A 57671-nucleotide genomic window follows, 5' to 3' on the forward strand; every position below is an offset into this window, starting at 1 on the left:
GTTAATGGCCGTTTTTCGGGCTATAAAGCGGGAGTAACGGATTGAATGCCGTTTTGTTCATATCATGGATGTACATGCTGAGAGACTGCACTTATCACGGGTTCCGTTGTTACAGCCGGTTGTTCCCTTTCCGGGGATCGGGGTTGTTTGTGAGGTGGATTGAAAATCTGTTTAAGTTTTATTTTTGGATTATTTTATATATTCAGCTATACATTAAATAGCGGGTAGTACGTTAAGTCTCTCTCTGAGGAGAGGCCAAAAACGGAATTACATAGCGATAAACTATATTTGATGCAATTTACCTCATGACCGGGTCATTGCAGTAATAAATACTGTAGGATGTATGAAAATCGGGGTATGCCTCAGTGATGCATTTTTCGGTTTTTTTAATTGAAACTTTAAGCTGCGAAGTTGCAGAATCTTCGCAGCGTACGCGAATTTACTTATACTAGGTAAATTCCAACCAGTTTATAACTGGCTGGAACAAGGTGAATTAAAAATTAAATTCTAAGTTTACGAAATATGTGAATGTTGATTTTAATTTAGGTGCCACATACATAAAGCCCAGTTGGACATACATAATCAGTAGGGCCATTTCCACCACCTCCGGGATCACATTCTGAGCAAGCAGATTTATCTGTGGGGCAATCGTCACAGGACATTTGATACGTATTAGGACATCCTTCCGTAATCGCACCACCCATGATTTGATTTTGTACTCGAAGATTTAGACTTGATATAGTCTTTTTGTTTAGTGATAATTTTTTGATTTTTTTCTTCATTATAAGATTATTCTTACAAGATAAGGAATATATTTTATTTGAAGGTTATTTAATTGTTAACCATAGATATTGTTGTTTTACCGTTAGACTATTCCAATCAGTTTCTTTTCTACTGGCATCAGCGCCAATCCGATACCCGACAGTCCGTTTTGCAAGCCTAGTGTCCCGTATTTGGAACTTATTGAAGGAAGGACTTTTGTTTCGCGCCAGAAACTGCTGTTCTTTTCAAAGAGTTTAAAACCGGTTTCATTATAAAAAGACTGGTAAAGATAAGCGATGAGCCAATTATCTTTAGCTATTCCTGTTTTGTAAAAGAAATTATGATTTTTGTCCTTGTTATATGCGTTGTATTTGAGTATGATACACGCCAGTCTTTTCCAATGGATATTTTTACATGCCTTCCCCGCTTCCCAGAGAGCACAGGCCATGTTCAGGTCCAGGCTTATGATACGGTTGTTCCCGGTATTTTTTGCAGGGAAAAAGGTATTTTTATCTATAAATTCCGGAACGGAAAGTGATATGTTATTTAACAATAGCTCTATGAGTTCTTTGCTTTTCTTTTTTGGATATCTGTGCATATACACTTGCTCAGGAACAGAGTGATTTCGGGAATCGCAGGCTCTTGAAAAGTAGGATGTCCGTCCTTTAGAAAAGCAAAGGTCATGCTCTCCAACCTGTTTACTACTTCTGTCAAAAGTGGTTTTATGCACCCGGATTTTTTCAGTCTTTGAAAGAGATAATGACATGTTTGAAAGAATTCCATGTCAAAGATGGTGAGGTCTTTTAAAGTGTTGAGTTTTTGATGGATTTCCCCCATGATTACCTCATCGGACTGTGCTAGTATATTTATAAGGTCGTCCTGATCGAGTAAATGGTTTTTGACCAGGTGTTGCAATAACCAGCCATAGCCGGCTAAACCGTTATGGAATGATGCGGTGACAGGTTCTCTGTTTAATATTGCGAAATTTTCTTCCAGGAGTTCTTCTATCTTTTGGTGACAGGTTTCATCCTGGGTTTGTGTATAGTAAATGGTGAGAAATAGTATTCTTCCGGAGTTTCCGGTGGTGAGGGAAATGTCTTTTTTGTCCGGAGTTGAATTTAGTATAGCATTAATAATGTTTTGTAAGACAGGAGGCATTTGTTATGTTTTTCTAAAGGTAAAAATATTGTAGGATATAAAAAACAAAACCTCACCGGGAAAGGTGAGGTTTTAAGTATGTGATAAAAGTGTTTTTTTAGAAGTTGTATCTAACGCTAAAACTCCATTGTCTTCCGAAACCAAAAGTACCTCTGTTGTTTACATTTATACCTTTGTAATTGTCCACTCCATCTTCAGGAGCTATGTTTGTTGATAAACTTTGTAAATACATTGTATTAAAGAGGTTATCAACATTAAATCTGAAGAAAAATGATTGTCTTTCCGTATTTTTCAAAGGTAATGTGTAAGACAGGCCTGCTCTGAACAGATTGTAAGAAGGTAGTTTGATTACATCCTGATCTGGCGTAGTAAATCTGATCGGATCTATATATGCATAAACATTTGCATAATGGTACCAATCCACATCTATAGAGAACTCATCAATAATTTTGTAGTTGGCTCCAAGATTAAATGATGTCTGGGCGGCTTCACCAACCTTTACACCATCAATGTAGGCAGTTTCTCCGTCATATCCGGGTACTACTTCCAGGTTATCTTGTCTGACAAGGGTCTGAATGCTATTGTCTCCGTATTTCCAGTTACCTAAAGAAGCGAATCCATAGATTCCGAGTTGATCTGTCATGAGAGGTCTCAACATGAAATCGAATTCTACTCCGTAATGTACTTGCTTTAATCCTGCGAAACGGGAGAAATAATCTTCATCTATACCATCGTTATCAAGGTCTAGCCTCGTAGATCTCACTTCAACACGATCATCCCAAACAGTATAATATCCGTTTAGATTTGCACTGAATACACTGCTGTTGAATTTGTATCCTAATTCATAACCGGTAATTTTTTCATTCTCAGCCAGAGGGTTCAGATCATTTGTAAAGTTCAGGTAAATATTATCGTGAAAAGGTTGCCTGGAATAATAACCGGCATTGGCGAAAACATTGTGATGCTCATCTATATTATAGCTTAAGCCACCCTTAAGGTTAAAGCCTCCGTTATTAACTTTTTGAGATTTTTGCTCGTTAGGGAGCATATAGTTAAAGTAATCCCATCTTTGGTGCCATTGGCTGGAGATTGCTCCTTGAATATAAGCTGAGAAAGCATCTTCTTTATATTCTATTTGCCCAAAACCTCCAATATAACTGATTTGCTCAGAATAATCATACCCGATTTTTTCTGTGTCCTTAGCATTTTTAAAGGTAGGGTCAAACAAGTTAATGTCATAAGATTTGAATACTGTATAACCTCCAGGAACAGAACCATTATTCGTAACTCCCCATCCGTCGAGACCTAAGAAATCGGTAACCATCCGGTAGTGTTTTCCCTTGTAGAACCTGTAGTCAAAACCAACGTTGAATTCCAGATTGTCATTGATTTTGTGATTGAAGTTGGATACCGTACCTAGCCACAGGTGATTGTTAACGGATGCCCTTGTAATATAACCCGCTTCAACGTTTCTTATTTCTCTTCCTATCAGGTAATTACTCCCGTTTATTTCAGTTGGCTCAAGGCCTCTGTTCGTTGCAATGATTCTGTCAAAATCAATTTGCCCATTATCGTCAAATTTGTTGCTGTGATAACCAAGGGGTCCGGTTCCCCCTCCGCGACCAATTGAGGCATATGCTACAGTAGAAAGGTTAGATTTGTCACTTATATTCCAGTCCCAGTTAAAGTTCATCACCGGCTTATGATAGTAATTAGTACGCTCATTGTAGAACTTTCCATTTTTGTACCCCCAGTTCTCGTTGTAGTCTTTGCCGTAGGTCAGGGCTGCTTGTATATTATTTTGATAAGCTTGTCCGTGTGTTTGTGGAGCACCGGTTATCAAAAGGTTAAATGCGTGCTTATCTGAAGGTTTGTAACCAAAAGAAAGGAAGTAAGTCAACCCTTTACCTTCTGTACCTTCAAAATAGTTACCATCTCCTTCCCAATAGGAAAGCATATAAGTAGATGACCATCCGTTTTCATTTTTTCCCGTAGAATAATATGCGGTACTTTTTATATAATTATTGTTGGCGATAGCACCTTCCACAAATCCCTTCTCCTTTTCATTGTAAGATTGCGTTACAATGTTCATAGTACCACCAACGGAAGAAATTGCAAGTTTAGAAGAACCAAGACCTCTCTGCAATTGAATAGCTGTAGCGACATCTCTTACTCCCTGCCAGTTACTCCAGTACATATTTCCATCTTCCATACCGTTTATCGGTTGTCCGTTAAGAAGGTATGCCGTATTACTTTGGTCAAAACCCCGAACACGTATTTGAGCATCTCCATAACCTCCTCCGGATGTATTTGCATAAACGGATGGCATGGAACGAAGTAATGTCGGAAATTCGGCATTTCCACTGGCCTTTTGTATATCAGATGCTTTAATAGTAGAAACAGCAATCGGTGTCTGGCGGTCTTTTACCAGGTCAATTACTCCGGTACCAACCACAACAACTCCCTCTAATTGTTCCGCATCTCCCTGCAAAGCAATATTTCCTATATCGCCCGTAGAAGTAAACCTCACTTCTTTTTTTACAAAACCAATGTAAGAAACAACCAGGGTACCGCTGTTCTGCGGCACTTCGATCCGGAATTTTCCGTCGAAATCTGTAGATACTCCGGTGGTTGTGCCTTTTACGACAACATTGGCCCCGGGCAGCGGTTCGTTCAGTTCGGCATCAATTACAGTACCTGTAATAATGCCCTGTGCAAAAGCAGTCGTTGCCATAAGGGCAAAAACCACTGTGAAAAACCCATTGTAAATTGTCTTCATCTGTGTTAATTAAATTTGATTTAGCTGTGCAAAATTGACATTTATAAAATTACCGAACATTAAGTAAATGTTAAATGTTTTAACAGTGTGATCCTTTAACTTTTTAAAACAAAAATAGCCATTAAACCTTTGGTCTTGGGTCTCATATGTTTAATTTTTACACCTATTTATTAACAGTAATTTAGGAAACGGGCTTTCGCATAAAGTACGAAACCCCGGCTGTTAAGGTGTAGCCGGGGTTTGTTTTTTGTATATCGGGTAGGAAAAGGCTATAGTGTTCAGCTCTTTTTCTTGAAATACTCCAGTAAATTTGTAGTGGAGCTGTCGTGCCGGGCTGTTTCCGGGCTTTGGATATCTTTTAATATATTGCTGGCCAATTGTTTCCCTAATTCCACGCCCCATTGGTCATAGCTGAAAATATTCCAGATCACACCCTGTACGAATATTTTGTGCTCATACATGGCGATAAGTGCCCCGAGACTTTCCGGAGTTAGTTTATCTACCAGGATGGTATTGGTAGGTTTATTCCCTTCGAATACTTTGAACGGAAGTAATCTGCGCAACTCTTCTTCTCCCGTATTTTTAGCCTTGAGTTCGGCAGTAACCTCTCCTTCCGTTTTACCCTGGAGCAGGGCCTCGGTCTGTGCAAAGAAGTTGGCCATAAGCTTATCGTGGTGGTCTTTGTCACCGTGCAGGGAATGTACAAAACCGATAAAATCGGCAGGAATAAGTTTGGTGCCCTGGTGGATAAGCTGGAAGAACGCGTGCTGTGAGTTGGTACCCGGTTCTCCCCAGATAATGGTCCCGGTCTGGTAGTCCACCCGGTTACCCGCACGGTCCACACTTTTACCGTTACTTTCCATAATGCCCTGCTGGAGGTAAGCGGAAAAACGGCTCAGGTATTGGGTATAGGGTATGATGGCCTCACTTTCCGCATCGAAAAAATTGTTGTACCAGGTGGCTATAAGAGCCAGTATGACGGGGATATTGTCTTTAAAATCCGTAGTCCTGAAATGCTCATCCATAGCCTGTGCCCCTTTCAATAACTTGTTGAAATTGTCATAACCTACGGCGAGGGCGATTGATAAACCTACGGCACTCCAGAGAGAAAAACGTCCGCCTACCCAGTCCCACATCGGGAAGATATTCTCATCGGCAATACCGAATTCGGCAATTTTGGGAAGGTTTGTGGAAACGGCAACAAAATGTTTGGCCACATCTTCCTGCCCTGCATTTTTCAGGAACCAGTTTTTAATCGTGGTGGCGTTGCTCAATGTTTCCTGGGTGGTGAATGTTTTGGAAACAATGACAAAGAGTGTGGTTTCCGGGTCCAGGTTTTTTAAGGTTTCGTGTACATGATCCCCGTCTACATTACTCACAAAATGTACATTGAGGTGGTTTTTGTAGAATTTCAATGCCTCGGTAACCATAGCCGGCCCGAGATCGGAACCTCCGATCCCTATATTTACCACATCGGTAAACGCTTTGCCGGTATATCCTTTTTTCTCTCCGGAAATAATACTTTCCGAAAAGGTTTTGATCTTCTCTTTGACCGCAAAGACCCCGGGCATCACATTTATGCCATCTACGGTGATTTCCGCGTCTTTTGCCGAACGAAGGGCAGTGTGAAGCACTGCGCGTTGCTCGGTTTCATTGATGAGGTCACCGGAGAAATACTTTTGTATGGCGTCCTTCAGCTGTACTTCTTCCGCGAGGGATAAAAGCAGGTCCATGGTTTCCTGTGTGATCCGGTTCTTGGAGTAATCCACATAAAAATCATTCCATTGCACGGTAAATCTGGAAGCTCTTTCCGGGTCTTCGTTAAAATAACCTTTCATTTCCGCATTGCCGATCTTCCGGAAGTGATCCGCAAGCTTTTTCCATGCTCCGGTCTGTGTGGGGTTTGTTTTTTGTAGTGGCATTATTTTAGTGTTTATTTATTTTTTTCAAAAAGTTTATCGGTGTATCTCTGCATCTCCCCTAACCCCTCTTCAAAGAGGGGGATATTCTCCCTCCCCTCCGGGGGAGGGCCGGGGAGGGGTGTCTCCCGGTAAAGCAGTCTCTTCTACAAATTTTTTAATTGAGTTTAAAACAGACGTTATGTCTGTAAAAACCTCCTCATTAGAAAATCGCAAAAACCGTACTCCTTGTGCTTCTAATTTTTTTTGCCTTTTAATATCTTTATCCGTCTGAAGATTATGAATGGGGCCATCTATTTCTATAGCAAGAAATAGTTCATGGCAATAAAAATCCACAATATAGTCCAGGATTGGAACTTGTCGGTGAAATTCAATGCCAAGAGCTTTTTTACGGATTTTTGTCCATAATATTTTTTCCGTACAGGTTGGATTTCGTCGGAGTTTGCGGGCCTTTTCTTTTAAATCCTTGCGATATGGGATAATTTTATTAGGCATAACGATCCTGCCATCACTCCTCCGCAGAAGTAATGAATTCTTCCTGCTCGTCGTCGAACAGTATGCTGTCCAGGCGTAATTGCAAAGGTTTTATATAGGCCATGTATCCTTCTTTCAGTTCTTTTCTGATGGGTTCGGCAGAGGGGAGATCCTGTTTGTAAGGGTCTACCTGCTTTCCGTTTTTCCAGAAGCGATAGCAAACATGGGGGCCGGTGGCCAGCCCGGTGCTGCCTACATAGCCGATAACCTGTCCCTGCATAACGTGCTGGCCTACCTTAACGGCCCGTTTGGACATATGCAGGTACTGGGTCTCATATGTGCTGTTGTGGCGTATTTTAACATAATTTCCGTTCCCCGAAGTGTACCCGGATTTGATTACGGTACCATTTGCCGTCGCTTTGATAGGGGTGCCATGCGGTGCGGCATAATCAGTACCCAGGTGGGCTTTCCACCGTTTCTGAACAGGATGGAAACGTCTCATGGTGTATCGGGACGAGATCCTGCTGTATTCGAGGGGGGCTTTCAGAAATGCCCGGCGCAGCGTATTGGCTTCTTCATCGTAGAAGTCGCTGATACCCTTTACGGAATCCGTTTGAAACTTAAAGGAGTAAAAAGGTTTGTTGTTGTGTTCAAAATATGCTGCTTTGATGTCCCCTATTCCGGCGTATATGGTGTCATCGATATATTTTTCTTCGTAAATCACCTTAAAGCGGTCTCCCCGTTGCAGGCGGAAGAAGTCGACCGTCCAGGCATAGATGTTGGAGAGGTCGTAAGCTACCTGGTAATCCATATTCTTTTCCATAATAGCTTCGGAAAGGGAGCTGGTTATGACCCCGGAAGCTTCCCGTTCCACGATGGTAACCGGTTTCTTCTCTTTATAGGCCTGAATGGAATCTGCGAATCGTATCACTACATAATCCACACTATTGGGCTGGTAGATAAAACATTCCGGTGTCTGAAGGGAATCTTTGCTACAGAGCAGGGTATAGGGTTTTCCTACACGCAGTCCCCGGACAACATCGAAGGTATCTTTGGCTATTTCTGCTATTTTATAGACTTTGGCATAATCTATATTGTTTTTGGCGAGTATTTCCCCGAAGCTGTCACCTGACTTAACCGTATCTCTTCGAACTACATAGTTGTCGAGATTAAAGCCGAATTCCTTTACCTCAATAGGTTTTAGTATCTCTCTTTTTGCCGTTTCCCCGGCATTTTCCTCTTCTTTTTCTTTTTTGCATGCCACGACTGTAATGGCCAGTGCAACTAAAAGTACCTTTTTGAGCATTAATTTTTTGTGTTTTCCGGATTAAACATGTGTTCTACCCATTCTTTCCCCCAGTTGTTTTTTTCCTCTTCGTTCCAAATTTCAGGAAAAAAGATGACTTTTTGAAAACTTGGAGGCAAATAATCTCTCCAATTGGTTCCGCCCGAGGCATCTATGGTGTTATTATCCCTTTTCAGGTACCTGTAGGCAGACCCCAGATGCATAAGCGGCCAGTTTACATTAGCATTGGTGTCCAGGGCTTTCATGGCTTCCATGAGCGTCGGGTTTTTTCTTTCGTTTTCGGGAAGTTGCAGGTATTTGTGGTATATGGTGGTATTTTTTACATCATTGGCAATACGCATAAACCTCGGGGTGTAGCGATATTCGAATTGCTTCAGTGTTAAGGTTTTTTCTCCGGTAGTATTATCCGTAGCACCTTTTTTCCAATAAATATTTTCATAGAGGATATCGAGGGATGTTCCGGAGGGAAACCGGGCCCTTACGGAATGATGTACCAGGTTTTCCAGCGGCGTAGCATAAATTTCTATCATCCTGTACTGTGCGGACTGGAATCCGCTGGCGGGTAAAAGGGACATCCGGTATTGCAGGAACTGTTCGCGTTCCATGCCGTTGATCATGACTTCGAAAGAAGTGATAAGTGCTTTGAAGTAACGATTTATCCGTTCTATTTTTTGCGTAAAGAAAGCTGCGGTCTGTAGCTTGTCGTCTATAACCTGTTTCTGTTCGTGGATGATAAGCTTAAAATACAGTTCGGTGATCTGGTGGTACATGATGAAGATTTCTTCATCGGGGAAATGGGTTCGTGGTATTTGAAGGCTGAGCAGGGTGTCCAGGTGAATATAGTCCCAATAGGTCAGATAGCGTTGGTGCAGCAGGCCGTCGAGATAGGCGCCCAGGTCCTGGCCGGAATTTCGGTATTTGTCTTCTAACTGGTGTATTCTTTCGGCAATTTCCGGTTTTATCTCCATGTGATTAATCTACTACTACTTTGAACTGGTGTTTGAGTCCCCGGAAGGCTTCCAGGTCGGCTTTGATGGAACCTACCCGCAGATCTGCCTTTATCCGCATGGGGAGTTTGTTTTCGTCATCCGAAACCCACAAGGTCAAACTGCCCTTTTCTTTAAAGACCCTTCCTGCCTGTACATAAGGTCGGAACTTTATACAGGAAATTTTGCCAAATTTAGTCTTTAATACCTCTTTACCCAAGAACTTAAGCTTAAATTTAAAGGTCTTGTCATCATCGAATAACAAATCCAGCTCTGTTTCGTCACCTTCGGTGAGGTTTTCGGTTTTGTAATGGTTCCGAAGGTAATATACGGCCGACAGGAGGTCGTGAATATCTTTATGTACGGCTATAGTGGTGGTCTTGTTGTGCTTTTTGTTGTTTACTATGGCCTGATTACTGTTGTAATCAAAATTTATTTCCATGTCTTTGGTATAGCCGCCTTCATCTATTTGACGAATAAATTTGTACGGCCTGCCGTCCTGTTTGTCAAAATAGCTTTCGTAATTATCATCTACTTTGAAGAACAGCCTTGCCAGTCCCGTAGTCCGGCCTTTGCCTACGACGTGAAACACGGATTTTCCGTTGAGACTGGTTTCTTTGAGTTCCATAGTGGCATAACTGGCGTTGAAGATCCCGTAGTGTACGCGGAACTGCAGCCATTCGCCGGAAGTAAAAGCATTTTTGTTTTGCGCGTCGAGGTTTGCATAAAAGCAAAAAAGTATAGTGGTTAAGACAATTTTTTTCATCAGTGCTAAAATATACTGTAAAAATAATAAATTGTAATTACCCTGCCCGAAAGGGATCATTAATTAACCCTGATGGAATTGAAAAAATTACGGATCGGGATCAAAAGTTTTGGAATTTTAACATTTAAGGATTTGGTGTGGGTTTTTTAGCGATGGATGCACGGATGTCTTTTGTAATGTGGCGGAAGTGGGATGGAGTTGTTTTGGGACTTCAGCAAAAAAGGATTTCTCCGGGAAATCCCTTGAAGTCGCCTGACAGAACAATTTTCGAACCATTTTTACAGGTGTTGAAGAAATTGATAAAGTCGGATGTTATTTCTTTCGGGTATGTTTTTAAGTGAACTTGTCTTGAGTTATTCTATATACCTGCAAAAGCATGACTTTTCGCCCAAATACAACAATTCAAGACAAGTTCGGCATCTAAGATTGTCAAATATATGCTGGATTAACCTCCTTCGGAAGATCATGGCTTGTGTTAAGGATCAGCCCGGAGTTTTCTTGCTTGCGTGCGAGCAAATAAAATGTGCTTTAAAGTGAATTATAGATCAGCTCCATCACTTCTTCAATGACAGTTTCATCAAAAGAAGATGCCCTGTTAGACATTAAGACCATGGTCAGTTTGTCTTCGGGTATCCTGAACATAATGGCATAAAACACATCATTGCCGCCATCATGCCAGTAAACCGGGTTTTTTGTGGGCGCTTCAGAAACCGTCCATCCATAACCGTAAAAAGAACTCTCCTCCGGATCTTCCGCAACATAAGGAAAGAATAGTTTTTCCTTTGCTTCAAAGTTTAAAACTGTTTCTCCATTTAAGGCTTTATCCCATTTTTGCATATCCGAAACAGAAGATAAAATACCACCATTAGCCCGGAGGTGCCATCCGGGCCCGTCATCTGCCCAGAGGCCGGGAGCATTGGGGAATCCCACGGGCTTATTGACCATAAAGCCTATAGCCATCCGATCGTTTTTAAAATCCGGTAATATATACCCCGTTTCTTTCATCCCGGCCGGTATCCATAATTGTGCTCTCAGGTAGTTTTCATAGGTGGTATGGGATACTTTTTCAATAATAATTCCCAAAATACTATAACCGACATTGGAATAGGCATAAATAGTTCCCGGATTATTGATCAGGGGACTGGCAAAGGCCAAATCAATAAAATCATCTGCACCAATGATGTCGTAATCATCCCCGATCCCTTCCCGAAAACCCGCAGTATGGGTAAGCAATTGATGAATAGTAATATCTTTTTTATCATCAGGCACTTCCGGGAAATAATCCATGAGTGTATTTTCAACATGTAAGAAGCCATCCATTTCAAGCTTTAAGATCGCAGATGCTGTAAATTGTTTGGTCAAAGAACCTATATCAAAAATAGTGTAGGGCTTATTTAGAATATCAGGGTTCTGATTTTGTATTCCGAACCCTCTTTCTAACAATACGGCACCTTCTTTTTGAATATAAACACTTCCGTAAAAACCATCGGCTTCCTTAGCTTCGAATAAGCGCGACAGCTGCCGGGATAACCGGGCATCGTCGTCCGGAATGGGCGGATCGTCCGTACAAGAAATGAGAAATACACTGAATACGAAATAAAATAGTTTGCTTTTCATTCTTAAGAGTTTTTAGAATTGAGGGCACAAGGTATTTCAATGCCCGACTAAAAATGTTCCGATCTATCCAGGCGAACACCTTAGTCCATATGATTTTTCCGGTATTCTGAAGGAGTTACACCAGTGATCCTGCGGAAAGTAGTGTTAAAAGCTGTTTTGGAATTAAATCCGGATTCGAAGGCTACACCGAGCATGTTGAGATGCGATTTACTTGTGTCTCTGAGGATGTTCTTGCTTTCTTCAACCCTGAATTCATTTATGAGAGAATAGAAATTCTTGTTTAAATGATTGTTGAGGAAGTAGGAGAGATAGTGACTTTTATATCCTAAGCGGGTAGCTAATTTTGGTAGTGTAAGATCATTCTCCAGGTAGGGCTTATGGTACTGTAAAAATGTCAATATCTTTTCTTTCGTTTCTTTTACCTGTGCTTCTGTTAACTGGGGGTGAGCTGGCACGTTCCTTATTTCGATTATTTTTTCGATGTCATTTAATTCGGCAATGGTATAGGGAAATATTTCTTTTTGCAGTATTGTGTGATATCCCATATAGAACAGCACCCCGACCTGAACTAAATCGGCTAAATTTATCAGCCAGTCCATATTACTGAAATTAAAAATGTAGGATGTCAGCATAAGAAGGGGCATGGCCGATAAGAGGTAATAAAGCCATTTGAGGTCGATCCGTTGAACGTTGGAGCTTAATTCTTTAATTCTTTTCTGATGACGCCTTAAACCAAAAACAGAAGCCGCCAGAAGACAGGAGGAAAAGACTAAAAAAAGGGTTTTGTACCAACCTGATGAGAAATATGCTTCGTCCAGATATTCAGGCGTTAGGTCTCCGGATCGGTGAATTAAGACGAACCGGAGTTTTGTCAATAAATCTATTACAAAAGGCAAAAAAAACAGGGCATCTTTCGGTTTAAATTTTTTAGTAGGTTGGATAAAACTAATGATGGCCATATACAAGGGCAGGCGGTAGCATGAAGATAATCAAATCAACGGAGATCATTTTTTTGATTCCCGGGAGAGAGGTTTCGGATTGCCGGATCAGGTCGGAAAGAGAAAGAAGTAAAATTCCTGATACAAAAGCAGTTAACCACTTGTTAGCCGTTTTATTATGTTTCTTGGCCATTACCAGCGTGAGGAATGTCAAGAAAATAGCTATACCTAATTTAATGGAAAGGAAGATGATAAAGTTAATATCCATATTCTAAATCGTGTATGATATACAAAACAACACACCTTAACTATTCTCCGGCAGACCCTTCCGACGTCTTGCTAAGATAGAAAGATTACGGGTTTTTTGCCAGTATATCCACAAGGGCCACTTTTCATGCGGATTACCCTGCACTTTTGCCTGTCCCCAGGCTTTGGATTTGCCTCGTTATTTTAGTTGTGGAGTTTGGGAGTTGTTTAGTCGGGGTGGGAAAGGGTTGTGTTTGCCGGATGTTTTATGGAGTAGAAGTTGCATGTTTCACAAGCCCGGAATTAGCCGGTAGCCAACTCCAAAATTACCAACTAACAAATTAAAGATCTTCCACCCCTACAAAAAAACAAGAGGCCCGGAATTTCCGGGCCTCTTAATTAACCAACCAAAACTTTAAATTATGAAAACTTTACTTAAAGTTACAAAAGGGCACCACCCCTTTTGATGATACAAAGATATGGCAGAAATCTGCATTTGGAAATGCTTTTAAGAAACTTTAACGCAAAGCGGGGGAAAACAATATTTTTTGTTAAGGAACTTTAGTTAGTTTGCAAAGAAAACCGCTCCTTATTGATGGGTCGTCATGCCTTGTAAACACTGGGATTACCCGGCGTTAAATTACGAAAACGTTGTAGTAGTCCCTGGTCTTTTCCCATTTTGTGCTCGTTCCTCATTTTCCGGGGGAAACGTTGCTTTACAAAAATATAATAAACATTGTAAAAATCACTATGAGAGACGTTTGTTTTTACAAACGGTTTTGAACATTTTTATGAACGGTCTGCACTTGCAGGTTTTTTTTACCTTTGGTCCTTATGGAGTTTCCGAAGAAATTAGCGATAAAATTGCAGGGCAGGGAAGAGAAAAATGCTTTGCGAAAACTGCCCGGGCCTGTTGGTGGTGTAGATTTCTCCTCCAATGATTACCTGGGCTTATCGGTATCCGAGCTTGTTTTCCGGGAAGCGGGCAGTATCCTTGAGCGGGGAGGGGGTATACGGAACGGCGCCACAGGATCACGGTTATTGACCGGAAATCATATGCTCTACCCGGAAACCGAAGAAATGCTGGCACATTTTCATCATTCGGAAGCAGCACTGATCTTTAATTCGGGCTATGATGCCAATGCAGGATTTTTTTCCTGTGTACCGCAAAGGGGAGACGTGGTGCTTTATGACGAATGGATACACGCCAGCATCCGGGACGGAATACAAATGGGACCTGCCGGTGCATACAAGTTCCGGCACAATGATATGGAAGACCTGGAGGAAAAACTGCTCAGGGTCCGGGGAAATGATAAAAGGGATGTCCATATTTATATAGTGACCGAATCGGTTTTTTCGATGGACGGAGATTCTCCGGATCTGCCTGCAATGGCAGGGCTGGCTGCGAGATATGCCGCATATCTTGTCGTGGACGAAGCACATGCCGTAGGTGTTTTTGGTGTCAACGGCGAAGGATTGGTGCAGGAACTTGGCCTGGAAGACCGTGTTTTTGCAAGAATAGTTACTTTTGGCAAGGCAATGGGATGCCATGGGGCAGCTGTCCTCGGGCCCCGCAGGCTGAAGGATTATCTGGTGAATTTTGCCCGGAGCCTCATCTATACTACGGCATTGCCCGCGCATTCCCTCGCGACGATCCGGGCCGCATACGGTATGTTGTCCGGATCACATGCCCGAAAAGCCCTTCACCGGAACATTTCTGTTTTTAAGTCCGGGTTGCATGACCTGAAGCTGGATACCCTTTTTGTTCCCAGCGATTCCGCAATACATTGTTGTGTTATTCCGGGCAATGAAAAAGTAAAAAAGATCGCTTCGCATCTCGCCGAAGAAGGATTTGACGTAAAAGCCATTCTCTCTCCTACGGTTCCCGCCGGGCAGGAGCGGCTGCGTTTTTGTTTGCATAGTTATAATACGACAGAAGAAATTTCGGAGGTGTTGAAGTTGTTGGCTATTTTTACGGAATGAAAGAAGAAGAGACTTTTGTAACCATAGCGACGTTTCAGTATTCGTCGGAGGCACAGGTAATCAGGGGCAGGCTGGAAGCCGAGGGTATTCGGGTTGTTATGGCAGACCACCATACGGTCGATGTCGACCCCCTGATAAGTAATGCCATCGGGGGCGTAAAATTAAAAGTACGCGGAGAAGACAGGGAGAGGGCATTGGAAGTATTAAAAACGGTCAGTAAATACTCATTGGATGATGAGGGCAATACTATTCTCTGTCCTTATTGCAGGAGTGATAAGGTTGAGTATTTTACCAATATAACCGATTTCAAATCCTTAATATCTTTCCTGCTGGGTTTTTTGTTCGGGACTTTACCTTTTTATGTCAAGTATGAATACCGCTGTGAGGCGTGTAAGAAAAAATTTAATTTATGACGCATTCGAAATTCTTTATTACCGGTATTTCCACAGAAGTCGGGAAAACTATTGTTTCTGCCATAGTTACGGAAGCCCTCGAAGCCGATTACTGGAAACCCATACAATCCGGGGATCTCGATAATTCGGATTCTGATAAGATAGAAAGACTTATATCCAATCCGAAAACCAAAATACATCCCAATAGTTATGCATTAAAAACACCCATGAGCCCTCATGCGGCGGCAGAGATTGACGGGGTACGTATAGAAGCCGGGAAGATAACAGCGCCCGAAGTTTCCGGAGACCTGGTCATCGAAGGGGCGGGCGGATTACTGGTGCCGCTGAACGATACGGAAACCATTGCAGACCTTATAAAGCCGGACTATAAAGTACTTATAGTATCCCGCAACTATCTGGGGAGCATAAACCATACCTTGCTCACTATCGAAGCATTAAAACAGCGGGGGGCACAGGTAAAAGGAATAATCATCAGCGGTGATGAAAACCCGTCTACCGAACGTATTATAGGGAAAATGGGAAAGATCCCTATACTGGGAAGAGTAGCCGAAGAGAGCTTTTTTGACAAGGCCGTGGTCAAAAAATATGCGGAAATGTTTTCTCCGGTACTGCGGGCACTTTAGTATACCCGCTGATATATTTCCGCTTCGCCTATCCTCTTTAAAAACCGGTAATTTTTGGCCAGGATATTTTTAAAGTAGATATTATCGGGCGTATTGTCTTTCATAAAAGGTATTTTTCCCCTTTCCGTAACAATGATCTGCGGATTGATGACGGAACATATGTATTGCAGTTCTTCTACGCTGTTTTTTCTGGGGTTGTCGTAAAACTGATATAACTGTTCGCGGTCCAGGTTGGACGGATGAGTGACGGACTTGGTGGGTGGTTGCTCGTCAATAAGCCAGTATCCTATATGGTTTTCAAGGAAAAAGATAGACTTTACATCTCCTATGTGTGCCCGGAGATATTCGGGTACTTCTATACCCTCGCCGTTGTACAGCGATTTTCCGTCCAGGGCACGGTCTCCCAGAAAACAATATTCTTTAACAGGTTCGAACTGTATAAGCAACACTATAGCCGCAGCAAACGGGGTATAGGCTATCTTCCCGAACCAGTGAATGTGGCTGATCACCACCGCCAGGGGCAGTATTAAAAACGGGTAGAGCTGAATGAGGTAATGACTGTTCATTTCGCCCGATTGTATAAAAGATAGCATTGTTCCGGCAAGCGCAAGTAAAATGTAAATGTAGTTCCTGCACAACGCGGGGAAACATTTTTTTCTGCTGTTGACAAAGATGAGGAGTGCCGCAATACCGATAAAAGGCAAGAGGTCGGTGAAGGCTTTAACATTGTTGGCGGGGTCTGGGGTGTCGTAATGCAGCGGTGCGAGTATGACGGATTCCCACCATATGTTAAGAAGGTCATTGGTGTAATAGGGTATAACGGTGAAAAGTACGGGGAGGATGACCCCCGTACCGTATATGAAGCCGCTTTTTAAGGAGGCGTAGAGGCCTTTGGACCGGAACTCGAAATACATAAGTCCAAGTCCCGTAAACAGTATCGGGTAAGCCAGGTTGAGTTTTATCATGGCTGCAATACCGAAGAGGAAACCGGCGAGGAAAATATGCCTGTTCCTTGTGGCTTTGATAAGGAACCAGAACCCCGGGATCGAAAAGAGCATGGAGAGGTGCTCCGTCATCACTCCCTGCAGATTTCCGAACAGGCTGGATAAAAAGATATAGAGCATGCCACACCAGAAACCTACTTTTCTTCCGGACAGGCGGTCGCCGATCTTAAAGAGGTAAAGCGAAGTTATGGCAATACCTATGGTGCCTGCAAGGCGTATGGCAATAAAACTTTTTCCGAAGATCTTGATAATGACGGCGAAGAAGAGAAATGCAACCGGGGGCTTCAGGTCCCAGAGATGGGTATACGGCAGGTGCCCTTCAGCCCAGGATTGTCCCATGAGAATAAAAGTGCTCTCGTCCCTGTCTATGTAATCCCTGAAAAAAAAAGGAAAACGAATGAACAGGGCTACTCCCAGGAAAATAAGGAAGATCTGATACAGTTTTAACGAGGAATAATTTATGTTAATCCCCTTTTTTAATAGGCTCAATGTTAGTCAGGTTTAGCTGCAATTCTGATCTTTGCAAGGTAATATAAATAACGATTCTCCATGAAAAATATTTCAGAACGCGATAAAAAACACCTTTGGCACCCCCTGACGCAGCATAAATTACACCCGGAAGCAGTAGCGATAACCCGGGCCAAAGAAGCTGTTTTGTACGATGAAGAAGGGCGGGAATACATCGATGGCATTGCTTCCTGGTATACCTGTATGTATGGTCACTGTAATGATTATATTGTCCGGAAGGCCCACGAACAGATGCAGCGTCTCGATCACGTGGTTTTCAGCGGTTTTACCCACGATGTGGCCGTAGAACTGTCAGAAGCGCTTATTGGCATATTACCGGGTAACCAGGAGAAACTGTTTTTTTCCGATAACGGTTCCACGGCGTCGGATGTGGCTATAAAGATGGCATTGCAATACCATTTTAACCGGGGAAAGAGGAAAAATGTCCTGGTGGCATTCGAAGAAGGGTTTCACGGCGATACCTTCGGGGCGATGTCAGTATCCGGCTTGTCGGTCTATAATGGCCCCTTCGAGGATTTTTTCCTTACTGTTGAGCGTATCCCCGTACCGGATGGGAAAAATAATGCTGAAGTTGCTGATAGATTGAAGAAAATAGTCAGCAAGGGAAATGTGGCCGGCTTTATATACGAACCGTTGGTACAGGGGGCGGCCGCTATGAAAATGCACGATGCGGAAGGATTGAATGACCTTATCGCTATTTGTAAGGAAAACGAAGTGATAACCATAGCCGATGAGGTCATGACAGGTTTTGGTAAGACAGGAAGGAATTTCGCTTCGGAATATATGGATAACCTGCCCGATATTATAAGTATGTCCAAAGCCCTTACGGCAGGAATGTTGCCGATGGCTATTACAAGTTGTACACAGGCGGTGTACGATGCTTTTTACAGTGATGATATCTCCAAAGGGCTCTTCCATGGCCATACCTATTCTGCAAACCCTGTGGCCTGTTCCGTAGCCCTGGCCGGTATAGAGCTCCTTCGTTCGGAAGAAATGCAGCAAAATATACAAAGAGTAATCGGTGCACACCGGGAATTTGATGAGAAAATGCGCGAACACCCCAAAGTTGCATCCACCAGGCAACTCGGGGTTATTTATGCTATGGACCTCAATGTGCAGATGGAACGTTACGGAAACCTCAGGGACCGGCTGTTTCGCTTTTTTATGGATAACGGAGTGTTTTTACGCCCGTTAGGCAGCACTGTTTATATTCTTGCCCCCTATATTGTTACGGACGAACAGTTGCAGAAGATATACGAAACTATTGAACGTGCGTTGGAGGAGGTGCTGTGATAAGGTGCCGGGATAAAAAAGAAAAGCGGGAGTAAAAAGAGGGCACAAAAATTTGAGGTACACCGATACGGCGAATCGAAAAATAATATACATTCGTAGTATGATATGTATAACATAAATGATTCATCCGCATACCGAGCTGCAATTCATTTCGGACGAAATGGGTTACGGCGTTGTGGCTACACAATTGATTCCTAAGGGAACAATTACCTGGGTCCAGGACAAGCTGGACATTGTGCTCTCTTCCGCTCAGATCGATGAGATGAGCGATTTTTACAAGAACATTCTCGATATTTACACTTTCCGCAACAACAAAGGAGATTATGTGCTTTGCTGGGACCATGCCAAGTATGTTAACCATAGTTTTCGGAGTAACTGCCTTACCACGCCTTATGACTTTGAAATTGCCGTGAGGGATATATATCCGGGGGAACAATTAACCGATGATTATGGTTACCTGAATATATCCCGTCCTTTTCGTGCTGTGCATGAAGGCACCCGAAGACGTATCGTGTATCCGGACGATCTCCTGAAATATCACAAGAAGTGGGACAGGTCTATTGCAGAAGCCTTTACTCATATTATGGAAGTAGAACAACCCCTTCGTGAAATACTGCCGGAGGGAACGCTGCAAAAGATAAAGGATATAAGTAAAGGAGAGGAACAACTGGAATCTATATTGTCCTGTTACTTTCAGGAAGGGGAGGATATTTGATTACCTTTGTAGGCAAAAAGTTTTGCAGACACCTATATCTATTACGGCAATATCTTCGGTTTCTTCTCTCGGTACGGATTCTGCTTCTGTATGGGGGAACTACCTGAAACCGGACCACCTTATCACGGAAAAGGACTTCGGGTTTGATAAAGCATTTATATCCGCGCTTTCACAAGAGGCAACGCAGGAAGTTGCGAAGGTGCAGAACGCGGATATAAAATATAAAAGCCTGGATAATTCTGTCCTGTACGCGCTTTGCGCTTCGAGGAACGCAGTAAGGCAGGCCGGGTGGGGGAAAGGCGCTGAATTCGGTATTAATATAGGGTCTTCCCGGGGGGCTACGGGCTTGTTTGAAGAGTATCACAAGGATTTCCTGGAACGGGGGAAAGCAGGTACACTGGCTTCTCCCACGACCACTCTTGGGAATATCTCTTCCTGGGTGGGGCACGACCTGCAGTCCAGCGGTCCGCAGATATCACATTCCATAACCTGTTCTACGGCTTTGCACGCCCTGTTAAACGGTGTGGCCTGGATACGCAGCGGGATGGTGGAAAAGTTTCTTGCCGGTGGTAGCGAGGCGCCCTTAACACCATTTACCATTGCCCAGATGAAAGCCCTGAAGGTTTATGCCAGGGAAGTACTGGACGGTTATCCCTGCCGTGCCCTGGATATGGATAAAAATGCCAATACCATGGTGCTCGGCGAAGGTGCCGCTGTGGCCTGCCTGGAAAACGGCCGGAAAGAAAATGCACTGGCCTTGATAGAAGGCATAGGATATGCTACTGAGGTGCTCCGGCATAATACGTCAATTTCCACGGATGCGGATTGTTTTCAGCGGTCTATGCGTATGGCTCTGGAACAGGTATCCCCCGAAGAAGTGGATGCTATTGTCATGCATGCTCCGGGTACTGTAAAAGGAGATTCGTCAGAATACAACGCTATTCGTAAGGTTTTTGGAAAAGATATGCCTGCATTGACCACGAACAAATGGAAGGTAGGGCACAGTTTCGGGGCCTCGGGTGTGCTCAGTCTGGAGCTCGGCATATTGATGATGCAGAAAAACCAGTTTATCCCCGTACCCTTTGGTATGGAGCAGGAAGCGCCCGAACAGTTGCGGAAAGTAATGGTAAATGCCGTAGGCTTCGGGGGAAATGCGGTAAGTGTGCTCCTGACCTGTAAATAGCCGGAACAAAAAAGGGACAGGTTTTTTACCTGTCCCGAATTATAGAAATCGATCTTTATTCTTACTTGACACTTGCCTTGAGGTACTCCCGGTTCATCCTGGCGATATTCTCGAGAGAAATACCTTTCGGGCATTCTAATTCACATGCCCCGGTGTTGGAGCAGTTTCCAAAGCCTTCGAGATCCATTTGCTTTACCATATTAAGCACGCGTTCTGTCGCCTCTACACGCCCTTGGGGGAGTAAAGCGAACTGTGATACTTTAGCCGAGGTAAAGAGCATGGCGCTGGCATTTTTACAGGCCGCTACACAGGCTCCACATCCTATACAGGTAGCGGCATCAAAGGCTTTGTCGGCATTGTGCTTTTCTATCGGAATAGCATTGGCATCCTGGGTATTTCCGGACGTATTGACGGAAATATACCCTCCGGCATGCTGTATCCTGTCAAAAGATGTACGGTCTACAACCAGGTCTTTGATCACCGGGAAGGCTTTCGCGCGGAAAGGTTCTATATAAATGGTGTCTCCGTCCCTGAATTTACGCATGTGCAGCTGGCAGGTAGTAATCCCCCTTCCGGGACCATGAGGTTGCCCGTTGATCTGAAGAGAGCACATACCACAAATACCCTCGCGGCAGTCATGGTCGAAAGCTACGGGCTCTTTTCCTTCGTTTATCAACTGGTCATTGAGAATATCCAGCATTTCCAGGAAGGAGCTATCCGGTGAAATGTTCTCTACTTTGTATGTTTCCATGCCGCCTTTAGCATCTGCGTTTTTCTGGCGCCATATTTTTAGTGTGAGATTCATTTGTTATTTCGTTATGCGTTATACGATTCCGGGGTTAGTGGCCCCTTTTGAGAGACATAGCCTCTCGTTGAGATGCACGGCTGTTTTTCCCGTGTAGACGTACGGCCGTACATCTTTACAATGATATTATTTATAGGAACGGGTTTTGAGTTCCACGTTCTCGAACTTAAGGTCTTCTTTGTGAAGGATGGCCTCGGATGGTTTTCCTGTGTATTCCCATGCCGCTACGTAAGTGTAGTTCTCATCATCCCTTTTTGCCTCTCCTTCTTCGGTCTGATATTCTTCCCTGTAGTGCCCGCCGCAGGATTCGTTCCTTTCCAGGGCATCTCTTGCAAACAGCTCTCCGAGTTCGAGGAAATCTGCTACACGACCTGCTTTTTCCAGTTCCTGGTTAAATTCGTTTGCGGTCCCCGGCACCTTTACTTCTTTCCAGAATTGTTCACGCAGCTCGGCAATTTCGTGGATAGCTTCGGAAAGCCCCTTGGCATTTCTGGCCATTCCTACTTTATTCCACATAATAAGCCCCAGTTTTTTATGAAAATAATCTACGGAGTGCTTACCGTTGTTGTTGATAAGCCGTTCTATGCTGTCGGTAACATTCTTTTCTGCCGCATCAAATTCCGGAGTGTCGGTAGGGATCGGACCGGTACGGATGTCATCGGCGAGGTAATCCCCGATGGTGTATGGTAACACGAAGTATCCGTCGGCGAGTCCCTGCATCAGTGCAGAAGCCCCCAGGCGGTTTGCCCCGTGATCGGAGAAATTGGCTTCTCCTATGGCGTAAAGTCCCGGTACGGTAGTCATGAGGTTATAGTCTACCCATATGCCTCCCATGGTATAGTGTACCGCCGGATATATCTTCATCGGTGTTTTGTACGGGTTGTCGTCCGTGATCTGCTGGTACATATCAAAGAGGTTTCCGTATTTGGAAGCTACGACCTCCTCACCGAGTTGAATGATTTTTTCTTTGGAAGGGTTGTGAATACCATGAATGTGCGCCTGTTCTTTTCCGTATCGTTCGATAGCGGATGAGAAATCGAGGAACACGCCTTCGTTGGTACTGTTGTTGATGATTCCGAATCCGGCATCACAACGTTCTTTGGCAGCCCTGGACGCCACGTCTCTCGGAACGAGGTTTCCGAAAGAAGGATAACGTCTTTCCAGGTAGTAATCCCTGTCTTCCTCGGCAATGTCGGTAGGGCTCAGCTTTCCTTCGCGCACCGCTTTGGCATCTTCCAGCTTCTTCGGCACCCAGATACGGCCGTCGTTACGGAGTGATTCGGACATCAGTGTCAGTTTGGACTGCTGGTCTCCGTGAACAGGTATGCAGGTAGGGTGTATCTGCGTGTAACAGGGATTGGCAAAATAAGCCCCTCGTTTGTGTATTTTCCAGGCAGCCGTGGCGTTCGATCCCATGGCGTTGGTGGATAGGAAAAATACATTTCCGTATCCTCCGGAGGCAATGACAACCGCATGTGCCGAATGTCTTTCGATCTCCCCGGTGATAAGGTTCCGGGCTATGATGCCCCTTGCTTTGCCATCTACGACAACCACATCTAGCATTTCGTGACGGTTGTACATGGTGATTTTACCTTTGGCGATCTGCCGGTTCATGGCAGAATATGCCCCGAGCAATAATTGCTGCCCGGTTTGTCCTTTTGCGTAAAAGGTACGGGATACCAATACACCGCCGAAAGAACGGTTGTCCAGGAGCCCGCCATAGTCGCGTGCGAAAGGAACTCCCTGGGCTACACATTGGTCTATGATATTGGCAGAAACTTCCGCAAGACGATACACGTTAGCTTCGCGCGAACGATAATCGCCCCCTTTTATGGTGTCGTAAAATAACCGGTATACCGAATCCCCGTCGCCCTGATAGTTCTTGGCGGCATTGATACCTCCCTGTGCGGCGATGGAGTGCGCACGCCTTGGAGAGTCCTGATAGCAAAATGCCTTTACGTTATATCCCAGTTCGGCCAGGGTAGCCGCAGCCGATCCGCCGGCAAGCCCGGTACCTACGATAATAACATCTATCTTCCGTTTGTTGGCAGGATTGACCAGCCGGATATTATTTTTATAATTGGTCCACTTATCTGCCAGAGGGCCTTGTGGTATTTTGGAATCTACAGTAGCCATAATTGCGAATTATAGTGAATTGAAATAGTGAAAAAGCGCTATGAACACGAATCCCAGCGGGATCAGTATTGCATATACTTTTCCGGTTTTGTGGACAGCGGGAGAATACTTGTTGTTAAACCCGACGGACTGGAAGGAAGAACTGAATCCGTGTAAAAGGTGTAAGGCCAAGAAAACAAATGCAAGGCAATACAATATTACTCTTATCGGATCGTGGAATTTTTCCACGAGCTCCCCGTAGTACCTGTTGGGGTCTTCCGGGAGGAAATGGATGTATTTGTAGCCTATTTCCGGAAACCAGAAATCGTAAAAGTGAAGCCCAAGGAAAGCGAGGATGACAATACCGCTGTATATCATGTTCCTGGACATCCAGGAAGAATTGGCACTACCTTTATATTGGACGTATTTCACATCCCTGGCCCTGTTGTTCCGTATCTCGAGGATGAATCCCATAACGAAGTGAAACACAACACCAAAAATAAGTATGGGCTGCAGAACAAATTGTACTAAAGGATTGGTCCCCATAAAATGAGAAAACTCGTTAAACATTTCGGCACTAAGAACCGAACTGAAATTAACGATTAAATGTTGTAAAAGAAAGATTAACAGAAAAAGGGCGGAAAGACCCATGGACACTTTTCTGGCAATGGAAGATTTTATGATTCCACTCATCGGTTTAGTTGTTTTTTAACCCGACAAAAATACTGCGGAAGAAGATTTTGGCAAAACTTTGGCTCTTGTTTTCACGGGAATTTAGAATGAGTATAAAGAAGGGAGGCGAGCTTCTACAGTTCCGAGTGTTACATTTTAAACTTTAAGAGAATAAAATGTGGAGTTCCTGGGCAAATTTATACTTTTGTTTCGCGGCGATAATGCCGGATAATACAATCTTCAAAAAAGTTATTCCATTATGAAATACAACCCTATAGACAGGAATCTGTTTGTGAAAAACCGTGCTAAGTTTACCGCAAAAATGAAGCCCGGAAGTATAGCGGTTTTTAATAGTAACGATATATACCCGATCGGGGCGGACAGCACGATGCCTTTTCAGCAGGCACGGGATATTTTTTACCTGAGCGGGGTGGACCAGGAAGAAAGTATACTGGTACTCTTTCCGGATGCTACAGATGTAAAACACAGGGAGATCCTTTTTGTACGGGAAACGAATGAACACATAGCCATATGGGAAGGTGCCAAACTGGACAAAGAAAAGGCCTATGAGGTAAGCGGTATAAAAACAGTGTACTGGCTTGAAGATTTTGACAAGGTATTTTTTGATATTATGACTGAGGCCGAAACAGTATATTTCAATACGAATGAACACTATCGCCAGGCGGTGGAGACACAGACCAGGGAAGATCGTTTTATAAAATGGTGCAAGGAAAAATTCCCGGCGCACAAATGGGAAAAAAGTAACCCGATACTACAGACGATAAGAGGCGTAAAAGAACCGGAGGAAATAGCCCTGATCCGGCAGGCCTGTGAAATAACGGAAAAAGGCTTTAAACGGGTTCTCGGTTTTGTGAAACCGGGTGTATGGGAATATGAGATCGAGGCGGAGTACATGCACGAGTTTTTGCGTAACCGTTCCAGGGGATTTGCATATACTCCTATCGTAGGTTCCGGATTCAGCGCCTGTGTGCTGCATTATATAGAGAACAACCAGCAATGTAAGGACGGGGACATGCTGCTCATGGATGTTGGAGCGGAATATGCCAATTATTCCAGTGACATGACCCGTACGATTCCTGTAAACGGACGCTTTACGGAGAGGCAGAAAGAAGTATACAATGCCGTATTGCGGGTGAAAAAAGAAGCTACGAAAATGCTGGTTCCGGGTACCATGTGGGCGGAATATCACAAGGAAGTAGGTAAGATCATGACTTCCGAATTACTGGGACTGGGATTACTGGACAAGGCCGATGTGCAAAACGAAGATCCGGACTGGCCGGCGTATAAAAAATATTTTATGCACGGAACATCTCATCATATGGGGCTGGATACACACGATTACGGTGCCTTGAAAACCCCCATGACCGCGAATATGGTATTTACCGTAGAGCCCGGGATCTACATACCGGGAGAAAAAATGGGAATACGCCTGGAAGATGATATGGTAATACAAGAGCAGGGTGAGCCCGTAAACCTGATGAAAAACATACCGCTTGAAGTCGAAGAGATCGAGGAGTATATGAACAAATAACAGGTGTAATACCTGTTTATGTCAAAAGGGCCGGCACCCCGTCCGGCCTTTTTTGGAAAAGAAAAAGAGATTATTTTTTTGCGGTGTAATGAAAAAAATGCGTAATATTGCCCCCTGAAACAGAAAAAGCAATACACTGTTTCAAAATTATTGATATAATGGGGATGTAGCTCAGCTGGCTAGAGCGTTTGACTGGCAGTCAAAAGGTCGTGGGTTCGAGTCCCATCTTCTCCACATAGCGGGATTTCTTTGTGAAATTCCGCTTTTTTTTCGTAAATAAGTAATCCTTTTTGTTTCATTTTAAGGTGATTATGGCTTAGTAGATTTAGCATTGTCGGGGTTCGATAGATGCCATTTTTATAGTATAAGTTATTATCGAACACCGTTTTGACAAACTCTCTTTTCTTTAAAGTATCTGCCGAAGTATAGATATAAGCCATATCCGTTAGAAGATCAAGGTTTTTGTTTAAGAGGTCAAATGCCTGATCTTGATTATTATTTGTATGATTTATGGAATGCTCTAATTCTATGATGCTTTGATTATACGTGGAGTACCACCTGTTATAAGTATCCTTGCTAATTTCATTTCTAATCCATTTGTCCTCTACAGCATAGAGTTTTTCTTTTACTTGTTCTAATTGTTCCTTTTTTGTTACTACTGTTTTCCTATTCTTTTTTATTTCAAATTCAAGACGAATGTTGCTTTTTTTTCGGATTAATTGTATATCCCTTTCAGGTATGCTCATAAGTTTACATATGCCAAGAAATTGTTGATGTGCTTTTATAGCACTGATATTATTGTGCTTAGAAGTATTGTTGCACTTGTAATAATAGTAGTATTTTCCTAATTTTCCTCTGGAAGCAGCACCTGTCAAGGGATTACCACAATGACATTTTAAGATACCTCTGAGAGGGATATTGTCATTAATTATGGATTTGGTTTTTTCAGGTGTTTTTATTTTATTCTGTACAATGTGCCAGGTAGCCTTGTCTATTATAGGTTCATGAATGGCAGGAAAAAGCCCTCCTCTATATTCTTTGTATGGTTTAACCTTAAGCAAGCCGGCATAAATAGGGCTGGTAAGTATCCGTTCTATGGCGGAATTTCCTTTTCTTTTGAGCCCCATTGCACGAGCTTTTTCTTTTATCTTATAAAGAGGGATATCCCGTAAATAGGCATCATATATAAACCTTACAATTCGAGCTTCACCTTCTTCAACAATAAGACGACGGGCTTTATTTTCACCTTCTTTTCTATATCCGTATGGAGGAACTTTAAATAAATGACGTCCTTCCTTTGCCATAGCAGTATAGATACCCCCTCTAATTTTTATACTACGGTTGATATTATCTTCTTCGGCCAGTAAAAGTTGAAGCCCGGCCCGGAAAAAGCTGCCTGGGGTATCATAGTCGAAAGTAATACCTTCCGAAACACTTACTACTTGAATATTATATTTCTTCTGTAGCATTTTTACCATGCTCATAGCTTCTCCGGCATTTCGGCTGAACCGGTCAAGCTGATCGACTAAAAGGTAATCTACTGTTTTATAGTGTTTAGTAATGAATGCCTGTAGCTTAACAAAATCCGGACGGTCAAATGTTTTTGCACTTTTCCCCCGATCTATAAAGGTATCTACCAGTTCTACATCATGTAATTGTAACCACTGGTCAGTGTATAATTCTTGTCTTTCAATAGAACTATTACTTTGTCCTATATGGCTAAAGCGGAGATATCTGATTGCTCTCTTCATAATACTCTTTTAAGGTTATTTCCACTATTATTTCTACTATCAAATTTAGCAATTTCTGCTCTTTTTTCCGTTCTATTTCTTGGTATGTCTTTGAAATAACTTCATTTACAATATCGTTATTATTGCTGTCTTTTTTCATCATCATCATTCTTTTATTCTAAGACACAAAATGAATTAACAGTCTTATTCTTACAAGTATACTTATTTAGTCAATACTACTCAAGGGAAATCAATTTCGAGTTTTGGGAAATAGTGTAGGGTAGAGGAAGAACCTAACAGGTTCATCAATGCCGCTATTTTTACGAACAAAAGCCCGAACCTCGGGCTTTACTTTTAAATGTTCCATGACCTGATCACCTCCGTTTGACCAGGAAACGATCCTTACCAGGCCGTCCTTTTCCCAATCGCTTCCCTTTCTTCAGCCTGGTTCTTTTCGATATTTTACCATTTAAAGCTTGGGCAAGGGAGATTTTCTCTCCTTTACCATTATACAGGTTCAGTGATTTAAACCTGGGATTAGCTTCCAGAATTATCCTTTGTTGCTTATACCCCTGAATAAGGGTCACTTCCTTTTGTTCCCCGTTATGAAGGGCTTTTATTAGTTTTCTTCTTTCTTCCGGAGTTCTGAGTTCCTTTAAGGGCAATTCCCGGAGCTTTTTTTCCAGGTCAAAGCCATAACCGGGATAAAACCGTTTTACCCGGTAATTGCCATGGGGATCCCTATCATTAAAATCCAATTGCATCCAGTGCCTGTTCTCCCCGTTTCCCTGTACCACCGGGCGACCAGAGAGCAGGTTATAAGCTTGCCGGGTATTTATGTTATTTTCCCGGTCTACCTGGAAATACTGCTTTTTAACACCGGAACCTGCTCCTGTCTCATGCAGAGCAGCGGTATAGCCTTCCAGGTAAAATTGTCCTTTATCCCCCTGTTTGAGCTGAAGTTCAAAAGCCATCCGCTTATTTTCCCCGACCTCGTAGGATACTGGGACGGTCATTTTTTGCCGGTCTGCCAGTTGTTGTTTGTCTAAGGGAATATCCGGGAACCCCAGCTTCCGGAAGGATTCCTGTAAATCCCGGATATTGGCGGTATACCTTTTTTGTTCCTTACCGCTTGATGTCCCTATGATATCCAATAAGACTTTATATCCCAGGCGCACCCACAGGTTAGGATACAGCTGCTTTTCAATGGCCCGTTGTTCCTGACGCATCATACGCAGGGTCAACTGTTCCTTTGGCCCCGCCCTGGCCCTGTATTTGGCCTGGAGCGTACGGTAATACCGTAACTTTTCCCTTAAAAACGCCCGGTTGTTGTCCAGGGAAAAGGAAAATAGTTTTTGAAAACGTCGCTCCCTGGTGAGCCACTCATCGAGCTCGTTTTCTACCCTGTTTTCCATAGCAGATTTCTTCATTTTGATTGCTATAAGAAGGAAAATCAGACCGCCCTGGCTTTTCGCCTGGTTTTCTTTTTAGCCGAAGGGGAGTTTTCCTCCCCGTTCTGTGACTGGCTTTCCTTTTTGGATTGCTTTTGTTCGGTGTTTTGCTTTTCCCTTCGCCTGCGGCCCAAACGTTGCATATTGCTATCATACAGGGTCACGGACTTAAACTTAGGATTAGCTACCACATACACCTTTTGATCTTCCATCCCTTCCTTGACCAGGGTGGCCGAAGCCGGGTTTCCCTTTTTGAGAGATTCTACCAGGTTGCCTTTATAAGTTTCATTTTCCAGTTCTTTCAAGGGATATTTTTGCAAGGCGGCATCCAGGTCATAGCCATAGTTTTCATTAAAGTATTTGAGCCCGTAGTTCCCCTTGTCATTGGTCTGCTTAAAATCCATCTGGAGCCAGGTGTTGTATAATTCCCCGTTCTTGTTCCAAAGATTTTTATGGACGGACCGGCCGCACATCAGGTTATAGGCTTCCTTCAGGGTAATGCTGCCTCCTTTATTGATATAGAATTGTTGCTCCATATCCGGCTGACCCTCCCGTTCCAGTTTTACCTTATAGGAATTAAAAAAATACATATCACTGTATTCTTCCTTATTGGATTGGCTAAAATGAAGCTCCGCTTTCACCTTATCCTTACCGTACTCGGTTTGATACTCCAACGTAAAGGTCTCTGGTTGCTGTGCAATTTTTTCCTTCAAGGCGTTGTCCAGGGTATCTCCGAACCCGGCATACATGACTTGTTCCTGTAAGAAACTTAAATTTTCCTCGTTCATCACTTTTCATTTTATAGTTCAACATTCATCATTTACTACAATACGGTGGCCCGCATGAGCTTACTGTTCTTTATTTTAAGCTCCAAATGCCTGCCTCCGTTTTCTTCCATCAATTGCACCGCCAGGTACTTTTGGTTAGACATGGTCTGTTTGGGTAAGGCGACCACCAGGGTCTGTTCCGATTGCCCTTCGACCTTGTCCGTATCCTTATAGATATATAGCGGCTCAACTTCCAGTTCTTGATACGTAGTACGTTTGGCTTTTTTCCGGTCCCGGACAAAAAATCGAAGCTGGTCGATATCATAGCGGATATCGGAATTGTTTTCGATATGGAAACGGTAATACATAACATTGTCCTTGACATAAAGCCCAATTAATCTCAATTTGATCCCGTGGCCCTTGTCCTTAACCCCACGTAGTTTTTTCTTTTTCCCCAACGCGATTTCCGAGTATTTTTTTAAGATACCCTCGTTGTTTTTTTCGGAGGAAAAAGCTACTTCAGAAATATCCCGTTTTCCAAAGGAGTAATTAAGCGCCACAGGGTTGGGGTTATAGTTGAGCAAAAAAGAATACAATTTGCCATCGGTGGTGATCACGGTGAGATTGGTTTCTTTCATGTCTTTTTTGGCAGCTTTGAGCTGTAAGATGTTTTCTACCCCTTTGGCCTTTTGTACCAACACCTCCCGGCTACCCCGGTCCACACTTTGTATTTCATAGGGGAAGATCAGGTTGGTGGTTTTGTTCGTGGTAATGGCTATGGGAAAGGCATCAATGGTATGAATCGTTCCTGTATTAGCAAAGCCCAATAATGAGGAAAGTACCAGGGCCATTCCTATATATGTATCTCGATAATTTACTTTCATGATTTATGATTTTAATAGTTTTTCTGTTTTTTGTCTTTAAGTAATACCCGGTCACCGGCTTTAACGGTGACCTTAATACGTTTCGCTTTTTTACTAAGCAGGCTGCGGGTCGCTTCAATCCCGGCACTGGTTGCGTGGGCTTCCAGGGAAGTGTCAAATGAAGTCAGGCCGAAGCCCTGTACTGCTTGCCCGGCGGATTCCTTGGCCACCTTGCGGGTGATAGCCCCGGGGATATGTAACCCCTGTATCCCGTCCATGCTATAGACCTGTAATTCCACTGGGAACAGGGAATTTTGATAACGGATACCGTCAATAGCAATATCCAGGCGCTCCCCGGAGATCCCAGCCGTTCCATAAATAAAATGCCCTTTGGGAATACGGACCCCTTCAATATAGATATCCTGGGTTAGGCGTAGTTTGACGGTAGACCCAGCTACCAGGGATTGGGTTTCATGGATCACAGCAGCCACGGCATTTTGCTGAACATTTTCTTGCGGAAAATCTTCCAGTCCGTAAAAGGAGGTCCCACCTCCAAGGAGGGTATCCTGCTGATCCAAGAGGGATACAGGGTTTTCTTCAGGCATAGAAGATACTGCAAAGACCTGTCCTTTGTTTTTCTGGGAAGCCTGCTGAAGCTTTTGTTGTACTCGTCCAGGATGCTGGATGTCCAAAATGGTCTCCAGCATGTGGTTTAATTGTTTGAGTTCGGGATCTTCGTCTTCCGGGGCGGTCATCCGCTCCATCATCTGTTCTAACCGATCAATATCCCCCACCGGGGAGTCCCCGGCCGGAGAGGCTCCGGTCCCTGGTATAGCCAGGGGCTGTGCTTCTGCTGGGGTGGATAATGAATCCGGCCTATTCAGGATTTGTTCCAGTTCAGCCAATTTATGATAGACCTTTTCTTCATTAGGGTCGCGGTGGTTGATCGTAACAGCAGGTTTTAAACCCGTTTCTTTTTCCCGGTCTTCAGACGGAATGGATTCGCCCTTAGGCATGCTCTCATCGGGAACGTGGTTATAGTACGGATCGTTTTTAGCTTGCTCCTTCCATTTGGCAGAATCCGAAGCCGCTTGTTTGTAATAGCTCATTTTGTCCTTTGGATCGTCCTTATCCCGATTCACTTCAGGCAGCTTCAGGTTTAACCCCTGCCATTTTTCCATGGGAGTGGAGCTTCCACCACCACCGCCCATAGTCCAGAACAACAGGGTGATAAACGGCAGGGCCAATAGCGGCAAAACTACCAGGAGTTTCTGTTTTTTGTTTTTCAGTTTCATCATCTTTTGTCATTTTAACATTAACTCTTATTTCTTCCCGAAAAGACTATCCTTCACCAAACTGTCGAGCACCTCATTTCCCGGCCTGGTGATATGTCCGGGTTTTTGCACCGGCGTCACGGAAACCTCCTGTTGCTCCCGGCCCGAAAGGCTATGCCAGATCAGCCAGGTATTAAACCCTGCGGAAATCACTACAAACCCGGCCAGCAAAACGGCCCAGGCCCTTGCCGAAATATTTTCTGTTTTCCGCTCCATCCAGTCCGCCCACCGGGACTGGATCTGTAGTAACCCGCGAATAGCCCATAAAAAGGCTTTATCCCGGTGTTGTCCTTTTTCCTTCTTTCTTCCCATCATTCTTTCAGCATTAAAAATTACCTGCGGTTTTGGATACTGATATCCTGGTTTTCGAGTATCCGCCAACGTTCGATCAAAAACCCATGCGGGTTGTTATCACTCCGGGATATATTACGTAATACCCCTTCAGTGACCAGGCTCCGGGTGACAATGCTGGTCCTTCGGATAAGTTCCTGCGTGGCATAACACCTGAAGCCATAAGGGTGGTTCCCGGTATCTACCCTAACACTGTCCACCTTAATGGTCTGGCTGACATTGCCGGCCATGACCTGGGCATAATACCCCTTTTCCTCCAGGTTGTCGTATTGTCTTTTGGCTGAGGCGTCGGCCAGGTACAGGGCCTTGGTGATGTTTTCCTGGATCAGCTTATCGTCAGGATCGAGGGTAAAGAACCAGTAGTGAAAGGTTTTTACATGGTCCCGGGCTTCCACCGGGATATTTTCCCTGCGACTGGAAGCAAAGGCTTCCAATACTTTTCCATTGGAGAGCACATAGACCCGCTCCTGCATCCCGGAGGCCAGGGCATAGCTTTGGTAGATCACAAAACCACAGATCAGTACACAGCCTGCGATAACGACCATAGCGACCAATCGCACCTGCTTAAAGGCCGTATCAATATTTTTAGCTTTTCGAAACATTTTTCTCCTATCTACATTTTTACTGTTTCAAAACACCCTAAGGGTGCAAATTGCTTTAATGCCAAATCGCCTTTAAGGCGCACCCTAAGGGTGATTTGGCATTTAGGTATTCCCTTTAAGTTTCTCTTTCATATATTTATTGGAGTTATTGGAATTATCCCCGAAGTAGTTTGAAGATTGCCCATGCCCAGCCATGCTTTGGGATATTTTACCATAGGCATCCCCCATAACATCCCCCACCATTCCGGCCTCGGCGGTGGTAGAGGAAACCACTTTCCGTGAAGAAGCGTATAAGAGGTTAGTTACTTTTTGGGTAAAGGCACTGCCACCTCCGGCATGGATGATGTAATTAGCCATGCTCGGTACGGTAAAATACCCTACAATGCCAATAATCAGGAAAATCAAATACGCTACATCATACTGATTAAAGAATGTATCGCCGGTCTCCTGTACCCGGGTAAAGTCCAGTTCGATCATTTTCTCCTGGATTTTTCCCAACAGGCTCCCAAAGATATTGGCGATAGGAAGCCACAAAAAGACATTCAGATAGCGGGCGATCCATACGGCCAGGGTATGCTGGAACCCGTCAAAGACAGCAATGCCAAAGACCAGAGGGCCAAGGATGGCCAACACAATAAGCTGAAAGGTGCGCAGGGTATCGATACAAAGTGCCGCAGCTTCGTAAATTACCTGGAGGACTTCACTCATCCATCGTTTGACAGAATGGCGCAGATGGTAAAAATCCTTCATAAAGTCGAATTTGATGTCATTACCGAGACCTTCCCAAAACCCTTCCTCGGAAGGATTGGCATTGTCATGCGTATAACGATACCAATGATCGCGGTCACCTTCCCCGGTAATGCCCACATAGGCTTTCCAGGCATCGGTTTCCCGCATGGCCTCTTCCTTTTTCTGAAGCAGTACGGCAATGGCCTGGTCGGAATTCTGAACCATAGCGGAAGTGGCTGTCACCGTAGGCTGCATGATCCCATTGATCAGGCCAATCACCGAAGGAAAGATGGCGATACACAGGCCTATGGCAAAAGGCCGGAACAAGGGATAAAAATCAATGGACTCGGCATTAGCCAGGTGCCGCCATACGCGAGAGGCGATATACCAAAGGGCGGCAAAGCCGGCAATGCCGCGGCCAACACCGATAAGCTGGCTGCACAAAGGCATCATCTCGGCATAAAGGTCTTGTAACACCCCGTGAAGGCCGCTGATCTTTCCACTGCCCTGCGCGACCACGCTAAGCGTAGGAGTAAAGATGGCTACTCCAACTAATCCTGTTATTTTAATAGATATTTTCATAGTAATTTTTATTAATGCCTAATGCCCGTTACTACGGGCTGCTTAATGCCCATTATGGGCTTACAGGCTGCCTAATGTCCATTATGGACACCGTAGATGAGTTCCAGGGTTCGGATATCCTGTTGTTCCCGGGCTTTTTGGATAGCCAGGACCATGGTCTTGTTGTTAAAATACCGGAGGAATTCCAGTTTATCTTCCATATCGGCAAAAATGCCGTCGATGGCTTTCAATCGTTCATCATCGGACATCCGGAGCTTGTTAGCGGTCAGGACTGTAGCCAGGTCATCCAGGTTTTGCAGACTTTCCTTAAAGAGCCGGTCATAGACCTTTTTTAAATAAGCCAATTCTTCCGGGTTAAAGTTGCCATCCTTTTGAAACCGGGAAAAAGCGGCCTTGTATTCCTTTACCAACAATCCCTGGTACCGGATAATATCGGCCACCCGTTTGTAGTTCCGTACCGTCGGGCTCACCCGCATCAGCTCATCCAAAAAGACCTGGTGCAGCGTAAAATTCCCCTGGGAAAGATCCCGGATGGTGTTGTAGCCCTTACTAAGGATTTGGTAGCCTTTTTTCATATCACTTAGGATCTGCTTAAACTGGGTAAGTTTTTCCACATTAAGCAACAGTTGGGTCACCTCATTGGACTGGGCCGTAGCCCTACTGGCCCATAACATGCAGCTAAAAGCCGCAACGACAAATGTGATTTTGATTTTCATGGTTTCGGGTTTTGAATGTTATACAGTATATAGCCCGTTGAAATATCCCCGGCTTCCTTACGGCGGGCTATAGCCAAGAGGGTACATTGCCGCCTAAAATCCCGGAAAAATCCATAGTGTTCCAGCATACGCCGGTACAAAAGGTCTATTCGTTCCAGCCGGGCATCATCGGTCATTTCCAATCTTCCATCGGTACTGACTGCGATAAGCTCATCCAGGGTATCTGAAGAAAGGTCCAGGGTCTTGCCAAAGACCCGGACCAGGTAATCCAGTTCGTCCTCGGTAAAAGCATTACTTTGACGCAGTTGTTTCAGGGCTTGCCCATAGCCTTTGAGTATATGGTACTCCAGGGTGATGATATCACCGATACGGGCATATTCCCTAATACGGGGATTCACATGTTCCAGGGACCGGAAATAACCGGCATGAAGGTTTACTTCCCCGTCTTTGAGGTCTCCGATAAGGTTTAACCCATCTTTGGCAATGGCATAGCCTTTACGGGCATAACCAATATAGACCTGTAGGGCGGCGATTTGCTGAAGGAGGTATTTCTTTTGGGTCTTTTTTTGGCGCCACCATTCGGAAAAGGTCTGGGCCTTAGCCGGAGCAATTCCCATAAAAACCAGGACAAACAATACTATTATAGCTCTTTTCATCACTGATGATTTTGATGGTCCATACCGTAAAGTTGCCTTACGGCTTCTGCTTCACTTTCACTTTTAGCCCTTTGCAGGCTTAGCAGGATATTCTGGCGATTAAATCGCTTTAAGTCAAAATAGGTCTGTTCTACCCGGTCCGCAGCCTGGTTAATAGTTTCCAAGCGTTTGGCATCGCTCATTTGCGTGGCAAAAGCTTCAATGATCAAAAAGATCTGGTCCAGGTTTTCCAGGCTGGCATCCAGCATTCCGGAATACACTTTTTCCATATAGCCCAGCTCGTCCGGGGTAAACCGATGATCCTGCTGAAGCAGGCGCCATACCCGTCCATATTCGTCCACCATCGCGGCCTGCATTTTGGTGATATCGCGGATACGCTGGTAATAAGAGATCACGGATTTGACTTTTACCAATTCCTCATAGTATCCCTGGTAAAGTTCTTTTTGGCGTGCTGTCCATTCGGAGATCTCGGTCAGTTTAAGCTTGGACAGGGTGTTTTCGATGGTCTTCTGGGCATTTTGCAGCCAGATGGTCTTGTTCTGTAGCCGCTGTATCTTCAGGTCAATGGCTTTAATGACCTTTTTAACCCCGGCTTTGATCACCTGAATGATCCCGAGAGGAGCAGGTGGCTCCTCTGCCCGGGCTGGGGTTGCACTTAACAGGGTGACACATAGTAACCCCATAGTCATTTTTATCAATAGTTGTTTCATTCCTGTTTTTTTCTTGAGCCACTAACCTGCCTATGTCGGCAGGCAGGTTCACTAATGTTTATGGAAATATTCGTGTATCCGTGGCTTGATTAATTGTTGTTTTTCATGTCCGCTGCAAGAGCGCCAATACCTTTCTGAATGTTTCCTCCAAATTTTTCAGCATACTCCATGACTTTTACTTTTTCCCGCTGTTCGGTGGTATAGACCAAATACTCCTCAAGAGAAACTTCTGTTCTATATACTTTGGAAAGCATGCCACCCAAACTGATAAAGACTTCCTTATACATTTTTGCAGGATCGTTGGCCTTGTTTACGGAAAGCACCAGGGCTTTTTCCTTGTCGGTCAGCCCCAGCAGCTCCTGGATCTGGTCAAACTTGTTCTGGTATTTGGATTGGTCCAGCAGAATTTTGCAGTCACTGTTATTGATAATGGCCTGTTTGACAATAGGGGAGGAGATAATATCCTCAACTTCCTGGGTCACTACCACGGCTTCCCCAAAAAACTTCCGAACCGTTTTAAAGAGATAACGAATGTACTCGGCCATACCCTCCCGGGCAATCGCCTTCCAGGCCTCTTCGATCAGGATCATCTTACGGATACCTTTGAGCTTTCGCATCTTATTGATAAAGACTTCCATGATGATGATGGTGACTACCGGAAATAAAATAGGATGGTCCTTAATATTGTCCAGCTCAAAAACAATAAACCGTTGTCCTAAAAGGTCGAGGTTTTCCCGGGCATTAAGGAGGTAGTCAAACTCCCCGCCTTTATAGTAGGGACGCAACACGTAAAGGAAATTGTTGACATCAAAGTCCTTGTCCTTGACATTGTCTCCTTCCAGTTCCTTGACAAAGGCGTCTTTGAGATACTCATAAAAACTATCAAAGCACGCGAAATCGCCGGGCGACTGCTCAATATGCTCATAATATCCGGTTAACGCGTTAGACAACGCTACATACTCACTCCGTTTAAAGGTTTCATTATCCTTTTTCCACAGGGCCAGCAGCAAGGTTTTGATGCTCTCTTTTTTCTCGGTATCCAAACGGTCTCCTTCCCCAATGTAAAAAGGGTTAAAACGGATGGGGTTTTCCTCCGAGTAGGTAAAATAATAGCCCCCGACCATATCGCACAGCCCTTTATAGCTATGGCCGACATCCACCAGGACAATATGGGTCCCCTGCTCATAATAAGACCGTACCATATGATTGGTAAAAAAACTTTTCCCGGAACCGCTAGGACCCAAAATGAATTTATTACGATTCGTACAAATCCCTTTTTGCATGGGCTCATCGGAGATATCCACATGGACAGGTTTGCCGGTGAGGCGATCGCCCAGGCGGAGCCCTACGGGACTCAGGGAAGAACGATAGCCCGTTTCCAGGTTTAAAAAGCAGGTGGCCTGTTCCACAAAAGTGTCAAAGGTATCATTGATGGGGAAGTCAGCACTATTTCCCGGTATCCCGGCCCAAAAGATCTGCCCGGCCCCGGTGGTCTCTATCTTGGCTACGGCATCCATCCGGGCCAAAGCTGAAGAGACTTTATTGCGAAGTTCCCGGAGTTCTTCCTGGCTATCGGCCCAGACCAGCAGGTTAAAATGAGCCTTGACCGGTAGCCGCTGTTCACTGATGGCTTCATTGAGAAAATCGTTTACCGCATCCCGCGCAATGGCATTTTCCCGGGAATAGGCGGCCAGGGATTGAAGACGTAGCCGTTTGCTTTCCAGTTTTTTGATGGTTTTCTGGGCATCTTCGACAAAAATGTACTGGCTTAGGATATGGTTACAGGGCAGTAATTGTCCCAGGGAAGAGGCAAACCCCACACTAAAGCGGGTTTTATCGGTACTGTATTTATCGTAATCCATCCGCGAACCGCACAGGGCCGGGAGGTCGGCCGCATCCCCAAGGGTATAAAGCTGGGTATACCGATCCCCGATCCGCAAAACGTCCCCTCCCAGTTCCATATCTTTTATCAAATGGGACTTAGTCCCTTTAGTTACCCCGCCATCAAGAAAGCAATAGTATTCCATAAAACCTGCCCGGTCCGGGCCACTAAGGAGTTCTTCCTCTTTTAATCGTTCGAGCTGCACAAAACCGCTGTCCTCCAGGATACGGCGAAACTGTCCGCAACTATCCATAAAATCCTGGAATTTTTGGGCGTTTAGGGTATCGAAAGGAACCAGGGACGGACGGATCAGATTGGAAAACAGGGAAGAGGAAGGTTTTCTCCCCGATGGTTTTTTGGTTAGTAGGATGTAGCAGGAATGTTCCAAAAATGGTCGTTCATTAAAGAACCGTTCACTGCTCCGGCTTAAAAAACTAAGATCCTCCTTTGTAAAATCCGGCCTATGTCCGCTTTCCAAAAACCAATCCTGCTTACAAAATACGGTATGGTTGGGTAACACTTTGATGGCCTTGACCCAAGCCTGATGAAAGGCTTCGTACTCCCGGTTACTCAAGGTAAAGATCTCCGGGAGTTCGGCCTTGAATACCACCGTGATATCTCCTTTTTTGGAAAGGATACTATCGTGTTCTACATCCCATATGGGTAACAGGTCCTCTAACATTTTTTCCGTTTTCATTTTCCTGTCTCTTTTTAACCTCACTAAGTTTAAATCCCATTAAATGGGTCTTATTCTCCAACGCTTGTTCCGATCCCGATAATTATCTGGGTTATCGGGATGCCCAAAGGCAGTTGATTTAACGGCCTCGCCCTCTTCTTTTTACTTTTTGCCTGCGGGTTTGGTTTTGCCGTTGTTCCTTTGGGCATTCCCGTTTTTCTGCAAGTAAGCGGGAAAGGCTTTCCCTAACCGGAATGGTATTGGCTTTGAAATGCGATTGTATCCCAACCTTTTCCACAAAAGATCGTATATCATAACCATGCTCCCTGGCGTATCCCACGGGGTCCAGTCTTTCCATAGAGGGGAATTCCACCAGGTGAATGCTTTCCGGGATGTGGTAGAGATCACTAAAATCAATATCCTGTGGCCCATGTTGGGTACTGTTATAAGTGAATATATACTTATCTTCTGTCCATGAAAAGTATCCTTGCAACCTGGCAAAACTGATATCTCCCGGAGCCAAAGGATTTTTAGGGCATAAACATTTCTTTTCCAGATCAATCAAAAAAATATCTCCTGCAATATCCAGGGTAGGGAGATTTCCTGCCAAACGTCTTTCCAGGGCTTTTTCTTCCGGTTTTTTCTCGTGCTCTTCCATGATTTCTATTCTTTCCTTTGTTTGTAAAAAATGCTCCGGGTGTAGCATTTGATGACTTTGGGAATCTGTCGCCGGGCCAGCTTTTTCATAAGCCCGTATTCCCCGTAGGCCTTACTCATTTTATAAATCTTTAGTACCAGGACTATCCCTAGGGCAAGGATAATACCGACACAAATTAGAGGAGGCAGTCCGAGGATATACATCCCGGCAAAAAGGATCAGTAGTACGACTACTCCGCCTCCCAAATACCAGATATACTGGGCTTTGAGACCCTTAAACTCAATACTTTGATTGATCCCCTTATGGTTTTGGTAGACACTATTGCTCATCGTTATCATTTTACCTTTGATGGATTACCTGTTCTCCAAGTATTGTGCAATGATTCCCATGACGGCATACCGCAGCCTTCGGCTTTCCTTGTTTTCTTCTGAAAAACCGATAGCTTCAAAGGCTTCCTTACAGGCTTCGACCAGGTTCACTCCCTCGTAGGTCAGCGCCCCGGCTTCTTTTAATCGTAAAAAATCGGTTGTAAATTCTGTTTCCAGGATATCCCGGATATAGTGGAATCTGGAAGGTCTTAAGTCGGAGGTCAACTCCCGAATGGCCTGTTCTTTGATGATATAAAGAGGTAGTTGCTCTTTTTGCCATTGTAGGAGTTGAGGACGCAGAGTGTCCATCTTTTGGTCCAGGTACTGCTGTACGGAGTACTCCTCCTGTAAACTGAACATCAAATCGGGGTTATTCTCTATGATATAAGCCCAAAGCCTTTCTTTTAAGGATTGTTCCATTTGTAATAAATTGATTTTTAGATTGCTGCTTGTATTTTGTCAAATGCCCATTATGGGCTATACGCCGAAAAAGGACTTGATCACGGTGGCTACTACCACCAGGAAGACACAACTGCCAAACCAGGCGGCGGCTACTTTGCCTGTGTCCGGGTCGCCGGCATTCCATTTCTGGTAGACTTTCACAGCACCGATCAGGCCCAAAAGAGCGCCTACGGCATACATGAGATTAGTGCCGGCATCAAAATAGCTACGCACCTTTTGATTGGCTTCGTTGATCCCGGCAATTCCATCCTGGGCCCGGGCGACAACATGGCTCAGCCATAAAAATCCCATTATGGCTAACTGCTTACGGTTTTTCATACTGCATGTTTTCATTCGACATTCCGTATTAAGGGTTGATTTTTAACTTAGAAGAAAGAAAAAGCCTGTTGCCGTCACTTTACCCGGTATTCCTGCTTCTTTTTTGCGGCTTTTCGCCCCAAGAGGGCAGGACAGGAACAGGCTTTTTAAATGGTCCGGATCAGACTTCCGCACTCCACAACTCGCTCACTTCATCTATGCGCAAGCCGACCGGACCATGTTTATCGCATTCCCGGATAATAAAATCCTGAATACCTTGCTCAAAAGGGGTTCCTATAAATTCAGGGTTCTTTTGTAATGTTCTTGAAAGATTTTCCAAAAGGACCTTTCGTCCTTGTTTATGGTAAAAGACCTCGGCAATGACCTTTTTCAACATATCCATGAGTTCCTCGGCCTGTTTAAAAGTATCATCCGGAATTTCCTCAAAAGAAGGTGTAGAAACCGTTTCTTTTATATGTTGTTCTTCCTGATTTGTAACCGGTTTTATTGTTGAAACGGGTGTCCTTAATTTCAGGATATAGAGCCATAAACCCACAGCAGCATAATAGGCTGTCAGGATCAATGTAACTGCGAGGGCATATTCACCCCAGGAAATTTCGTTAAACATTCCTCATCATTTTTTCGTTCGACATCAGTTATCCGAATCCCGGGGGAATACACCCACCGGCAGTCAAATCACAGGACAAAGGAAGGGGATATGAGTACGCACCACAAGTACAAGTTTAAAGTTGTACCCCGGTTGTACCCTTGTACCCCACAGTAAAATCAAGGGTTTTCGACATGTGATTTTTTTATTTTTTCTTGCAGTAAAGAATATATATCAGGTTAAGCAAGACATAATTTTGATAAGATGAGGAGAATTAAAATTGAAAAAGTATCAATACTCTTTGATCTTTTTGATCATTCGTTGAAGCTGGGCGATAGCTATTTCTTTATCCTTTTCTTCCGGAGTATAGGCTTTGGCACGTAGAGAATCATAAGACAGGTCCTGTCTATGAGGCGTGGCAAGGTAGGGAACAATAGTTTTGAAGACGCTACGCATCGATTTTGCTTTAAGGATCCGGAGTTCATCAGCAGCCCGGAGCACCAATGCGGTCTGGTCCGTAGATAGGCTGCACAAGATTTTCTCTTCCGGAGAAGTTATGGGGATTTTATTTCGTCTTCGTTTGGAAAGCTGCTCTAAGTTCAGGTAACGGGCAAACCAGGTTTCCAGGAAGGAAAGCAGGTCCTGTAAAGAAGCTTCCAATAAGGTAAGAACCTGTTTTAAATCTTCCTGTTGGAATGTTTTATTTTTTTTACGTTGGGTTACCTGGGCAAGAAGGATTTGTATGGAAGCATAATGGTTTTCCAGTAAAATCCGGATATGCTTTTCCCGGGTCAGGGAAAATACCCGGTGCTTCAGTTTTGACTTAATAGTAGCAGTCTCTTTCCGGATTTTCTCCATAACAACCATAACCTGCTGCACGGTTATATCCTGAACAGGAGTTTTTTCCGGGTTTAATGTCACATTGGCCAGGATATCCAGCCATTCCAATAGATAGGGTTGTCTCATGCGCATCATCATTTACCTGGTTTAACCAGGTGTTCTACAATAGTGTTGGAACCCGTAAGTTCATATGAGTTCCTTACTTCGCATAAGTTGATACTATTTTGAATTTTGGGGACTTAGCTTTTTGCGATAAGCGGTTGGGGAAAGTGAAGTATGGGTTTTAAAAAATTTGCTAAAGTCTTGTGTGGAATTGAATCCCAGCATTCGACTTATGCCCTGAATGCTTAAATGCTCTTGTAATAATACCTTTGCCTCTCTTAAAATGGAATCCTTCACGAATTGTTTGGCGGTTTTTCCGGTAACCTGTTTAATTGTTTTGGAAAGATAATCGGCTGTCAGATGGAGGGCGTTTGCATAAAACTGTATTTGATGTTGACTTTTATAATGAGTGTTCAGCATATCCAGAAAGTGTAAAACCAATGCATGCTTTATCGTATAGGTAACGGTGATACCGGGGCTGTAATAACGATAAAGCCTCCTTAGTTCCCATAGCAGGATGTCGAATCCGAGTTGCAGCACTTCACCATCGGTTCCGGGGATTTCCGCTGTATTATTTTTTACACGCAATAAAATGAACAGCAAAAACAGCCAGGACATATCTTTAGGTCTCAATTGTATCCTGAAAGGCTTCCCGGCCATAAGGAACATAAAAAATACAGGTTGTAGGTTTCTTGTTGCATTACCAAAAGCAAACGCCCTGGTAAAACTAAGTATTCCAATATGAGACCGGTTACCAAGCCCTTTTATGGTACATGACTTATCTTCAGGCAGGATCAAAAGCTCCCTGGCCTGTACTAAGATCATATCTGTGTTCATCTTTAATTGCACTTCCCCTTTCCTTACAAGCAGCAGGATAAAACGGCTTTGCTGTAAACAGGCATTGACCGCTTTGACCTGTTGCTCGTTTTTGATAAAATGTATCATAAGGGGTGGAAAGGAATCCGAGTGATGGCTTTCAGGCTGTTTCAAAATGAGTTATATTCAGGTATTATCGGGATCTATAAGCAGGGCCATCAACACAGATGCAGTACTAATGATATTGCAAAGCCCATTTACAAACAGGAGCCAGGCAAATTTCTTTGGGGATTCATGCCTGATAGCACCATCAGGGATGTAATCCAGGAGCTGATCATAGTCCAGCAGGTTGATGATCACATAAATGCTCACCAGGTTAAAAACCATAAGCGCCATGGAAAGGGTAACAATCCATTTTTTTCTTTTTTCCATGATCTGTTAGTATTACTGATCTCGATTCAAGGAAAGGTACATAGCACGGGAGATCCCTTCTACACCGTCCTCCAAAGCAATGATCATAAAGCTGACGATGTTTCCCATAGAGTAGTCCCAGTCATCATCCTGTTCGGTTAATATGACAACAGGCTCTTCATCCATGTCGGGATAGCTGGCATGCCGGACCAGTGCGGTAAAAGTCAAGACAACCCGTTTGTCTGTTTCGGTAAGCGAAGGATGACCCATAACCAGGGATTCATACCCGGTAATATAATTATGTAAAGCCTGGTCCACATCATATTGAATGACCAAAAGCGTTTCGATAAAGTCCAACAGACCAGCCTGTGCTGCCGGGCTTAAACCGGAACCGGAAATAATGACTTCCAGTGTTTGCCAGGAGTCATCTGAAACAGTTTCAGTTTTATGGCTTTGCGTAGTGGCCGGAACAGGCCGTATTCCTGGTAACCTCCCGTCCGGAAGAAGAGAATTGATCTCCATCTCCAATTGGTGCTGAGAAGGAACTTTTCCGGTCTTTACATACTGTTTCAGGGCCCTTCTATACAGTTCTCCTACCGGGTCATAAGGGTTCTTGTTATTGTCCGGAGAAAAATGTAATTCCTGCGAAAGGGCATTGGACGTACCCACAGTGTCGTGGTAAAGGGTCTCATCAGTGCTACATGAGAAAAGCATCATGACAGCACCTGCGATTAAACATGCAAATTTTTTCATGTCGGTGAATTTTTAAATGACTGATAATGTTTTCATCAGTTCATACTCACCCGGGTGATCAGAACGTTTCATCCGGAAAATTCCGGCAGTTGTGATCGTTGAATTCAAGGGTAAAGCTATGGGGGACAGGAGCACTTTTGCAAGGGCTTGTTCGGCGTTTTCCGGAAAACATCCGGTTATTTTCCGGAAAACGCCGAACCTTATGAATGTTAAAAAACCTCTTGTTTTCAGTAGTTTACAGTATATTTATAGAGGATTCCTTATAAAGGATCAGTTTCATCGGAAAGGGGCGGGCATAAAGCATAAAAGGAGGATTATTAAGTGTGTTTTATGCTCAAATATGTTATGCTTATGATTCATAAACCGATACTTGCCGTATTCTTCTTTGTGACTTTGGTTGTTTTTTCACAGGAATCATCCGTGAGGCCTTATGATACACTTTTAGGGAAAAGTTATGATGCGATTTATCAAAAGATCAGGGATTCTAAACTGGATCGTGTCATCCGGAAAACATATCTAAAGGAATATTTAGACAAGGCCCGGGCCCAGGATAGTTTGGAAAAAATCACTCAGGGGTATAAAAACTACCTGCTATTTGCGCCGAGGGATATAAGGTTAGTCTATGGAGACAGTATGATCGCTTCAGCGAAAAAGACCGAAGATCCCGTGCATATAGGTTCGGCTTACCTGACCATGGGGATCGCCTATTATCGTTTAAAAAAGCATAGGAAAGCCCTGGACCATTACCTGATAGCCAATCAATACCTAATAAAAACAGGAGATGATTACCTGAAAAATAAGCTAAAGTTTAATATGGCCCTGGTTAAACATGATACCCGGTATTATGACGAGGCCATTGTTCTACTAAAGGAATGTGCGGATTATTTTAAAGAGGACTCCCTGGAGCACAGGCCGTATTTGAATACACTGTACCTTTTGAGCAGGTGCCATACCAGGATGGAGAATTATGGACTCAGTTCAGAGATCATCGGGTTAGGAATTGCCGAAGGCAGAAGGCGTAAGGATACCAGTAGAGAAGTGTATTTCGTCCAAACCGAAGGAATGAACCTTTGCCTGACAGCCAAATATGCACAGGCCATACCGAAACTAAAGGCTTCCCTAAAGCGGATCCGAAAGGAAAAGGATGATTTTGCCAATGTTGTTCTGGGAAATTTCTACCTGGGGAAAAGCTATTGGGGCCTTGGAGAGCGTGAAAAGGCTGTAGGTTTTTTTGAAAAGGTGGATTCCAGTTTTACGGCCTGGGATTACACGAAATGGGAATATCTGGAAGGGTATACACTACTGGAAAGGTATTATAGATCGACCCATGACCTGGAGCTTGAACATCATTATCTGGAAAGACATATCCATGCCCTGGAATTTATGGACCGGCAACAGCAGGACCTGGCTAAAAAGTTCAAAAAGGAGTATGATATAAAAAGGGTACAACAGGAAAAGGCAGAAGTAGAAATGCTTTTGCAGGCCAAGGCCAAACGTGAAGTCCTTTGGATCGCATCAGGAGGACTTTTATGCCTTCTGTTGGTAGGATTGATCTATAGGGGATACAGGATAAAAAGAATTTACAAACAACGATTTGATGCTTTTACAAAAGGACAAAGATCTCGGGGAAGGAAAAAGAAAGCGAAACCCCTCAAAAACCTCGATATCCCTCGGGAAACTGTTGATAAGGTTTTAAAGCAACTAGATACCTTTGAAAAAAATAAAAAGTTCTTGGATAAAGAAGTCTCCGCTGGGAAACTGCCTGCTATTTTAGGGGTAAACGCCAAATACCTATCCCTGATTGTAGCTTTGTATAAAGAGGGGAGAAAAGTGGTGGAATATCTCAACGATCTTAGAATAGACTTTATTATCGACCTGTTTGAAAAAGATCCGAGAGTATTGCATTACAGCAATAAGTATCTCGCCGGGGATGCCGGGTTTAACAGTGAAAGAGCTTTTTCCGATGCGTTTAAATCCCGAACGGATATAAGTCCTAAATTTTTTATTCAGGAATTGAAAAAGAAAAAGATATGTTCATCAACTTGAAATTTTAGGAAACACATTAACACCTTTGTTTATTTAAGCTTGTTTGGAAGTAAGCTGTTGATACAAAAAATCATAACAAACAACCTCATAAGGATTTAGATTTAAACAGCCGATTCATACACATGTGAGTATAACTTACATTCAAAGGGTTTTAATCGACTTGTAAACTTCTTTATTGGCCTAGGATAAACGGCTTTTGTCATCATTTCAACAAAAAATTATTCAAAAACCTGTTGCATTGGGTAATAACGGGATTTTAACCGTTTTGTTGGTCTTGGCATGCCGAGTATGTATCCAATAACCGCCATCTATCCCTTTCCGAATTTGATTTATGTTCAGCTTCTTGACATCATATAGGCCAGTCCCGTATATCAGCTAAAGATAAATATATATTTATCTTTTTTAAACAGCTTTTTTTCAAGTCGTTGGTGTTCCTTTGCTGTCAAATATTGGCGATCTGATTTGATGTATTTTAATTGGAATTTCTGGAAAGGGTCTTTTCCCAGCCGTTCCATTCCACATGGGTTTTAGGCTTGAAGGTACGCAGAAACTATTCAAAATTCCCCAAATTTGACAAAGAACCACTTTGTCCGTTCTTTCCAATTTATGGGTTTCCTGTATTTTATAGCCTTCAGCTTTTGTAATATTCCGATGCTGTAGTGTTGTATAAACTGAATATTTTTCAGTAAAAGAAAGTTTTACATCATCAATCAAAATTCCGTACCAGCAAATTCCCTTGCAGGAATTCTTTCCCGGTACGGAAATTTTTCTTTTTTTCCAGGTTGAGGCTTACCACTTCCCCGTAGCCTGTTTGTTGTTCCAGGCGGTAGGTAAAGGCCAGGATATCGTTATAACCGCCTTCTACCGTAAGGTCATAGGTGTGAATTTTAAGTCCTTCTTTTTCAAAAATATGAGGTTCGTGAAAGGCGATGACCTCGAGGTTCAGTTCATCCGCGTTTTCGTTTACCGCTTTCAGGAGGTTGTGCTGCATGGAAGTGCCGCCGATCTTGTATTTGCGTAGCAGCGAATCGTAATAAGCATTTTTTTCATTGAGGACCGATAACTGCCTGGGAATATCATTAAACAGGGATTCCTCCGTTTTCAGGGCATTGTACTCACTTTTGGTACGGACCGTATTGGAAATAGCCAGGGTATAGCAGAGGAATAAGACTATGAGAAATACCACAACAGCAACTATATTTTTGTTCCGGGAGGTCATGGATTGTTTTTTATGGTTAACATAATGGAGAACGAAGCACCGGAAGCCGAGGAGCCGTAATCCCTGATAGAGACGTTTTCGGTCCAGTTCATGGCTTCGAGATTTTCGATCCATTCGGAGAAGCGGTTGCTGTCCGCGGATTCCCCGGAGATCATAATCCGGTCTTCCTGTAACAGCACTTCCTGTCCTTCCCTGATCTGTTTTTGCAGCGGTTGGTAGCGGAGCTCCTTCAGAAGGATGGAAGCGGGGAGGGCCTGTATAATCCGGTCGGTGTAATAGGAGCTCCTGGAGCCGGAGGAGGACCGGATATCCCCGACAACTTTTTCTTTTTTATCCACTTCCTCTTTCAGTTTCATAAAATTCTCCCGGTTAAGCCGGTTTACTTCCGAGGCTTGCTTTATAACTTCGGTTTTCCCGAAATAATGGTTAAAAACCATAAAATTAGCAAGCAGCAGGACAAGAAGGAAAACCAGGGCGCTGCGGACGAACAGCCGGAAAAAACGCCGGTGGTAAAACTCCTGCCGGAAGTAAGTATTCCGGTCCGAAAAGTTGGAGATGGAACCGGTATTTCCCGTGATGAGCCCCAGTACGGCAACAAATCCGGGCAGGTGAGGCCCGGGGATCTCCAGTCCGTTTACGGTATATGTGGTACCCGGTACAGTCTCTTCTTTCCGGATATCCGCAAGCAACCCGTCCGCAAATATCACCCTGGCGTTGGAAACCCCGGTTTCCCCGTTCCCGGTAAATGCGGCCAGGTGCTGCATACACAATAAGCCCAGGGAGAACCCGGAAGGAGTATACCCTTTGTCTTTCAGCTCCCCGAGTATACGGTCTATATATGCTTTCCGGCAGATGGCAATAAAAGCACGTTCCCCGGAAGGGACGACTTCATAGTAAAAATCATCTATTTTAATATTCGGAAAAGCTTTGTTCACTATAGCGATATCCGCATTCCCGGTGGTCTCCGTAATTCTTGTAAGTATGTTATTGGTATTGATAATAACCAGGGTATGGTGATGGGCGGACAGGGTATCCGGGAGATCGTCCGGCGCGTTGGTGCTGCCGCTTTCCGTAATAAGGATCTCGTCTTTCTGTCTTTTTACAACGGTACTTATCCACCCGGTGCCTGCGGAGGTTTCCGAGAGTTCCAGCGCCTGGAATATATGGCCTTCCCTGAGGTATGTAAGGATATCTCGGATCATATTAATAGATAACCGTAGGTTTGATCAGCACCGTGAGTTTCTTTTTAGAATCTTCCCGTTTTCTGCTGCTGAACAGCCATTTTATAATAGGGATCCTGGACAGCAGCGGTACACCGCTCCCGGAATCGTTCTTCATTTTTTCTTCCAGTCCGCCGAGGACCACCAGGTCCTGGTCCTGTACACGGATAATGGAACTGAACTCCCGCGAGGTAAGCCCGGGAGGGGCGTCTTCCTCGATCCGTTCACCACTGAAGTCGGACTGTATGACGTTGATATCCAGGGTGATTTGTCCGTCTCCCGAAACCAGGGGTTTGATGCTTACGGCCAGTTCCGCGTCTATAGGCATATAATTGCGTATTTCGGAAGACTGCGGTATCTGCGACCCGTAATAATTCTGGTTGGTGACGACATAGTAGGTCGTTTCCCCGATGGAGAGGTGCGCCCTGTGCCCGTTAAGGGTGGATAACTTAGGCGTAGACCGGATCTTTACATTGCCATTGGCTTCCATAGCTTTGATAGTAGCAAAAAACTCGGGGACCACTTTACCTACATTCAGCGAACCGAACCCGTCGAATCCGCCGATAACCCGGTTTACGGTTTCGGCACCCAGGGTGAGATCGGTATTGGGAAAAATACCTCCTTTGGTCTTTGTCGGCTTGTCGCCTATACCCCAGCTTATACCGGTTTCTACGGTGGCCGTACGGCTTACTTCCAGAAGCATGACTTCTATGAGGATTACCGGTACCGGTTTGTCCATCTGTTTGATAAACGATTTGAAACGGTTGATGTTTGCAGCAGGGCCACTGACCAGGAAGCTGTTCAGTTCGAAGTCTATTTTGATGTCCAGGTCGGCAATGATCTCTCCCGGAAGGATATTGACCAGGGCTTCGGCCTTACTGTTGTAGGAGCTGAAATTATCGGAATTGGAGGTGTTGAGTGACGAGGTAGGACGGTTGAGGTTATTGTTGCCGTAGGTATTGCTATTACCGTACATATTTTGCCCGCTATTAAACCCGCCGCCGAGATAGTTGATACCCCCGGGCACCGTTCTTCCGGAAGAACGTGTGGAACCGCTGTTTCCGGACGGGTCGCCCAACAGTTCCACGGAGCGGTGCATGAGCTGTACGATCTCTACTTTACGTACGCTAAGCTGGTTGGCCATGCCGAAAAAGTAGATATTGCCTTCCTTCTTAAAAGTGAAATGACCATCGGAAGGAGCAACTGCTTGCCGTATGCCGTTATTATCATTGTTGTTATTACCAGAATTCCGATTATTACCACGAGCAGCAAGGGGCTGGCCGCTTTCGAATATCTTTTCCAGTAACTCGTCAAAAGTTATGCTTTTGGCTTTGAACGTAACACTACCCGCATTTTCCAGCGGCGTGGCCGTGTAGATGTCCAGCTTAAGGTCATAGCCTATTTCATTGATGATGTTGGCAACCGGTGTATTGTTGAAATCCACTTTTAGGGTCATGGAGGTGGTATCCAATACTTCGTAATAAAAATTAGCACCCCTGGGAGCCCGCATGGGCCTGTTTTGAGGCGGGATGTTTCCGCCCGGCTCTCCCTCCGGCCCGGCAGATAAATATGCCGCATCGAACAGGTAAAAACCGTCCCTGGATTTGCTGTAGATCAGGTTATTGGTAGCGGCAAGGTTTTCCATGGCCTTGTCAAAATCAACATCTTTCAGGTACATCCGTAAGGGAGTGTTTTCCAGTTCGGAACTGTACAACAGGTTATGACCGGATATATCGATGATCTTGCGGAAAACCTTCCCGAGGGGATCATTGTCCAGGTCCATGGAAATAAGATCGTCCGCAGGGTCGTATTGCACCCGTATCGCTTTCTCTTCGGGAATTTCCTCCGGGGGTGTATACTGGTGTATGGAGAGAATGTTCCCCGTGAAATCGATATCCAGCTGGTACTCCTTGCACAGGAACACCAGCAGGTCGGCCACGGTAACATCCGAAAAATTATTGACTATGGTGATATTCTGCAGTTCGGGCGATACGTTAATATTTACTTTATGCACCCGGGACACGGCCATCAGAAAGCCGGAAAGAGGGACATTGTTCACGTTAATATCCGTTTTGAAGCTCTCGGTAAGCCCGGGGTTGTCCACAGACAGGGACTCCAGGTGATTGCGGATGCTCTCTATGCGCCGGGAATCATTGTCCTGGGCAAGGAGAGAGGTTGCAATACATAAAAACAGGCACAGCGTAATTTTTTTTATCATAAGCGATCAATCCATCAGCAAGGCATATACTTCCTCGACGGACGTTATCCCGTCCCGTACCAGTTGTATGGCATTGCTTTTTAAGGTGTTAATATTATTCTCCCCGAGATAGGTCTCTATTTCAAGGGTGTTGTTTTTAATATGCTCTGCAAGACCGCCGGTTATGGGGATGATCTCGTAAATGGCTTTTCTGCCGCTGTAACCGGTATGGTAGCAGGCGTTACAGCCAACGGCCCGGTAATGGGTTTGCAGGGAAGCGGGTACGCGGAAGTTTTCGGGAAAAATACTTTTTTCTACGGGAACTTCCTCCTTACAATGATCACATAATTTCCTTACCAGCCGCTGGGCTACGCTGACATTGAGCGTACTTGCAATTAAAAACGGCGGTACTCCCATATCTACCAGGCGGGATACCGTTGCCCAGGCGGAATTGGTGTGAATGGTGGAAAGTACCAGGTGACCGGTAAGAGCTGCCCGGATAGCCATATTGGCTGTTTTTACATCTCTGATCTCCCCGACCATGATCACATCCGGGTCCTGCCGTAGAAAAGTACGCATGGCCGAAGCGAAATCCAGGCCTATGTTCTCTTTGAGCTGTACCTGGTTGACGCCTTCGAGGGTGTATTCTATAGGATCCTCTATAGTGAGTATATTGGTTTTGGGATCGTTGAGCAGTTTCAGCGTGGCATACAGGGTTGTCGTTTTCCCGGACCCGGTGGGGCCGGATATGAGTATGATACCGTTAGGTTTACGGATACTCTCTTTAAACATTTTCAATTCCCTTTCTGTAAAGCCCAGTCCGCTCAATTTAAACCTGCTCGCGTCTTTACTCAGGATACGAAGCACTATTTTTTCACCGTGCAGGGTAGGCAGGGAGGAGACCCGGATGTCGAACTCGCCGGTATCGGAATTCACCGTAATACGCCCGTCCTGCGGCAATCTTTTTTCACTGATATCCAGGTTGGCCCTTATTTTTATCTTATTGATGATCACCGGGTATTCTTCTATGGGAATATGGAATTGCTCTATCAGTTTTCCGTCCAGGCGATAGCGTACCCTGCACTTTTCTTCATAAGGCTCGAAATGAATATCACTGCTGCCTATTTCTTTGGCGGTAATGAGTATTTTCTCCAGGAAATCCGGCGTATAGCGAAGGTTCTCCCCGGGGATTTGTTCTGCCTTCCTGTAATTGGTAGCGAGATACCTGTTTAGCTCTTCTTCGGTATCGCCATGCAGTTCTATCTTACTTCCCAGGATGATCTCCAGTTCTTCTTTCAGTCCCGGGAGGGCCTGCTTGTCTGTTTTAAAGGTAATATGGCCGTTTTGTTTACTTACAGGGACAATGCGGTAATGAAAGGCCTGCTCCGCACTGATAAGCTGCTGTAAACCGGTTTCTATATGATATGAGTTCAGTTCCATAGGTCTAGGTCAAATATAGGGAAGGGGAATCAAAAAAGAGGGAAAACGTAAATACCACTATAAAAAAAAGCGCCATATATCCGGCCAGGGGAACAGTCTGCTGCGGTTCAGTGGGATTCCTTCCGGAAACAGGTTCTCCTGTTTTTACCGGCACCGGCTTAAAAAAGTTCCGCGAAACCGGAAAGCTATGCAGTAAAAGGGAAAATATTATGGAAAAAGTAAACAATACGACAAAGGTTACCGAGGGAAAGCCGAGGGCGACGGCGATAAAAAAGAACAAATCACCGGCACCGAAGCTGCCGTTTATAAAAGCGGACCGGAGTTTAAAACGGGAATAGAGATAGAGTATTCCCAGTATGATACTTATAAGTCCTAGGTTTATACCTATGGAAATCCGGAACACAGGCCTGTCTGCCTGGAAAAAATGCAAACCGCCCAATAAGAGAATGGCCAGGACAAACAGGAAAAGCGATACCGCCCGCGACCTGTAATCCTGGTAAAAAATAACTCCCAGTACTGCTATAAGGCATATTTTTACGAAAAGCATGATCCTTAGCTTTTTGGCAGATCAAATCTGTATTTGAAATTATTGTTTTACTCACCTGTTGGCTTAAAGCCGAAAAAGGGGGAAGAAGCGACTTTTATACCACAGGGTTTGTATTCTTTTATTATTTATCTGTCCGGCTTTACAACTAATCTTTTACCGTTTGTTTTGGCACACCGTTTTCATCGATTTCCCAGACATTGAACACCCCGTTACCGTTAAAGTCCGTCACCGCTTCCGCCCTGGCTTTGAAGGCCGAGTTGGTGGCTTCGATGATCTCATACTTATAATTGGCCGTACCGTTTTCATTGACCGTTTTCGGCGGTTCGAAATCGAGCTCGTTAAAATCCGTGGAAAATTTGGAATACATATACCTGTACGTATTCTGCGCATTGTAAATAGCTTTGAGCTGGGTCTGGGCCTCCACGCTTTTGGCCTTGGTGATCAGGGGCATGAGGTTGGGCAGCGCTATAAGCAACAGTATACCTATAATGGCCAGGACAATCAACATCTCCTGGAGATTGAAAGCGGGAATTTTTTTGGTCAGCCTGGATGTATACATAACAATACAAAGTGTTTGGGATAAAAGTAGTAAAATTTAAATAGCAGTTAGGATAAAGAAAATGAAAAATAAGGAATTAGTACACTGGATTTATAAATTTAGGGAATAACCCATCAATAGGTTACAGTAGTAGTCTAATTTTATAATATCCATAGAAATGATGTATTGTTATTTTTTTATAAATCGTTGATATTTAAAAACCTAAGTATATGTGTGATGTAGTGATATTATGGAAATTATAACACGGCTTTTATAAATACAGAGTACAAGTTGTTGTCTTCCCTATCATTTTTGTATAATATTACAGCCGAAAATAAAAGATTGTTGACCAGAAATAGAAATCGTTGTTTAACTTAAAAAGCCAATGAAACAAAGCTACATTTCCCCAACGAATTTACTACCCTTTAATATCCATAAACCTCTTTCCCTTTTTCAAGAATGGGTATCAGTTTGTGATCTGTCAAAATTGAAAATCAATGGGCTTTAAATATCCATTGAATAATGTATAATAATTATTGATTAACCTGTTAAATAAACGAATTGTGAAAAAATATTTATTCCTGTTTCATTTGATGTTTTATGTGCTCTCTAGTGCCCAGGAATCAGGGGACTATATACCCAAAGTATATCCTTCCTCACCGGATACCTATAACCTGGGGACCTATGGTAATATAAATATCGGCGAGTATACCGGGACCATGTCTCACAGTATTCCCTTATACGAGTATACCATAGGAGATATCAAATTCCCTGTTTCCTTACAGTATTCCAGTAACGGTATCAAAGTGGATGAATATAATCCAGTTGTAGGGCTGGGATGGAGCCTGAGTGCCCATGGTATTATATCCAAAATTGTAAGGGATAGGGAAGACGGACTGTCCGGCGGGGATATTAAATGGCAGAACGACAATACTCCGGATCCCAATAACGGGGGGTATCCTGCATTGCGATTAAATTTCTATGAAAATGCCGGGTTACAGGATTTATGGGATACGGAGAAAGATTTGTTCCGGGTCAATATACCCGGAGGGTTTTCCAATTCTTTCGTTAAAAAAATCGGAGGTGACGGATGGTTACAGGAGAAAAAAACGGATTTTAAAATAGAGACGATAACCACCCCGGATCTTAAAACCGGTTTTTTAATCACGGCACCGGATGGGATTAAGTACTATTTTGAACTTGTAGAAACAAGTACAAACCGGGTACATGGCGGAGGGCGGAATATGCCGGACATCTCACTTTCCTCGGCATTTTTTCTCACCCGCATAGAGGACACCAAAAATAATATCATGTATTTCGAGTATGAACCGGCGGGGTCCTCATATACTTCTCACAAATCGGATGTGTATAATTTTTTTGTTGATAGTTATAATTTCAACTGTAGTGCCGATGTAGGGGGACTGCCTTTAAGTGGAATAGCCGGATTTCACGAAAGATCAAATCTTGTCAGGTATGATACGTACAGAATTAAGAGTATCAGTAATAATATAAACCAGCAACGCATTGCGTTTAATTATGTAACTAAATTCAGTGATACCGAAAACAGAGGAAACTTTTTGGATGAAGTGACCTTGTATGGGAACAGTAAAATAGATTCGTATAAACTGGATTACCTGATAACACCCAATAACAGGGTTTTCTTGAGAAAAGTGTATTCTACTATTTCCCAAAAAGTGCATGAATTTGAGTATATCAATCCCGAACTTTTACCCAAAAGACTTTCCAATGCCCAGGATTTTTGGGGTTATTACAACGGTGTTACCCAAAATAGACATTTGATCAGCAAGGTGGAAAATCTTATTCTGGATAATATCAATTTCTCCTTCGCTAACAGGGAACTCAATGAAGAGTTATCCCAAACGGGCTTATTGTCTAAAATAGTCTACCCGACAAAAGGATATACAAAAATACATTACGAACCTCATACCAAGTGGGGAGAAAAAACGGATGTAGCTCCTGCAAAAAGCAAATCCCTTAGCGTAATGACAGACCAGTCTACATGGACTAAAACCGAGAGTACTACATTTTACTCGGGTAAGAAACAACAAATAAAATTTATTGGAGGTGCAAGTTTCAACCAAGAGGACTGTTCGAGCAATACACACCAGGTCCGGGTATATCTGAAAGTTAAAAACCTCTCTACGGGGGAATATGAAGACCTGCTGATATTAAACTCGCTGGGCTATGGCACCGCAACAAATACTTTTTTTTACCCCGGGGGAGAAAATATATTTTATGTTGATGTAGAAGCAGCTACTGAATACGAGGTATCCCTGGAGGTGTTGCGAATGTGTCATGGAGGCGGAGTGAGTTTTAAATATATTGATACTCCGGATGATGTTTACGATACGAATCTCCCGGTTGGAGGTAACAGGGTTGCAAAAGTGGAGGATTATGCCGGTGGTGCTTCCGCTCCTGTAATTACGAAATGGTATTATGCCCATAAGGACAATCTTTCCCGATCCTCCGGGGTTTCGTATCACAAACCGATACTGTGGAATTATTCCGAAGGGGTGCATTATTGCCCTCCTCCCGAGGGAAATCCTGCATTCTATAAATATACGCCGTACCGGTATATCAGTGTACATTCCAACAGCCTGATTCCATTATTCGGAAATGAAAGTCAGAATGTAAGCTATGAATATGTTACCAAGAGTGTCGGGGGGGAGGATTTTGAAAACGGAGGGAAGTTTACGGAATACATTGTGGATATTGATCCTATTGCTTCCAATTTGTTTGGCAGTGGTAATTACCGGGGCGGAAATTTTACAAACCAGGGCTGGAATAAGGGATTTGTAAAAAAAGAAGAAGTCCTGAAAAAAACAGGGAATAGCCTGAGTGTTGTCAAAGAAACGATTAATGAGTATAAATATATTCAAAGTAACAGGGAGGAAATCAATAATATCATCGGGATTCCCCATGGAGGCTACCAGAGAATGACTAAACTCACCTATTACTGTACCGAAGAAGATATCACCAAACAAGGCACAGGTTATAATCCATGCTATGGCCAGTCGACCGGATACTATATTACCTATCTGCCCCCGGAAAGACTTGGGATGTTTGTAGAATTACTTCAGTACAAATTTATTTCTCATGATTATAACCTGGCCAAAACAACGACAAACGAGGTCCTGGATGATAAAATTGTAAAAACTACAATAGATTATAATTATAACAGCCCGCACCACAAACAACTGACTTCGCAGGTTACGGAATTGTCCGACGGAGGGAAAACCACCACAAACTACCGGTATGCCCAGGAACAGGGAAACCAGTACCTGAAGGAGAAAAATATGGTAGGCGTTCCGATACTTACCGAGGTTAAAAAGACTGTTTACGGTGAAACCAGGACCATATCCAAAGTGGAAACACGGTACCCGGTAAGCACATCGGATGCAAACAGTAAAACGGCAGGGCTTCCTTTACCGTATTCCGTATTGTCTTATGATAACCATAGTGCGGATACGTACCTGGAGATAACTTATGATAAATATGATTCCAAAGGAAAACTGCTGCAATACAGTGAGAAAGGGGTAAAGCCTACGGCTATTGTATGGGGATACAATCAAAGCCATCCCATAGCCAAAATAGAAGGGGCCACTTATAGCCAGGTTTCCCCGCATATTTCCGGTATTGTCAGTAAATCCAATGCCGATGCTGTTACCGGGACAACAGTGTCCGAACAGGAACTTATCACAGCTTTGGATAATTTCAGGACGAACAGCGCCTTGTCCGGTTTTCAGATCACTACGTATACTTACGATCCGTTGATCGGGGTCACCAGCATTACCCCTCCCAGTGGTATCCGGGAAATATATAAATATGACCCTGCCAACAGGCTGGAGAAAGTTGTGGATGTGAACGGGCATCTTTTAAAAGAATATAAATACCACTATAAAAATTAACCAGGCTAATCCGTGCGTGTGATGAAAAACAATACGATTTTACTATATTTTTTTAGTATCGCTTTTTTCTGTGTTTTCCCGGTATTCGGACAACGTTCCTATATTAAGGGCCCGTCGCTGGTGTCTTATAAAAGCACCTCTACGTATCTGCTTATGGGAGCAAGCGGTCCTTCGGATGCCCAATGGGGTGTACAGGGAGGAACCATACAAAACTCAGATAAAACCAGTGCTACCATCCGGTGGGACGGGGACATTACTAGCGGGAGGGTCTCTTTCAATTCGTCCTCAACGGGGACCCTTACTTTGGCCGTTAGTATAACAGATGTGCCTCCAAG

Annotated in this window: 52 protein-coding genes, 1 tRNA gene and 1 pseudogene (1 of these 54 running past the window's edge); 11 read left to right on the forward strand and 43 right to left on the reverse strand. The window is 43.9% G+C overall.

All coding sequences use genetic code 11. The features are described from left to right. Positions 1-542 precede the first annotated feature (542 nt). The 11 genes from ED312_RS08290 to ED312_RS23740 all read right to left on the reverse strand — a co-directional run bounded on the left by ED312_RS08290 (position 543) and on the right by ED312_RS23740 (position 12366). The gene (locus ED312_RS08290) at positions 543-782 is read right to left on the reverse strand and encodes a class I lanthipeptide (protein WP_148044246.1); all 240 of its coding nucleotides are present in this window, start codon (positions 780-782) and stop codon (positions 543-545) included. Between the two features lie 83 nt (positions 783-865). Further along, positions 866-1360: a glycoside hydrolase family protein gene (locus tag ED312_RS08295; RefSeq protein WP_148044247.1), complete on the reverse strand. Its 495-nt coding sequence runs from the start codon at positions 1358-1360 to the stop codon at positions 866-868. Continuing rightward, complete coding sequence (locus tag ED312_RS08300) at positions 1321-1920, reverse strand: lanthionine synthetase LanC family protein (protein ID WP_123215544.1); 600 nt, start codon at positions 1918-1920, stop codon at positions 1321-1323. Before ED312_RS08300 ends, ED312_RS08295 begins: the two co-directional genes overlap by 40 nt. A 97-nt stretch (positions 1921-2017) precedes the next feature. Then, positions 2018-4699: a TonB-dependent receptor gene (locus tag ED312_RS08305; protein ID WP_123215545.1), complete on the reverse strand. Its 2682-nt coding sequence runs from the start codon at positions 4697-4699 to the stop codon at positions 2018-2020. 278 nt (positions 4700-4977) lie between these two features. After that, entirely contained in the window at positions 4978-6621 is a 1644-nt protein-coding gene (gene pgi, locus ED312_RS08310) for a glucose-6-phosphate isomerase (RefSeq protein WP_123215546.1), read from the reverse strand. A 69-nt stretch (positions 6622-6690) separates the two neighbouring features. Continuing rightward, on the reverse strand, positions 6691-7113 hold the full coding sequence (locus ED312_RS08315) for an endonuclease domain-containing protein (RefSeq protein ID WP_123215547.1): 423 nt from the start codon (positions 7111-7113) through the stop codon (positions 6691-6693). 13 nt (positions 7114-7126) lie between these two features. Further along, positions 7127-8398: a M23 family metallopeptidase gene (locus tag ED312_RS08320; protein WP_123215548.1), complete on the reverse strand. Its 1272-nt coding sequence runs from the start codon at positions 8396-8398 to the stop codon at positions 7127-7129. Continuing rightward, positions 8398-9366, reverse strand: a complete 969-nt coding sequence (locus ED312_RS08325; protein WP_123215549.1) for a tryptophan 2,3-dioxygenase family protein — start codon at positions 9364-9366, stop codon at positions 8398-8400. Before ED312_RS08325 ends, ED312_RS08320 begins: the two co-directional genes overlap by 1 nt. Before the next feature lie 4 nt (positions 9367-9370). Next, positions 9371-10150: a DUF3108 domain-containing protein gene (locus tag ED312_RS08330; RefSeq protein ID WP_123215647.1), complete on the reverse strand. Its 780-nt coding sequence runs from the start codon at positions 10148-10150 to the stop codon at positions 9371-9373. A 528-nt stretch (positions 10151-10678) separates the two neighbouring features. Then, the gene (locus tag ED312_RS08340; protein ID WP_123215551.1) at positions 10679-11767 is read right to left on the reverse strand and encodes a serine hydrolase domain-containing protein; all 1089 of its coding nucleotides are present in this window, start codon (positions 11765-11767) and stop codon (positions 10679-10681) included. Positions 11768-11847: 80 nt separating this feature from the next. Next, positions 11848-12366: a helix-turn-helix domain-containing protein gene (locus ED312_RS23740; protein WP_170164469.1), complete on the reverse strand. Its 519-nt coding sequence runs from the start codon at positions 12364-12366 to the stop codon at positions 11848-11850. A 1419-nt stretch (positions 12367-13785) separates the two neighbouring features. On the opposite strand from ED312_RS23740, the gene ED312_RS08355 reads away from it, so the two are divergent. Genes ED312_RS08355 through bioD form a run of 3 tightly spaced genes read left to right on the forward strand, consistent with a single transcriptional unit; the run spans position 13786 to position 15970 of the window. Beyond that, positions 13786-14934 carry an aminotransferase class I/II-fold pyridoxal phosphate-dependent enzyme gene (locus ED312_RS08355; protein ID WP_123215648.1) on the forward strand — a complete coding sequence of 383 codons (1149 nt, stop codon included), beginning with the start codon at positions 13786-13788 and terminating at the stop codon, positions 14932-14934. Further along, positions 14931-15347: a putative signal transducing protein gene (locus ED312_RS08360; protein ID WP_123215554.1), complete on the forward strand. Its 417-nt coding sequence runs from the start codon at positions 14931-14933 to the stop codon at positions 15345-15347. The genes ED312_RS08355 and ED312_RS08360 overlap by 4 nt, the downstream gene beginning before the upstream one ends. Next, positions 15344-15970, forward strand: coding sequence for a dethiobiotin synthase (gene bioD / locus ED312_RS08365; RefSeq protein WP_123215555.1), 627 nt, complete (start codon positions 15344-15346; stop codon positions 15968-15970). The genes ED312_RS08360 and bioD overlap by 4 nt, the downstream gene beginning before the upstream one ends. Here the strand turns inward: bioD and ED312_RS08370 are convergent. Then, positions 15967-17463 carry an ArnT family glycosyltransferase gene (locus ED312_RS08370; protein ID WP_123215556.1) on the reverse strand — a complete coding sequence of 499 codons (1497 nt, stop codon included), beginning with the start codon at positions 17461-17463 and terminating at the stop codon, positions 15967-15969. The two genes, bioD and ED312_RS08370, sit on opposite strands and share 4 nt — an antisense overlap. Before the next feature lie 60 nt (positions 17464-17523). Between ED312_RS08370 and bioA the strand changes: the two genes are divergently transcribed. The 3 genes from bioA (at position 17524) to ED312_RS08385 (ending at position 20693) form a co-directional block, all read left to right on the forward strand. After that, complete coding sequence (gene bioA / locus ED312_RS08375) at positions 17524-18795, forward strand: adenosylmethionine--8-amino-7-oxononanoate transaminase (protein ID WP_123215557.1); 1272 nt, start codon at positions 17524-17526, stop codon at positions 18793-18795. A 118-nt stretch (positions 18796-18913) separates the two neighbouring features. Then, complete coding sequence (locus ED312_RS08380; RefSeq protein ID WP_123215558.1) at positions 18914-19510, forward strand: SET domain-containing protein; 597 nt, start codon at positions 18914-18916, stop codon at positions 19508-19510. A 22-nt stretch (positions 19511-19532) separates the two neighbouring features. Next, positions 19533-20693: a beta-ketoacyl synthase N-terminal-like domain-containing protein gene (locus ED312_RS08385; protein ID WP_123215559.1), complete on the forward strand. Its 1161-nt coding sequence runs from the start codon at positions 19533-19535 to the stop codon at positions 20691-20693. A 61-nt stretch (positions 20694-20754) separates the two neighbouring features. On the opposite strand, the gene ED312_RS08390 is transcribed toward ED312_RS08385, so the two are convergent. The 3 genes from ED312_RS08390 to ED312_RS08400 form a co-directional block, all read right to left on the reverse strand. Continuing rightward, on the reverse strand, positions 20755-21498 hold the full coding sequence (locus tag ED312_RS08390; protein ID WP_123215560.1) for a succinate dehydrogenase/fumarate reductase iron-sulfur subunit: 744 nt from the start codon (positions 21496-21498) through the stop codon (positions 20755-20757). A gap of 126 nt (positions 21499-21624) precedes the next feature. Then, positions 21625-23634: a fumarate reductase/succinate dehydrogenase flavoprotein subunit gene (locus ED312_RS08395; protein ID WP_123215561.1), complete on the reverse strand. Its 2010-nt coding sequence runs from the start codon at positions 23632-23634 to the stop codon at positions 21625-21627. Between the two features lie 9 nt (positions 23635-23643). Beyond that, positions 23644-24306 (reverse strand): succinate dehydrogenase cytochrome b subunit, encoded by a 663-nt coding sequence (locus ED312_RS08400; RefSeq protein WP_123215562.1) that lies wholly within the window; start codon positions 24304-24306, stop codon positions 23644-23646. A gap of 238 nt (positions 24307-24544) precedes the next feature. Here ED312_RS08400 and ED312_RS08405 point away from each other — a divergent pair, with 238 nt between their 5' ends. Both ED312_RS08405 and ED312_RS08410 read left to right on the forward strand, forming a co-directional pair. Next, the gene (locus tag ED312_RS08405) at positions 24545-25837 is read left to right on the forward strand and encodes an aminopeptidase P family protein (protein ID WP_123215563.1); all 1293 of its coding nucleotides are present in this window, start codon (positions 24545-24547) and stop codon (positions 25835-25837) included. Positions 25838-25997: 160 nt separating this feature from the next. Further along, positions 25998-26071, forward strand: a tRNA-Ala gene (locus ED312_RS08410). 557 nt (positions 26072-26628) lie between these two features. Here ED312_RS08410 and ED312_RS24495 read toward each other — a convergent pair. From ED312_RS24495 to ED312_RS08520, 22 genes and pseudogenes are all read right to left on the reverse strand, one after another. After that, positions 26629-27588 (reverse strand): annotated as a pseudogene (locus ED312_RS24495) (recombinase family protein); the annotation flags it as partial. Beyond that, positions 27557-27730, reverse strand: a complete 174-nt coding sequence (locus ED312_RS23575) for a hypothetical protein (RefSeq protein ID WP_170164470.1) — start codon at positions 27728-27730, stop codon at positions 27557-27559. The pseudogene ED312_RS24495 and the gene ED312_RS23575, both read right to left, overlap by 32 nt. 211 nt (positions 27731-27941) lie before the next feature. Next, positions 27942-28997, reverse strand: a complete 1056-nt coding sequence (locus tag ED312_RS08425) for a hypothetical protein (RefSeq protein WP_148044249.1) — start codon at positions 28995-28997, stop codon at positions 27942-27944. Positions 28998-29020: 23 nt separating this feature from the next. Beyond that, positions 29021-29806, reverse strand: a complete 786-nt coding sequence (locus tag ED312_RS08430) for a hypothetical protein (RefSeq protein WP_123215565.1) — start codon at positions 29804-29806, stop codon at positions 29021-29023. A gap of 35 nt (positions 29807-29841) precedes the next feature. Continuing rightward, positions 29842-30669 (reverse strand): conjugative transposon protein TraN, encoded by an 828-nt coding sequence (gene traN / locus ED312_RS08435; protein WP_240643061.1) that lies wholly within the window; start codon positions 30667-30669, stop codon positions 29842-29844. Positions 30670-30680: 11 nt separating this feature from the next. After that, positions 30681-31946 (reverse strand): conjugative transposon protein TraM, encoded by a 1266-nt coding sequence (gene traM, locus ED312_RS08440; RefSeq protein ID WP_123215566.1) that lies wholly within the window; start codon positions 31944-31946, stop codon positions 30681-30683. Positions 31947-31970: 24 nt separating this feature from the next. Continuing rightward, positions 31971-32297 carry a hypothetical protein gene (locus ED312_RS08445; protein ID WP_123215567.1) on the reverse strand — a complete coding sequence of 109 codons (327 nt, stop codon included), beginning with the start codon at positions 32295-32297 and terminating at the stop codon, positions 31971-31973. Between the two features lie 17 nt (positions 32298-32314). Further along, positions 32315-32935, reverse strand: coding sequence for a conjugative transposon protein TraK (gene traK, locus ED312_RS08450; protein WP_123215568.1), 621 nt, complete (start codon positions 32933-32935; stop codon positions 32315-32317). 102 nt (positions 32936-33037) lie between these two features. Next, positions 33038-34246, reverse strand: a complete 1209-nt coding sequence (gene traJ / locus ED312_RS08455) for a conjugative transposon protein TraJ (RefSeq protein ID WP_123215569.1) — start codon at positions 34244-34246, stop codon at positions 33038-33040. A gap of 71 nt (positions 34247-34317) precedes the next feature. Next, positions 34318-34962, reverse strand: a complete 645-nt coding sequence (locus ED312_RS08460; protein WP_240643062.1) for a tellurite resistance TerB family protein — start codon at positions 34960-34962, stop codon at positions 34318-34320. Beyond that, positions 34959-35618, reverse strand: coding sequence for a hypothetical protein (locus tag ED312_RS08465; protein ID WP_240643063.1), 660 nt, complete (start codon positions 35616-35618; stop codon positions 34959-34961). The genes ED312_RS08460 and ED312_RS08465 overlap by 4 nt, the downstream gene beginning before the upstream one ends. Further along, complete coding sequence (locus tag ED312_RS08470; RefSeq protein WP_123215570.1) at positions 35618-36328, reverse strand: conjugal transfer protein TraI; 711 nt, start codon at positions 36326-36328, stop codon at positions 35618-35620. The genes ED312_RS08465 and ED312_RS08470 overlap by 1 nt, the downstream gene beginning before the upstream one ends. Positions 36329-36417: 89 nt before the next feature. After that, positions 36418-38907, reverse strand: coding sequence for a TraG family conjugative transposon ATPase (locus ED312_RS08475; protein WP_123215571.1), 2490 nt, complete (start codon positions 38905-38907; stop codon positions 36418-36420). 118 nt (positions 38908-39025) lie between these two features. Next, positions 39026-39544: a hypothetical protein gene (locus ED312_RS08480; protein WP_123215572.1), complete on the reverse strand. Its 519-nt coding sequence runs from the start codon at positions 39542-39544 to the stop codon at positions 39026-39028. A 5-nt stretch (positions 39545-39549) separates the two neighbouring features. Then, positions 39550-39873: a DUF4133 domain-containing protein gene (locus ED312_RS08485; protein WP_123215573.1), complete on the reverse strand. Its 324-nt coding sequence runs from the start codon at positions 39871-39873 to the stop codon at positions 39550-39552. Positions 39874-39897: 24 nt separating this feature from the next. Further along, positions 39898-40332 (reverse strand): DUF1896 family protein, encoded by a 435-nt coding sequence (locus tag ED312_RS08490; protein WP_123215574.1) that lies wholly within the window; start codon positions 40330-40332, stop codon positions 39898-39900. Between the two features lie 57 nt (positions 40333-40389). Continuing rightward, a complete protein-coding gene (locus tag ED312_RS08495; RefSeq protein WP_206363230.1) occupies positions 40390-40692 on the reverse strand; it encodes a DUF4134 domain-containing protein in 303 nt (100 codons plus the stop codon). Between the two features lie 160 nt (positions 40693-40852). Continuing rightward, the gene (locus tag ED312_RS08500; protein WP_123215576.1) at positions 40853-41299 is read right to left on the reverse strand and encodes a hypothetical protein; all 447 of its coding nucleotides are present in this window, start codon (positions 41297-41299) and stop codon (positions 40853-40855) included. Between the two features lie 270 nt (positions 41300-41569). Then, positions 41570-42244, reverse strand: coding sequence for a hypothetical protein (locus ED312_RS08505; protein ID WP_148044250.1), 675 nt, complete (start codon positions 42242-42244; stop codon positions 41570-41572). A gap of 93 nt (positions 42245-42337) precedes the next feature. After that, positions 42338-43165 (reverse strand): helix-turn-helix domain-containing protein, encoded by an 828-nt coding sequence (locus ED312_RS08510; RefSeq protein WP_123215578.1) that lies wholly within the window; start codon positions 43163-43165, stop codon positions 42338-42340. 57 nt (positions 43166-43222) lie between these two features. Next, positions 43223-43468, reverse strand: a complete 246-nt coding sequence (locus tag ED312_RS08515; RefSeq protein WP_123215579.1) for a hypothetical protein — start codon at positions 43466-43468, stop codon at positions 43223-43225. A gap of 12 nt (positions 43469-43480) precedes the next feature. Continuing rightward, entirely contained in the window at positions 43481-44200 is a 720-nt protein-coding gene (locus tag ED312_RS08520) for a hypothetical protein (RefSeq protein WP_123215580.1), read from the reverse strand. Positions 44201-44551: 351 nt separating this feature from the next. Between ED312_RS08520 and ED312_RS08530 the strand changes: the two genes are divergently transcribed. After that, positions 44552-46246 carry a helix-turn-helix domain-containing protein gene (locus tag ED312_RS08530; protein WP_148044251.1) on the forward strand — a complete coding sequence of 565 codons (1695 nt, stop codon included), beginning with the start codon at positions 44552-44554 and terminating at the stop codon, positions 46244-46246. A gap of 706 nt (positions 46247-46952) precedes the next feature. On the opposite strand, the gene ED312_RS08535 is transcribed toward ED312_RS08530, so the two are convergent. The 6 genes from ED312_RS08535 to ED312_RS08560 all read right to left on the reverse strand — a co-directional run bounded on the left by ED312_RS08535 (position 46953) and on the right by ED312_RS08560 (position 53428). Beyond that, the gene (locus ED312_RS08535; protein WP_123215583.1) at positions 46953-47465 is read right to left on the reverse strand and encodes a hypothetical protein; all 513 of its coding nucleotides are present in this window, start codon (positions 47463-47465) and stop codon (positions 46953-46955) included. After that, positions 47462-48667, reverse strand: a complete 1206-nt coding sequence (locus ED312_RS08540) for a PilN domain-containing protein (protein WP_123215584.1) — start codon at positions 48665-48667, stop codon at positions 47462-47464. The genes ED312_RS08535 and ED312_RS08540 overlap by 4 nt, the downstream gene beginning before the upstream one ends. A gap of 1 nt (position 48668) precedes the next feature. Then, entirely contained in the window at positions 48669-50903 is a 2235-nt protein-coding gene (locus tag ED312_RS08545; protein ID WP_123215585.1) for a type II secretion system protein GspD, read from the reverse strand. A gap of 6 nt (positions 50904-50909) precedes the next feature. Next, the gene (locus ED312_RS08550; RefSeq protein ID WP_123215586.1) at positions 50910-52322 is read right to left on the reverse strand and encodes a GspE/PulE family protein; all 1413 of its coding nucleotides are present in this window, start codon (positions 52320-52322) and stop codon (positions 50910-50912) included. Positions 52323-52326: 4 nt separating this feature from the next. Continuing rightward, the gene (locus ED312_RS08555) at positions 52327-52869 is read right to left on the reverse strand and encodes a hypothetical protein (RefSeq protein WP_123215587.1); all 543 of its coding nucleotides are present in this window, start codon (positions 52867-52869) and stop codon (positions 52327-52329) included. 145 nt (positions 52870-53014) lie between these two features. Beyond that, positions 53015-53428 carry a type IV pilin-like G/H family protein gene (locus tag ED312_RS08560; RefSeq protein ID WP_123215588.1) on the reverse strand — a complete coding sequence of 138 codons (414 nt, stop codon included), beginning with the start codon at positions 53426-53428 and terminating at the stop codon, positions 53015-53017. Between the two features lie 542 nt (positions 53429-53970). Here ED312_RS08560 and ED312_RS08565 point away from each other — a divergent pair. Further along, positions 53971-57336, forward strand: coding sequence for a hypothetical protein (locus tag ED312_RS08565; RefSeq protein WP_148044252.1), 3366 nt, complete (start codon positions 53971-53973; stop codon positions 57334-57336). 21 nt (positions 57337-57357) lie between these two features. Further along, positions 57358-57671, forward strand: partial view of a DUF6443 domain-containing protein gene (locus ED312_RS08570; RefSeq protein WP_123215590.1) — the 5' end (the start) only. Its footprint extends 4015 nt past the window's final position; only the first 314 of its 4329 coding nucleotides appear in the window; it begins with the start codon at positions 57358-57360; its stop codon lies beyond the right edge, outside the window.

This window comes from Sinomicrobium pectinilyticum, assembly GCF_003725735.1.
Taxonomy (GTDB): domain Bacteria; phylum Bacteroidota; class Bacteroidia; order Flavobacteriales; family Flavobacteriaceae; genus Sinomicrobium; species Sinomicrobium pectinilyticum.

Bases quoted from the DNA above. Each gene is read 5' to 3' on its own strand.
- bioD (WP_123215555.1), top strand. From the start codon at position 15,344: ATGACGCATTCGAAATTCTTTATTACCGGTATTTCCACAGAAGTCGGG.
- ED312_RS08505 (WP_148044250.1), bottom strand. From the start codon at position 42,244: ATGAGACAACCCTATCTATTGGAATGGCTGGATATCCTGGCCAATGTG.
- ED312_RS08485 (WP_123215573.1), bottom strand. From the start codon at position 39,873: ATGAGCAATAGTGTCTACCAAAACCATAAGGGGATCAATCAAAGTATT.
- ED312_RS23575 (WP_170164470.1), bottom strand. From the start codon at position 27,730: ATGATGAAAAAAGACAGCAATAATAACGATATTGTAAATGAAGTTATT.
- ED312_RS08390 (WP_123215560.1), bottom strand. From the start codon at position 21,498: ATGAATCTCACACTAAAAATATGGCGCCAGAAAAACGCAGATGCTAAA.
- ED312_RS08555 (WP_123215587.1), bottom strand. From the start codon at position 52,869: ATGCTTTTCGTAAAAATATGCCTTATAGCAGTACTGGGAGTTATTTTT.
- pgi (WP_123215546.1), bottom strand. From the start codon at position 6,621: ATGCCACTACAAAAAACAAACCCCACACAGACCGGAGCATGGAAAAAG.
- ED312_RS08380 (WP_123215558.1), top strand. From the start codon at position 18,914: ATGATTCATCCGCATACCGAGCTGCAATTCATTTCGGACGAAATGGGT.
- ED312_RS08425 (WP_148044249.1), bottom strand. From the start codon at position 28,997: ATGAAGAAATCTGCTATGGAAAACAGGGTAGAAAACGAGCTCGATGAG.
- ED312_RS08470 (WP_123215570.1), bottom strand. From the start codon at position 36,328: ATGAAACAACTATTGATAAAAATGACTATGGGGTTACTATGTGTCACC.
- ED312_RS08475 (WP_123215571.1), bottom strand. From the start codon at position 38,907: ATGAAAACGGAAAAAATGTTAGAGGACCTGTTACCCATATGGGATGTA.
- ED312_RS08560 (WP_123215588.1), bottom strand. From the start codon at position 53,428: ATGTATACATCCAGGCTGACCAAAAAAATTCCCGCTTTCAATCTCCAG.
- ED312_RS08545 (WP_123215585.1), bottom strand. From the start codon at position 50,903: ATGATAAAAAAAATTACGCTGTGCCTGTTTTTATGTATTGCAACCTCT.
- ED312_RS08295 (WP_148044247.1), bottom strand. From the start codon at position 1,360: ATGCACAGATATCCAAAAAAGAAAAGCAAAGAACTCATAGAGCTATTG.
- ED312_RS08500 (WP_123215576.1), bottom strand. From the start codon at position 41,299: ATGTTTAACGAAATTTCCTGGGGTGAATATGCCCTCGCAGTTACATTG.
- ED312_RS08300 (WP_123215544.1), bottom strand. From the start codon at position 1,920: ATGCCTCCTGTCTTACAAAACATTATTAATGCTATACTAAATTCAACT.
- traN (WP_240643061.1), bottom strand. From the start codon at position 30,669: ATGAAAGTAAATTATCGAGATACATATATAGGAATGGCCCTGGTACTT.
- ED312_RS08550 (WP_123215586.1), bottom strand. From the start codon at position 52,322: ATGGAACTGAACTCATATCATATAGAAACCGGTTTACAGCAGCTTATC.
- ED312_RS08465 (WP_240643063.1), bottom strand. From the start codon at position 35,618: ATGAAAAGAGCTATAATAGTATTGTTTGTCCTGGTTTTTATGGGAATT.
- traJ (WP_123215569.1), bottom strand. From the start codon at position 34,246: ATGAAAATATCTATTAAAATAACAGGATTAGTTGGAGTAGCCATCTTT.
- ED312_RS08520 (WP_123215580.1), bottom strand. From the start codon at position 44,200: ATGAAAAAATTTGCATGTTTAATCGCAGGTGCTGTCATGATGCTTTTC.
- ED312_RS08360 (WP_123215554.1), top strand. From the start codon at position 14,931: ATGAAAGAAGAAGAGACTTTTGTAACCATAGCGACGTTTCAGTATTCG.
- ED312_RS08540 (WP_123215584.1), bottom strand. From the start codon at position 48,667: ATGATCCGAGATATCCTTACATACCTCAGGGAAGGCCATATATTCCAG.
- ED312_RS08320 (WP_123215548.1), bottom strand. From the start codon at position 8,398: ATGCTCAAAAAGGTACTTTTAGTTGCACTGGCCATTACAGTCGTGGCA.
- traM (WP_123215566.1), bottom strand. From the start codon at position 31,946: ATGATGAAACTGAAAAACAAAAAACAGAAACTCCTGGTAGTTTTGCCG.
- ED312_RS08495 (WP_206363230.1), bottom strand. From the start codon at position 40,692: ATGAAAAACCGTAAGCAGTTAGCCATAATGGGATTTTTATGGCTGAGC.
- ED312_RS08305 (WP_123215545.1), bottom strand. From the start codon at position 4,699: ATGAAGACAATTTACAATGGGTTTTTCACAGTGGTTTTTGCCCTTATG.
- ED312_RS08430 (WP_123215565.1), bottom strand. From the start codon at position 29,806: ATGAACGAGGAAAATTTAAGTTTCTTACAGGAACAAGTCATGTATGCC.
- ED312_RS08535 (WP_123215583.1), bottom strand. From the start codon at position 47,465: ATGACCTCCCGGAACAAAAATATAGTTGCTGTTGTGGTATTTCTCATA.
- ED312_RS08330 (WP_123215647.1), bottom strand. From the start codon at position 10,150: ATGAAAAAAATTGTCTTAACCACTATACTTTTTTGCTTTTATGCAAAC.
- ED312_RS08340 (WP_123215551.1), bottom strand. From the start codon at position 11,767: ATGAAAAGCAAACTATTTTATTTCGTATTCAGTGTATTTCTCATTTCT.
- ED312_RS08445 (WP_123215567.1), bottom strand. From the start codon at position 32,297: ATGATGGGAAGAAAGAAGGAAAAAGGACAACACCGGGATAAAGCCTTT.
- ED312_RS08325 (WP_123215549.1), bottom strand. From the start codon at position 9,366: ATGGAGATAAAACCGGAAATTGCCGAAAGAATACACCAGTTAGAAGAC.
- ED312_RS08515 (WP_123215579.1), bottom strand. From the start codon at position 43,468: ATGGAAAAAAGAAAAAAATGGATTGTTACCCTTTCCATGGCGCTTATG.
- ED312_RS08395 (WP_123215561.1), bottom strand. From the start codon at position 23,634: ATGGCTACTGTAGATTCCAAAATACCACAAGGCCCTCTGGCAGATAAG.
- ED312_RS08490 (WP_123215574.1), bottom strand. From the start codon at position 40,332: ATGGAACAATCCTTAAAAGAAAGGCTTTGGGCTTATATCATAGAGAAT.
- ED312_RS08400 (WP_123215562.1), bottom strand. From the start codon at position 24,306: ATGAGTGGAATCATAAAATCTTCCATTGCCAGAAAAGTGTCCATGGGT.
- ED312_RS08530 (WP_148044251.1), top strand. From the start codon at position 44,552: ATGATTCATAAACCGATACTTGCCGTATTCTTCTTTGTGACTTTGGTT.
- traK (WP_123215568.1), bottom strand. From the start codon at position 32,935: ATGTTTCGAAAAGCTAAAAATATTGATACGGCCTTTAAGCAGGTGCGA.
- ED312_RS08405 (WP_123215563.1), top strand. From the start codon at position 24,545: ATGAAATACAACCCTATAGACAGGAATCTGTTTGTGAAAAACCGTGCT.
- ED312_RS08510 (WP_123215578.1), bottom strand. From the start codon at position 43,165: ATGATACATTTTATCAAAAACGAGCAACAGGTCAAAGCGGTCAATGCC.
- ED312_RS08355 (WP_123215648.1), top strand. From the start codon at position 13,786: ATGGAGTTTCCGAAGAAATTAGCGATAAAATTGCAGGGCAGGGAAGAG.
- bioA (WP_123215557.1), top strand. From the start codon at position 17,524: ATGAAAAATATTTCAGAACGCGATAAAAAACACCTTTGGCACCCCCTG.
- ED312_RS08315 (WP_123215547.1), bottom strand. From the start codon at position 7,113: ATGCCTAATAAAATTATCCCATATCGCAAGGATTTAAAAGAAAAGGCC.
- ED312_RS08480 (WP_123215572.1), bottom strand. From the start codon at position 39,544: ATGGAAGAGCACGAGAAAAAACCGGAAGAAAAAGCCCTGGAAAGACGT.
- ED312_RS08290 (WP_148044246.1), bottom strand. From the start codon at position 782: ATGAAGAAAAAAATCAAAAAATTATCACTAAACAAAAAGACTATATCA.
- ED312_RS08460 (WP_240643062.1), bottom strand. From the start codon at position 34,962: ATGAAAATCAAAATCACATTTGTCGTTGCGGCTTTTAGCTGCATGTTA.
- ED312_RS23740 (WP_170164469.1), bottom strand. From the start codon at position 12,366: ATGGACTGGCTGATAAATTTAGCCGATTTAGTTCAGGTCGGGGTGCTG.